The following is a 57,671-nucleotide window of genomic DNA, read 5'->3' as shown; positions in this document are numbered from 1 at the left end:
GTCGCAGCACAGGCAATCGCCTCCGGATCCGCCCGCCTGCGCCCCCTCATCGCCGAAGCTGCCCATCAGGGCCTGCGCCTGGCCTTTACCGTGCGCCTCGCCAGGACTGGCTACGTGCACGCCTCCGGAAGCCGCACCGATTCGCCCGGTATCCGCCGCGATGTCGTCCAGCGCACCGACCACACCGAAGAGCGCTCCTACGGATCGGCTGCCACCGGCGGGTTCGATGCTGCGGACTTCGCCCGCCGCGTCGACCAGAGCGGCGGAGACGTCACCACCGCCATCCACGAATGGCTCGTGGACACCGGCCGTATCCACCCCGGCGCCCACATCACGCACCTGGAAATCCGCACCTGGCGCCCCCGCTGACCCGGCCCCAAGCGGCGGCTCGCGAGATGCGAGTTTCTCGCGGTCGTACCCCCGCCGTACGCCGGGGGCGACCGGGCCCAGCCGGGCAACCTCTTGTGCTTGCGCGTCAGCCCTGCGCTTCGGCTCGCAGACCGTCGCCCGGCTGGACAAGCCAGGCCAGGAGCCGAAGGAGATCCGCACCACCGGCTTCCCCGAACTCGACGGCGCCCCCGGAGGCATCTTCCCCGAGGCCCCCGCCCTCGGCGACGCCGCCAACTTCGGCAACGCCGCCATGCTCGCCGGCCGCGTCGACAGGACCGAGGCAGAGCTCACGCACAACGCCTCCACCTTCGTCCATGGCACGCGTCAGTACGACCCCGTCGTCCTCAACGCAACCGGCGTGTGGCAGGGCCGTAGCGTCACCTGGTCGGCCACCGGCAAAGCGTGTGAGATGCGGGTGAGCCTGACCGAAGGCCGGGTCTTCGCCTTCCGACCGGGCGCTTCGGCGCTGCGGTCGGGGCCGCTGTTCCGCCCCGCGGGTGAGGGCCTGCGGCCTGGACCACCCTGCCCGCGGCGGGAGCAGGACCGTGGGCGGTGACGGCAACAGAACCAACGCCGAAAGGGCTGCCCGATACCGCACAGCGGGCATCGGACAGCCCCCCGTGCGCGGCGAATGTGCGCGCCGCACCGGTCCGTTGTGCGGCGGCCCCTCAGGCACCCGCCGCCGACTGGGCCTCGGCCGCCGCGCGGTACAGTCGGCGCAGCCGCACCACACCCAGGTCGTGCTGGTACAGATTCTCCCGCTGGTCGGCGTCGGACGGCATGGCCTCCAGCATCAGGCGGTCCTGCTCCAGGACCTCCCAGTGGCGCTTCTCGATCAGCGTCCTGTACAGGAAGCGCCAGGACGCCCGCTGCCAGTCCTCGACACGGCGATAGCGCCAGAAGAAGACACCGGTACGCTGCTCGTCCACCGGGCAGACCATCCCCACGATGCCGAACGGTCCGCCGGGGCCGGCCGACGGCGGGTACGGGATGGACAGGTCGACCCAGTCCACGCCGGTGCGGCACAGCTCCACCCAGTCGAAGTTGACGCCGCGCTGGTCGGTCTTCTCGAAGAAGTAGCCGCGACCGGTCTCCTGGATACGGAACTTGGCCGTCGTGTCACCGTCGAACATCGTGTGCGAATCGTGGTGAAGAAACGCGCCGTGCATCGGGTCGAGCAGGTTCTCCACGGCGTAGCGCCACGGCGCGTCCCATTCGGCGTAACACAGGAACGCGTCCACCTCGGGGTCCGTCAGCGGCTCGGGCAGCGTCAGCGCGGCCGGCTCAGGGTGCTCCTCGTCCCCGAAGTAGGCGAGGATCGCGCCCGCGACCTCGCGTACCGGCAGCGAGGTGACCAGCTTCTTGCCCTCCAGACTGCAGCCCGGCAGCCCGGGAACGGAGGAGACCGTGCCGTCGGTCTCGACCTCGACACCGTGGTACCAACAGGCGACCCGGTCACCCAGGTGCTTGCCGAGCGAGAGCGGCGCACCACGGTGCGGGCAGCGGTCGGCGAGCATGGACAGAGCGCCGTCCGGGCGGCGGAACAGCAGCCACTGCTCGCCGAGCGCGGTCACCTTGCGCATCGCGCCGGGGGCTACGAAGTGCGAGGGGACAACGGCATGCCACTGGTTGCGCAGACCGGTGGCGTAGATGTGGTCCGCCGTGGCGGAGGGCGACAGCGTCATGGTCAGGCTCCCAGTCGGTTCATCTCAGCGCGGAAGGATTCCTCGGTCCACGGGCTGCCGTCGGCGGCGTGGACCTGGCGGGCGTTGAGTCCGCGCACCACGTCGGCCAGCTCGTGGCCCTCCTTGGTGAAGACCTCCTCGAGGGTCGCGGCGAGCTTGTACTCGTACGGGGTCGGCTCGTGCGTACGGGACTGGTGGACGTCGAGGTACGGCCAGGTATCGGTCACAGTGTCTCCTGAAAGTGCGGGGGAGGGTGTCACAGGTCGAGGACGAGCCGGCTCCGTGGGGCGCACCGCGAGACGCAGATCATCATCGTGGCGCAGGTGGCACGTTCGGCCTCGCTGAGCAGGAAGTCGCGGTGGTCGGGGGTGCCCTCGATCACCCGGGTCTCGCAGGACCCGCAGATGCCGTCGCGGCACGAATTCGGTGGGTCGATCCCGGCAGCCTCGGCGGCATCGAGGACGGAGGTGCCGACGCCGACGGTGAGGGTCACGCCCGAGGCGCGGCACTCGACCTCGAACTCCTCGTCGTCGCGGGTGCGTTCCACGGTCGGCGCGGCGAACCGCTCCAGGCGCAGCCGGTCCTCGGGGCAGCGTGCCTCGACGGCCGCGAGCAGGGGCTCGGGACCGCAGGAGTACACCAGCGTGCCCTCGGGCAGCTCCGCGAGCGCGGCATCCAGATCGATGTGACCCACTTCGTCCTGCGGGACGAGCGTGACATCACCGCCGAGCGCGGCGAGTTCCGAGGTGAACGCCATCGACGTCCGGGCCCTGCCGCCGTAGACCATCCGCCAGGTGGTACCCCTGCGGGCCGCCTCCCTGGCCATCGCCAGCAGCGGAGTGATCCCGATGCCTCCGGCGACGAACAGGTAGGCGCCGGCATCCTCCAGCGCGAAGTGGTTGCGCGGCTCGGAGACCGTGACCGGCTGCCCGGGGCGCAGCTGTGTGTGCACGAACCGCGAACCGCCTCGCGAGGAAGGCTCGTTGAGCACACCGATGCGGTAGACGTCCGGCACGTTCGGGTCGCCGCACAGGCTGTACTGGCGTACCTGGCCCCCGACGTGGATGTCGAGGTGCGCGCCGGGCGTCCAGGCGGGCAGGGGTTTGCGGTCGGGGTGGGTCAGTTCGACGGAGAGTACGCCCTCCGCCTCCCAGGTCATTCGATGGACGACCAGCTGCAGCGAATGCTCGCTCATGGCCTGTTGCCTCCTTACCGGCAGTACGCGCGACCGGGCTACTGGCCCGGGATCCTCACGGGCGGGGTGAACGGGACCTTCATCGGTCCGAGTGCCGTCAGATCGACCTCGACGAGCGTCGGACCTTCGGAGGCGATGGCCTCGCCGAGTACCGGGCCGGCGTGCTCCTCGGCGGCGATCCGCAGGTACGGCAATCCGCAGGCGCGGGCCAGCAGTTCGAAGTCGGGAGTGGCCAGGTCCACCCCGGAGCGGCGCTCGCTGTAGCGGTCCTGCATGTTGCGCAGCACTCCGTAGCCGCCGTCGTTGAAGACGATCAGGGTCAGCCGGGGCCGTTCCTGGGCGAGGGTGAGGAGTTCGCCGAGGTGGACGGCGAGTCCGCCGTCGCCGGCGATGACGACCGTGGGTGCGTCGGGCCGCGCGAGCGCCGCACCGATGCCCATGCCGAGCCCTTGTCCGATGCCGCCGCCGCGCGGGAAGACGTTGTCCCGCGGGTCGTAAATCTCCAGCAGCCTGTTGCCCCAGCTGCTGGAGGGGATCGTGACGTCGCGTGCCACTACTGCCTCGCGGGGCAGCGCGGCGCGGATCGCGTCGCAGATCGCGGCCTGGGGTCCGATGTTGTCGTGCAGAAGCGCCCGCACCTCGGTGCGTACCGCGCCCACGCGGTCCGTCCAGCCGCTCTCCGCGGGCCGGGTGTGCGGCAGCAGGGCGGTCAGGGCGGCGGCGGCATCGCCGTGCAGCGCGTGGGTGGCGGGGTACACCCGGCCCAGCGCGTCCCTGTCGATGTCGATCTGGATGTGCGCCCCGGGGAGTTCCAGCGTGTAGTCGGCTGTCTCGTTCGAGCGGAAGTGCGTGCCGATGGTGAGCAGCACGTCCGCGTCGGCGAGCAGGGCGCGGACCGCGGGGGTGGTGGCGAAGTTGCCGATGACCTGCTTGTGGTCCTCGGGCACGGCGCCGCGACCGGAGTTCGAGGTCAGCAGTCCCGCTCCGGTCGCCTCCAGCAGCCCGGCGAGCTCGCCGCCGGCGGTTGCAGCGCCGCCGCCCGCCCAGACCAGCGGGCGTCGTGCGGAGGCCAGGAGGGCGCCGGCCGCGGCCAGTTCGCTCTCGGTGGGAGCCGGTACGACGGCTGCGGGGAGCTCGGCGGACTCGTCGGTCTGCGCCGCGAACTGGAGGTCGATCGGCCACTCCACGCTCGCCGGTCCGCCCGGCGCGGTGAGCGCCGCACGGGCCGCCTCGCGCAGGATGCGGCCCGCCTGCTCGGCGTCCTGCACACTCGCGGCGTGGGCGGAGACCGCCTTCAGCATGCCGAGCTGGTCCTTGGTCTCGTGGATGAATCCCCGTCCGCTGCCGAGGAATTCGCTCTCCACCTGGCCGGTGATGTGCAGGACGGAACTGCCCGCGCTGAGCGATTCGATCAGGGATCCGGCCGCGTTGCCGGCTCCCGTGCCGGTGGAGGTCAGTGCGCAGCCGAGCGTGCCGCGGGCACGTCCGTAGGCGTCGGCGGCGTTCACGGCGGACGCTTCGTGCCGCACGGGCACGAAACGCAGTTCGCGGTCGACGGCTTCGACGAGCGGCAGGTTGTGCACGCTGACGATGCCGAAGACGGTGTCGATGCCGAGTTCCCGAAGGACGGCGACGAGGAGATCGCCTCCGTTGTCGTAACGCATGGTGTCTCCTCAGAGGATGGAGCGGCCGACGCCGCCGCAGACGTCGATGCTGGTGCCGGTGATGTACGAGGCGAGGGGCGAGAGCAGGGTGAGGACGGCGAACGCGACCTCTTCGGCCCGGCCGAGCCGGTCGAGGGCTATGCCTCGGTCGGCGGCCAGTTCCGCCTGCCAGTCCTCGTAGCTCCTGCCGGAGTCCGCGGCTGCGTAGCGCCTCGTCCACTGGCCGGTGTCGATGAGGCCGAGGCAGACGGAGTTGACCCGGATGCCCTCGCCGGCGAGTTCGGCCGACAGGGACTTGGAGAGGTTGAGGATGCCCGCCCGGGCGGCGCTCGTCGTGATCAGCCGGGGCTCGGGCTGCTTGGCCAGTACCGCGTTGATGTTGACGACGCTCGCCGCGCCGGAGGCGGCGAGGTGCGGGCGCGCGGCCTGCAGGGGATTGAGCACCCCGGCGAACTTCAGCTCCAGCTCGTCGCGCCAGTCCTCGGCGGTGGAGTCGTCGAGACCCTTCATCCGGGACTGTCCGGCGTTGTTGACGAGTCCGTCGATGCCGCCGAACTCCTCGGCGGTGCGGCGGACGAAGTCGCGCACGGCGTCGGCGTCGCGGACGTCGCAGACTCCGGTCAGGAGGCGGTCGTGCCCGGCGCCGAGTTCGGCCGCCACCTTGGCGAGCCGGTCGGCGTCACGGCCACAGGTGGCGACGCGGGCACCCTCGTCGAGGAGGGCGCAGACCGTGGCCAGGCCGACGCCCGAGCTTCCGCCGGTGACCACAATGGTGCGGTCGGCGAGTCCCAGATCCATAACTCGTTTCTCCTGCAGTTCAGTTCATGGTGAAGCCGCCGTTGACGGCGATCACCTGTCCGGTCAGGTAGCGGGATTCCTCGCCGAGCAGGAAGGAGACGATCCCGGTGAGGTCGTCCGGCTGCTGCGGCCTTGAGATGGCCCGGTTCATGCGGTAGAGGTCGTGCCGTTCGGCGGGCACGGTCTCGGTCGCCTCGCACTCGGTGAGCCCGGGGGCGACCGCGTTCACGGTGATCCCCTTGTCTCCGAGTTCGCGTGCCATGGCCCGGGTGAGTGCGATGACCGCACCCTTGGAGGCGATGTAGTGGGCGAGCCGGGGGGATCCGTACAGCGCGGCGTCCGAGGCGATGTTGACGATCCGCCCAGGTGTCGCGAAGAGCGGGTACAGGGCCTTCGCCACCAGCCAGGGGCTGCGGGCGTTGACCGCCATCAGCCGGTCCCACACCTCGATGTCGATGTCCTGGAACTCCTTGCCGCCCACACCGTTGGCGAGGGCCGCGTTGTTGACCAGGCCGTACACGGGGCCGATCTCGCGTACGGCGGCGGCCAGCGCGGCCACCGAGGTGGGGTCGGCCACATCGCAGCGCACGAAGCGGGCGTCGATGCCTTCCGAGCTCAGTTCCGCGACGGCGTGCTCGCCCCGTTCCCGTTCCAGTTCGGCGACGACGACCCGGAAGCCGTCGGCGCCCGCCCGGCGGGCCATGGCCAGGCCCAGGCCACGGCCCGCACCGGTGACGACGACTGTGCGAGCGTCGGCCGGGGGCTGGTCAGCCACGGGTGACGCCGTGCATCGGCGAGTACTCGGGGTAGGTCGGCACCTGCGGCTTCTGCGTGCCGATGACGACGCAGAAGAGGGCGTCGGTGTCGCCCTCGTTCTTGAGCGAACGGGTCACTCCGGCGGGGACCACGATCATGTCGCGGTAGCCGAGGGTGCGGTACTCGGCCTCGTCGGGACCGCGGTGGATGCCGACCTTGACCTCGCCCTCCAGGACGAAGAACGCCTCTTCGACATCGTGGTGGGTGTGGGCCGGGCCTTCGGCACCGGGCGGCAGCAGCATGTTGGAGAAGGTGAACCCGCCGGACGGGAGGATCCGGCTGTCGCTCTCGTGGTTGCCGGTGGCGCCCGAGCCGACGTAGCGGATCTGGCCGCGACGGAACTGCGCGCCGGCCTTCTCCTGGAAGGAGAGGGTGTCGAAGTCCGCCACACGGGAGGCCTTGGTGGCGATGAGGGAGTCGGTGTACGCGGAGAGGTCGTCGCCGTTGTCGTACGCGTCGGTGGTCAGAGGCATGGTGGAGGCTCCTACTCGGGGATGGATGCGGTGATGCGGAGGTGGGAGAGCACCCAGGCGTTGAAGTGGCCCGGCTGCTCCTGGTTGGCCAGGTGACCGGCGTCCTTGACGATCACGTAGGCGGTCCTGTGGATGGCTCCGGCGATGGCCTGGCTCGCGTCGATGCCGGTGACCCGATCCTGCTCGCCGCAGAGCACGAGGGTGGGCGCGGCGATCGAGGGGAGTTCGGCGCGCAGATCGGCGGCGGCCATGGACTCGGCGGCGTACGCGTAGCCCGGCAGCCGTACCGAGGCGGCCATGGTGTCCACGACCCGGCGTACGAGTTCGCCGGGGGCGCCCGGCGACACCAGCCGCGGTCCACGTCCCTCGGCGAAGGCGCGCGGGCCGAGCTCGGCGAGCTCGGTGGCCCGGGCCCGCATGCCCTTCGCCTTCGCCTCGTCCGTGCCGGAGCCCGCGCTGGAGTCGGCGACGATCAGCGAGGCGACGAGCTCCGGGTGGCGTGAGGCGAGCCGTAGCGCGATCACACCGCCCCAGGACACTCCGAGGACGTGCGCGGTCGAGGCGCGGTCACGGATGAGAGCGGCTGCCGCGTCCGCGTAGTCGTCCAGACCGAGCGGGCCGAGCGGGTCGGGCGACTTCGCGTAGCCGGGTGCCTCCCAGGCCACGACCCTCGCGTACGAGGAGAGTTCGGCGAGCTGCGGCGCGAACGCTGCCGACGACGAGCCGATCCCGTGCAGGCACAGCAGCAGGGGGCCGTGGTCACCGGCCTCTTCGACATGGACGTCGGGGCGGAAGTCGGCGCGGGCGTTCACAGGATCTGGCCCGTCCGTCCCGCCAGCGCGGCGAGGCTGCGCAGGACCGCGTACGGCACCACCTGGCTGGTGGCCGGATTACCCGGGTCGGGCAGGTGGGCGACCTCGAAGCGGTACGCACCGTGCGCGCCGGACGCCTCGATCAGATGGCGTGTGCGGTGCGCCGCCGGGTCGGCGACGACCTGGACCCGCACAGTGTCCAGGTCGCCGACCGCCAGCGCGACCGACGCGGCCACGTTCGTCGATTTGGGGAACTTGACCGGGACCTCGCGAGCGGTGCCGGACATGACCACGACCGGTCCGGTCGCCGACCGGATCCGGGCCAGCAGGTCCTCGTCCATCCAGGGCTGTTCGAGAGTGGAGGGCAGCTTCGTGGTGGTGAGGCGCACCTCGTCGAGCGGACCCAGGGAACGTGCCGCCTGGAGGAGGTCGAGACCCCCGACGGCACCGCTGGTGAAGTACACCCGGCCGGGTCCCGCCGCGAGCAGCCGCTTCGCGAGGTCCTCGTCGGTCAGCGCTCCGGTGGAGGCGATCAGCAGATCGGTGCCGGATTCCAGCACCCGCTCGCCCCACTCCCGTACGACACCCTGGCCCGCGGCCTCGACGATCAGGTCACAGGTCTCCAGGGCCTCCTCGAACGTGGCCTGCCGCGCCGGTGCGGCTTCGCCGAGCGGACGGTTGTCGACGACGCACACCAGCTCGGCGCCGCCCACCCGCCCTTCGGCGAGGGCGGCGCCGACGACCCGGCCGATCGCGCCCCAGCCGACGATGCCGACCTTGCGTACGGTGCTCATGCGGAGGCCTCCTGGGCGTCGAGGGGAGCGAGCGGGCCGGGGTCCGGCGCGCCCGCCATGTGGCAGCGGATCTCCTTGGACGGCGGTCCCGCCGTCCCCCACAGGTCGGACAGGTCCGGAACCCGCCGCCACACCCGGGCGATCCAGGCGTCCTCGACGATCTGGGCGACCTCGGAGGTGTACTCGCAGACCAGCCCGGACGGGTCGGTGAAGTAGGAGAAGGTGTTGTTGCCGGGGCCGTGCCGGCCGGGCCCCCACTGGGGGGTGATGCCGTGGTGGCGGAGCCGGCCGAGGCCACGCATGAAGTGGTCGACCGAGGTCATCTCGTACGCCACGTGGTTGAGCGAGGTCCACTCGGCCTGGTTGAAGGCGATGCAGTGGTGGTCCGCGTTGCAGCGCAGGAAAGCCATCTGGTGCTCGGACCAGTCGGAGACGCGCAGCCCCAGCACCTCGCAGTAGAAGGTGACGGCGGCGTCGATGTCGGTGGTGTTGAGCACGGCGTGCGTCACCCCGACGGGCACGGCGCCGTCCCGGCCGCGCGGCACGACCGCCTCGACCTGGGCGCTGATCTCGATGAGGCGCCCCTCGGGATCGGTGAACCGCAGCCCGTAGCCGCCGCCCGCCTGATGCAGCGGGCCGGGCCCGAAGACGGGGACGATGCCGCGTGCGTCGAGGCGCCGCGCGGCCTCGTCGACCTCGGCAGGGGTCGCGACGGCGAACGAGAGGCGGCCGAGGCCGAGCTTCTCCCGCTCGGCGAGGTGGAGGACGTGGTGCTCGTCGCCCGTTCCGCGCAGCCAGCGGGCGCCGGTGTCGGACTCGACGGTCTCCAGGCCCCAGACCTCTTCGTAGAAGTCGGCGGTCTCGGTGAAGGCAGGGGTGTGCAGCTCGACGTAGCGCAGTGAGCGGAGCCGTGCGATCGGGCCGGGGGGTGGTTGGTGCATCAGTCTCTCCAGACGGACGGACGGACGGACGGGCGTCGGTGCGTGCCGGGTCAGCCGGCCCAGGGAAGCGGGTGGCCGGAGGTGCCCCAGTACAGGGACTTCTGGCGCTGGTAGGCGCGGATCGCGTCGCGGCCCTTCTCCGTTCCGAGACCGCTCTCCTTCCATCCGCTGAACGGGGTGGAGGCGCTGAACTGCTTGTACGTGTTGATCCAGACCGTGCCGGCCTCGATCCGGCGGGCGAGCTGCCAGGCGGCTCGCAGGTCTCGGGTCCAGATCCCGCAGGCCAGCCCGTAGATGGAGTCGTTAGCCTGGCGGACCAGGTCGTCCTCGTCGTCGTAGGGCAGGGCGACCAGGACGGGCCCGAAGATCTCCTCCTGGCAGGTGCGGGAGGTGTTGGGCAGTCCCTCCAGGACGGTCGGCAGGTAGTACGCGCCGTCCTGGTACCGCTCGCCCTCGGGCGCCGAGCCTCCGCACAGGACCCGTGCGCCCTCGGAGCGGGCGAGGTCGACGTAGGCGGCGACGGAGTCGCGGTGGCTGTGGTGCACCAGGGGGCCGACCTGGGTGCCCGGTTCGGTGCCGGGTCCGACGCGCAGCTCGCGGACGCGCTCGACGAGTTCACCGACGAAGGAGTCGTAGATCTCCCGGGCCACGAAGAGCCGGGAGCCGGCGACGCAGGACTGGCCGCTGGAGGAGAAGATCCCGAACATCACGCCGGCCAGGGCCTGCTCGATGTCGGCGTCGGCGCGCACGATCGTCGGCGACTTGCCGCCGAGCTCCAGGGAGACGGGGATGAGCTTGCGGGCGGCAAGCGTGGCGATGGAACGGCCGGTCTCCGTACCGCCTGTGAAACCGATGCGGGCGACGAGGGGGTGGCGTACGACGGCGTCACCGACCACCCGGCCGCTGCCCGGGAGTACCGACAGCAGGGCGGTGGGCAGGCGGAACTCGTCGAGGGCCTGGGTGATCAGGCGGCCGAGGGCGAGGGAGACGAGGGGGGTCCAGGCAGCCGGCTTGAGCAGGACCGCGTTCCCGGCGGCGAGCGCGGGCGCGATCTTCTGCGCGTCGCTGGCGACCGGAGAGTTCCAGGGGTTGATCGCGCCGACGACTCCCAGCGGCTCGTACGCGCTCATCGTGACGTACGGGCCGCGGGACGGCGTGACCGAGTCCTCGGCGCTCTCCAGGGCTGCCGCGATGTAGCGGAAGGTGCCTGCCGCACTGAGCGTGAGGGCGCGGGTCTCGGTCAGCGTCTTGCCGGTGTCGGCGGTCTGCAGCGCGGCGAGGTCGTCCGCCGCCTGCTCGGTCAGCTCGGCGATGCGGTGCAGCAGCCGGGCGCGCTCGTGGGCGAGCAGGTCCCGCCAGGCCGGGTCCGCGGCTGCCTTCGCAGCGGCTTCGGCCGCTTCGTCGACCTCTTCGGCCGAGGCGGTGTGGACGGTGGCGAGGACGCGGCCGGTCGCCGGGTCGACGGTGTCGAGCAGCTCGCCCGCTCCGCGTCGCCACTGGCCCGCGATCAGGATGTCGGTGGGGATGTGCGGCACGGGTGTACCTCCGGGCGAGGTGGCGGGCAGGGCTGGGCCGCGGGTGAGGAACGGGGTGCGTTCCCTCACTCGGAACCGTCGAAGTGCTAGAAATCTAAGCGCTTAACTATTCTTCCGCAAGGTCCCAGGGTGGAATCGTTGCCTTGCATGCCTTGAGCACGTCCTCCATGACGTCGATGATGAACACCAAGTTGCCGGAAACGAGATTCCTAAGCTCTTAACCATTGACCGCTTAGATACTGGAACCTACTGTCTCCGCAACTGTTCTGCCCGCGGAAGGAACCCCTCCATGACGACTGTGGCCGGCAAGCCAGCCCTCGGCTCCATAGCCGCGAGACTCGAACGACTGCCGCAATCGCGCTGGCACGTCAAAGTCCGGTTCCTGATCGGCGCCGTCACGTTCTTCGAGGCGTTCGACCAGTTGCTGGCCGCCTCCGCACTGCCCGTCCTGATGAAGGAATGGAACCTGACCACCGGCCAGGCCACCTTCGCCGTGACCTCCGCCTCGATCGGCATGCTGCTCGGCGCCATCGCCGCGGGCTGGCTGGGCGACCGGATCGGCCGAGTGCGCACCGTCGCCCTGGGTGTCGCGATCACCGGTCTTGCCAGCCTCGCCGTCGCCTTCTCGGGCAGCATCGAGACCTTCTCGCTCTTCCGGTTCGTCCAGGGGCTCGGCATCGGCGGTGTCGTGCCCGTCGCGGCCACGTACATCAACGAGATCGCCCGCTCCGACAAGCGGGGCCGCTTCGTCCTGCTGTACGAGATGATCTTCCCTGCCGGACTGGCGGCCGCCACTCTGCTCGCCGTCTGGGTGGTCCCCAACTTCGGTTGGCGCGCGATGTTCGTCATCGGCGGTCTCCCGGTGCTGATCGCCGCCGCACTTCCGCGCCACGTAACGGAATCCCCGCGCTGGCTGCTGGCCCGTGGACGTACCCAGGAGGCCGAGGAGGCCATCAGCCTCATCGAGGCCGAGGTCGCCCGCGCCACCGCCGAGCCGCTGCCCGCACCGGCAGCCGGCACGCCCGACGAGGCATCCAAGGGCCGTCTGCGCGACCTGTTCCAGGGCCGCTACCTGCGGCGTACAGCGGTTCTGTCAGGTCTGTGGTTCGTTGCCTACTACGTGAACCACGGCATCTCCACGTGGCTGCCGTCGCTCTACACGAAGCAGTTCGGCCTGGATCTGACCACAGCGCTCGTCTACACCCTGCTGAGCAACGTCACCGGCCTGCTCGGCACGTTCATCATGGCCATGGTGATCGACCGCATCGGCCGGAGGCCCGCCCTGATCAGCGCGCTCGTCGGCACCGTGCTCTCGCTCGGCGTGCTCGCCCTGCTCGGTGCGACCTCGGGCGGCCAGGTCGCCGTCTTCGCCTCGTGCACGACGTTCTTCCTGTACGCGATCAACGCGGGTCTCTACCTGTACTCCCCCGAGCTGTACCCGACGGCCAACCGGGCCAAGGGGGCGGCGTTCGGCGGCCTGTGGAACCGGTTCGGCGTCATTCTCGGCCCGGTGACCGTGGGCGCGATCATCGGAGCGGGCGGCAGCCTGGGGCTCGTCTTCGCGCAGCTCGCCGTGGTGGCCGCGGTGGGCGCCGCGATCGCCTGGTTCGCGATCGAGACCAAGGGCAGGACGCTGGAGGAGCTCAACTCCTGACGCGCCCGGCATGCCAGGTGAGGGGCCGGTGTCCCGGAGCAGTGATGGAGACCGCGTGGCCACAGTGAGGGTGCGGTCATGTGGAGCGGGGCCATGCACGCCTCGCCTTCGCGGTCAGCGGGACACCGAGGCCGGGTTAGCGATCACCTCCGTTGACCCCGGCCCCGACCGCGACGGGACTTCCCGTGCCGTCCGGGTTCCTCAGGGTGGTGAGCGATCCGATGTCCACCGTGTCCGACGCTGCGGTGCGAGCGCTCGGTGAGGGGTTCAGCGCGCTGCCGCCGGGGTTGGTCGGTGCGTTGCCGTCGGGATGGGGCGGGATCACGCAGTTGAACTTGTCGGACTCGAGGGAGCCGTTGACGGCCGTCACGCAGAACTGGAAGTTCCACACGCCCGGGAACAGGAAGCCGACGCCGTAGAGGGTGTCCTCGATGATGTTCTCGTCGGCCTCCGGCGGGGTGGTGCCGCCGTCCTTGATGTTGGAGACCCACAGCTGGTAGCCGGCCGCCGACTTCGCGCCGTTCCAGTCCAGTTCCACCGTGGTGGGATCGACGGTGGTCACCCGCAGGCCGGTCGGGGCGGCCGGGATGCCGCCGCCGACCATCACCGGCCGGGCCAGTCCGGGCAGCCCGCCACCAGCGGCGTTCCAGGTGGCCGCCGCGACGAGGTAGCGGTGGCCCGGTTTCAGCCCGCAGATCTGCACCCGGTTGCCGCGGAAGCCGGTGCCGGTGAGCCAGGCGCCGGGCGTGTCCTTGTCGAAGAGGATCACTTCGTACCGGTCGATGGTGGTGGGTAGTCAGGTGGTGCGATCTCGAGCTCGATACCGTCCTGCCCGATCGGCCGGCTGGCGACGATCCGCGGCGGCGGCGCCGTCTTCGGGTGAGCGACCGCGCTGACCGTCCCGGACCAGGGGCCCTTGACGTTGTCACCGCCGACGGTGCGCACCTGGTACTCCCACTGGATGCCGTCGACGGTCCAGGTGGTGTCGGTCCGGTTGCTGTTGACGCGGCCCTCGCTCCAGGTGGTCTGGCCGGAGATCCGCGATCGCACGTCGTAGCCGAAGGCCCCGTACACCGGGTTCCAGGTGACGGTCACGCCCTGCGGGCTGGACTCGGCCTTCAGGCCGGTCGGCACGGGTGTCAGCCGGACCGGCAGGTTCTCGGGCGGGAAGGGTATCGGGCCCCGGCCCAGGCCGTACCGGTCGTGCAGGGTCTGCTCGAAGGCGATGGCGAGCTGGTACTCGCCGAAGGCGTTGGGGTGCAGGCCGTCATAGGCGGCCGGGCAGGCGGCAGGGGCGCACGAGTACCCCTTCTGCCAGTCGACGACCTCCACCTGGGAGATGGTCTTGCTCCACCCGGGGGGCCGCGTTCGCGAGCAGCCGGTTGAAGTTGTCGGTCTTGGTGATCAGGTCACACCTTGATTCTCTGCGAGCCCTTAGATCACGCCTTCACCGGACCGAGCAGGGCGTTGGTGCCCACGCCTTGTACAGGGGCGGACAGAACTCCGCTCGCGCACCCGTCAGCGAATGGCCAGCGCGACCCCTGCGGGAGGCGGCACGTCCCCGTCTGTGATGATCCCTCCTTGACGAGGAGGACGTGATGGGTGAATGGGAAGAAGAGCCGGCGGGCGGGTACCGCCTGGACGGGGGTGGTGTCCGGTTCCGGGCCGGCGATGTGTTGTCGCTGGAATGCCCACTCACCGAGACCACAGTCGCTTCCGTCTCTCGCTACTACGTGTCCGTACGGTGGCCGTGGAACGACGTCGACCCGGAGGCGCACAGCTTCCGCTGGAACGGCGTAACCGCGCTGCCCACACCGGGGGCCTTCGACTGGGACCGCACGTACTTCCGTACCGTGCCGGCGGAAACAGAGCTCAACGCCGGCGACACCTGCCTGGTGGGAATCGCGCCGACTGTGGTGCACATCGCGTCCGTCCACCACTTCGATCCACCCCTGGTGACTGGCATGCTGCCCCGCCCCGCCTGCTACCTCGAAATCCTGCGGCAGGGCGAAGCCCACGATCCCGAGCTCGAGGACCAGGGATATGCCCTCGACCCGGTCGGCGCTGAACCCATCCGCATCGAGTTGCTGTTCCGACCCTACGCCTTCCTTGAGGCAGGCGACGAAGTCGTTGACCATGACGGGCGTGCCTGGCGGTTCGACGGCCCATGGGACTGGCATCCCTTCGACGGCCAGCAGACCGCCATTCCGGCCTGGCCACTGCAGCTCCTCTCCCGCAATGGCGATCCGGCACCCGAGGACACTGCGGCGGTCACCCAGCAGACGCGCACAGGCAGCCACGAAGAGGAGCTTCAGCGTTGGACGCGTCTCGCTCTTGCTGAACCGTCCACCGACCAGCCGTAGGCGAACCAGGACCGGGGCGTTGCCCCCACTTCCTTCAGTTGTGGCAAGCCGATGTCGTGGAATTGCGCACGCTGCAAACGAAGCCTTCATCGGCGCCGTCACCGGCACTCTGCGCCGCCCCCCAGGTCCTGCTCCTGGGCCGCTACGACACCACCGGCCGCCTACGCCTACTTCAGGTTGGGTGAGGTGAGTGGGCGGGGATATCGATATGTCGGACCGGCCGAGCTGAAGGCTGCGGTGCGGCTTGGTGACGGCGGACATCGGATTGCTTCGAGAGCTGACTTCGAGGGCTGGATCGTGGAGCAATCCCTGTCGGAGCTGGCCGAACCCTTCATCTTCGTGATCGGTATGGACTGTGCGCTTCGGCTGGCCCCGCGACGAAGCGAGCACGTGGCCTGCGCCGGCGGAGACATGGTTCTGAGCGCCGGCGAGATCAGCTTCATGAGCGAGGCAGGCCGGTGGGCGGTGAGCGCGGTCAGTAACCAGTCCACTGGGTACTGACCGGACGTCACCTCCTGGGCGGAGGTCGCTCGCGCTCTGGACGCTGCAGAGCTCAGGCGACCCTCCGTCACCCACGAGGTGGTGTTCCGGCGGTGCCGCGACTGCCAGGAACACGACATCGTGCGCGAGGGCGACTTCGTCTGCGTCTTCTGCGGCAGCGATCTGCCCGCAGCGTGGAACGTGGATCCCACCAAGTGACGGCTCAGGGACACAGCCACTCGCTGATAGCACCGATGAGGACGGACTCCCGCTGGGGGGACCGGCCCCCTGCTGGTGGCAGTGTACGGAGCGCACGGATTTGACCATGCGCCAGCTCGCCCCGCTGCTCGAGGTGTCATTTCGGGGCGATAGGGGCGGGCTGTCGAAATCGATGAAAGTGCTGCGGAACGTCTCTCTTCGCTGACAAACTCGCAGTTCAGCAAGAGTGCTCCCCGCGCCCGCGGGGGTGGTCCCCGGCGCCTGGCGTCACCGCGACCGGGAATGGCGTGCTCCCCGCGCCCGCGGGGGTGGTCCCGCGCAGCCGTCGACCGCCTCGCACGCGAAGCGTGCTCCCCGCCTCGGGGATGGCCCCCCGATCAGGCTTGCCTGTATGCCGTTGGTGGAGTGCTCCCCGCGCCTGGCGGGGATGGACACCTCGCCCCGGGCCGGTTCACCGACTCAAGGGGGGAGCCGCCAATCAGTGGTGCCGATCTATGTCCTCTAAGGACGAGGACGTCATGATGGTGACCTCCATATAGGTAAAGGCGGGGCGCGGCGTGCTTGGTAGGTGGGCCGCGCCCCGCGTCCTGTCAGGGTTTTCTGATCTGCGGGATTCCGAGATCAGCGATGCGGGTTGTGGACGCACGCGCCTTCGGATCCCCCTGCATCCATGAGCACGCTTGTGTCAGATGCTCGCTCCTCCGGCCTGACCTGGCCTCGAACCCGAGTCGCTCATACAGGCGATTCGCTGCTTCCCTCGACGGACGCGACGTGAGGGCCTTGGGACAGCGGGGCTGCGAGGGCGGGTGCATTCTCGGTGGTGATGACGGTCCTGGTCATGGTGTGTCCTTGGGAATGGTGGCCGGAGGGTCAGCGCCAGGCCGGTCGTTCCTGGCTACGGGGATCGTCGACCTGGGTCCACTCGGCGTCGATGCGCATCGTGGCCCGGCGCTCGTCGTCGTACGGGTCCCAGCCGGGGTTTCCGGTCCTGGCGAACCGGACCCATGTCTCGTGCATACGGGCGGCGAGATCCGCGGGGGGCTTGTCAGGGCCGAGCAGGGCGGCGGATCCGTGCAGCTGCGGAAAGTGGGCGACATCGAAGACGAAGGGCAGCTCGACCGCGTGGGTGGCGCCGAGCTCTCCGTCCAAGGCGTGGGAGCGCCAGGCGAACTCGTAGGCGTAGGTGGCGGATTCGAGGTGGGCGGCATGCGCGCCGGTCAAGGCCCAGCTACCCGCGCCGAACAGCGCGTCGCCCATGATGGCGGAGCGCAGCTCGCCGAAGGACGCCTCGGGGCGTGCCTTCCGGTACGTCTCGACGAGTCGCGCCGGTTTCGGGTGTGCGCGCGCCGCCGCATCGTCGACGTCACCGGTGGTCGAGGTGGCGTACTTGCCCACCGGGACTAGATAGAGGTTTCCCTCTTCGGTGTTGGTCCCGATGAGCAGGTGGATGGCGCTGCTGAGGCCGGCGGCGACGGATTCGGCGGGCTGTGTGTCGAGGACCAGGCTGAAGGGGCTGAGTCCGATCAGCGGGTCGTGGTGCGTCTCGGTCTGCAGGTTGATGCCCGCGAGCCGGGAGCCGGCCTCGACCAAGCGGTCGTCGGAGATGTTTGCGAAGGCGTCGACCTGGGGCTCGATGCCCAGGGCCTCGGCTGCAGCCCTGGTGACGCGGGCGGCCTGCTCGGTGGTGAACGCCCCCAGGCCGCTGCCGCTCTGGACGATCGCCCGGCGGAAGAGGCCAGCGGCTTCCGGGGCGGCGAGGACGCCGCCGACGATGGTGGCCCCGGCCGACTGGCCGAAGAGGGTGACGTTGTGCGGGTCACCGCCGAAGGCGGCGATGTTCTCCCGCACCCAGCGCAGCGCGGCGACGACGTCTAGCAGGCCGCGGTTGGCTGGCGCGCCGGGGATGTCGAGGAACCCGGCGATGCCGAGCCGGTAGTTGAGGGTGACGAGGACGACGCCGTCGCGGGCGAAGGCGGAGCCGTCGTACAGCGCGGACCGCGTGGATCCGGCGACGAATCCGCCGCCGTGGACGAACACCATGACGGGCAGGTCGCCGTTCGCGGCGGCGGGCGTCCAGACATTGGCGGTGAGGTAGTCCTCGCCGCGACTCCAGCCGGTGCCGAAGTAGGGGGACATGTCCACGCTGCCGAGCCGGCGTTCCGACTGCGGCGCGTTGGGCCCCGGCACGGTGGCGTCCCGTACGCCGTCCCACGGCTCGTGCGGCTGCGGCGGCTCGAACCGGCCGGCGCCGCGGGGCGGGGCGGCGTAGGGGATGTTCAGGAAAGCGGCGGTGTCGCCCTGGCGCAGGCCGCGGACGGCTCCCTGCGCCGTGGTCACGACGGGCTCGGTGTGGTGGCTCATGTCTCGTGCCTTTCCGCAGGACTCAGGCCTGCTCGGTGTACGGGGCGAAGGGGGCCCAGCCCTTGATGGCGAACTTGTCTCCCTCTCGTGCCACTTCGGCGGCGCCGTGGCCGCCCAGGTGCGCGGGGATCACGAGTGCGTTGTTGTCGGCCGCCCAGCCCAGCACCTTGCGGCGGGTGGCGCGGGCGCCCGCGGGGTCCTCGCAGAAGCAGCTGTTGGAGTCAGGCTCGATGATCTGCACGGGGCTGTGCAGCATGTCGCCGACGAACACCGCGCGGTCCGTCCCCGAGGTGAGAGTCAGTACGGAGGAGCCGGGGGTGTGTCCGGGAGCCGCGTCCAGGCGGAGGCCGACGTCGATCTGGTGGCTGTTCTCCCACAGCAGCGTCTGGCCGGCCTGGTGCACCGGGGCCACGCTGTCCTCGAAGACGTTCTGGTTGCCGCGGCCGAGCAGCGGCTTGTGGCCGTTCTCGGGATTCCAGAAGTCGAAGTCGACCTTCGGCATCAGGTAGGTGGCGTTGGAGAAGGTGGGCACCCACTGCCGGCCGTCCAGGTACGTGTTCCAGCCGACGTGATCGATGTGGAGATGTGTGTTGATCACGATGTCCACGTCCTCGGGCGCGACGCCGACGCGCGCGAGATTGGCCAGGAAGCCTGTTTCGAGGCGGTTCCAGACCGGCGCGTACGGGCGGTCCTTGTGGTTGCCCACGCCGGTGTCGACGAGGATGGTCTTGCCTCCGCTGCGCAGCAGCCAGGTCTGGATCGCGGAATTCACGATATTGGTCTCGGAATCCAGGAAATGCGGGGTCAGCCAGGGCGCGCCGTCGTCCCACACTTGCTTCGGGCTTTCCGGGAAGAAGGTGTCGGGCGTCATTTCGACGGAGCCGAAGTACTCCCATACCCGGGTGATGGAGACGTCGCCCAGCGTGATTTGTTCCATGAGACGTCCTTGGGAATGTGGAGGTTTTCCGGGAACCGTACGAGCGGCCTCGGCGCGCGCGGTATCCGTAACGTGACTGCACCTGCGCGCATGGCCCGGGCACTGGGCCCGGCCGCTTGTAGCCTGGATGGGCCGGGGCCAGGCGCCCCCGATCGAAAGCCGCAATTCCGGGAGACTCCGTGGACGAGCACGCTGGCGGCCGCGGTGCGGTCATGGGACCGGAGCTGGATCCGGGGGAGCTGATCGTCGGCCGGGACGCGGAATTGGCACGCCTCTTTCGTGCGGTGGACTCGGTGTCGGCCGATCCGGTGCTGATGCTGGTCGGTGACGTGGGCACGGGGAAGAGCGGGCTGCTGGAGCACGCGGTGCGCCGGGCTGAAGCCGGCGGTGCTCGCATACTGCGTGCCGAGGGGAGCGAGTCGGAGTCGAGCCTGGCCTTCTCCGCACTGCATCAGTTGCTGCGGCCGGTGCCGGCCGAGGTGGACGGACTGCCAGGGAGGCAGCGCGCTGCGATGCATGACGCCTTCGGCGAGGGGTCGGCCACGTCGGGACCCGATCTCATGCTGGTCGGGGTAGCCGTCCTGAGCCTGTTGTCAGGCCTGGGCGACCACCATCCCGTGCTCGTGGTGCTGGACGATGTGCAGTGGTTCGATCGTGCTTCCCTGGATGCGCTGTCCTTCGCTGCCAGACGGTTGGAAGGCGAACCGGTCACGATGCTGATCGGGGCCCGTGACGGCGATCACCTTCCGGGACTCGACCGTCATGTGCCGATGCTCACCCTGGGACCGCTCGACAACGCTGCGGCCAATCAGCTGCTGGACCTGCAGCCGAAGAGCCCCACTGGCCACACCAGGTCGCGGATCCTCGACCAAGCAGGCGGCAACCCGCTGGCGCTGGTGGAACTGACGAGGACGGCATCGGCACACGACACGGCTGCGGGGCTGCCGTCCGCAGGTCCGCTTCCGCTCACCGATCACCTGGAGCGGATCTTCGCCGCCCGCCTGAACAGCCTCCCCGCCTCCACCACGCGGGCCCTGCTGCTCCTGGCCGCCATGGACAGCGCCGACTCCGCGATCGCCGCCTCGGCGGGACTGCCGCGCGCCGAGGACGCGGCCTGGCTGCTGGCCGGGCAGGCCGGGCTGGTCCGGCGGACCGGCCGGGACGTCCGGTTCCGCCACCCACTGGTCCGGTCCGCCGTCTATCACGCCGCGTCCTTGGCTGCCCAGCGCGAGGCACACCTCGCGCTCGCCGAACTGCTGCGGGACGAACCGGACCGGCGTGCCTGGCACCTGGCCGCCGCCAGCCCGCACCCGGACGCGGCCGTGTCGGCGGAACTGGAGCGGACCGCCGGCAGGGCCCGCCGACGCGGCGGCCATGCAGCGGCGGCCCAGGCCCTGCAGCGCGCCGCGGAACTCGCACCGCGGCGCGAGGACAGCGCCCAGCTGCTGGTCGAAGCCGCCGCGGCGGCCGTGTTCACTGGAGACATCGCCTGGGTCGAGGAACTGGTCGCCGCGGCACACGCGCGCACGGATGACGCAACCCTGCTGGCCTCCGCCGCTGTGCAAGCCGGACGGCTGGCGGTTTTGACCGGACGCCACGCTATGGTCTTCTCCCGACTGGCCGACGCTGCCGAGGAGTTGACGGTCTCCCAGCCCGCCGCCGCGCTGGACCTCGTGGCCGGCGTCGCCGTGGTCCGCTTCTACTCCGGAGAGGACACCCAGCGCCACCGCATCCAGGACATCCTGCGGCGCCTTCCCGAGAACGCCTCACACGCAGGCTTGCGCACCTGGGTGAGAGCCGTCTCGGACCCCTTCGACGACCGGGCCCAACTCGTCTCTCTGCTGCCGCAGTTGGCCGCCGAAGCGGCAGCCCGGCCGGAGCGGCTCACCACCGTCGGGATCATGGCGTGGCTCCTGGACGAGACCCCACAGGCCGTCCGCGCCTTCGACGAGGCCTTCGACCGCTGGGAGCTGCAGGGAGCGCTGCCCGAGGGTCTGGGCGGCGCAGTCGCCTGGGCCTACGTGGAGCGAGGAAGGTGGGAACATGCCCGTGAGGCCTGCACCCGCACCACCGCGGTCGGCCGGGCGGCCGGCCTCGACCACGCCGTGGCCTGTGCGGCTACCGTGGACGCCACCGTGCTGGCCTTCCAGGGCGATGCGTCCTCGGCCCGAACCCGGGCCGAGGACGCGCTCGCTCTCATCGATCCGCTGGAAAGCCGCTCAGTCTCCGTCTATGCCCGTCGTGCGCTCGGTGCCGCGGCAGCCGCGGAAGGCGCCTACGAGACCGCGTACGACCAACTCCGCATGGTCTTCACGGCCGACGGCGCGCCCGTGCACTACCACGCCGCCTACCCGGCCCTCGCGGATCTGGCCGCCGCCGCTGTGCGCTGCGGCCGCCATGAGGAGGCTGTCGCGATCGTCGAGCGCTCGGCATCTGCGCTGGCGGACAACGCTTCACCTCGTCTGCGTGCGCTGATCAGCCGAGCCCGTGGCCTGCTGGCGGACCCCGCGGACGCCGAACCGCACTTCCGGGCGGCTCTGGCGGATCCGGTTCTGGAGTACTGGCCCTTCGAACGCGCACAGACCCTGCTCGACCTCGCCGAGTGGCTGCGGCGCCGTCGGCGCATCGCAGAGGCGCGGGGGCCGCTCACCGAGGCCCTGGACATCTTCCGTCGCCTGGGCGCGCACCCGTGGATCGAGCGAGCCCGGGCCGAATCGCGCGCCGCCGGACTCGACGCCACGGATGCGGCCCCCGACGCGCTCGCCGAACTCTCCCCGCAACAGCAGCAGATCATCCGGCTTGCCGCCCGCGGGCTGACCAACCGTGAGATCGGCGAGAAGCTCTTCCTCTCCCCGCGCACGGTCAGCTCGCACCTCTACCGTAGCTTCCCCAAACTGGGCATCACCGCCCGTTCCCAGCTGCGCGACCTCATTGAGGGCACCCTCGCGACGGCGGCCCACCAGAAATAGGGGCACGCCCGGCCATGGAAGCAGTCACCTGACGTATACCGCACGCCATCCCGCCGGACCAGACTGGCCACAAGGGCGTGGCAGCAGTAACCCGCCAGGTGGCCCCTTCGCCCTGGTATCCCGATGCCCCCGCTTGTCCCCAAGGCCTTGCGAAAACGCAGGCCCGAGGCCAGTGGGCCGGGCTGAACACGCCCTACGTGTATTGATCACGAGCTTTGTTGACACGGGGGTCTTGATCAAAGGCGAAGACCTCCGGTGTGGTGGAGCTGTCTAGTGCCGTATCAGGCAACGTTCGCCCCTCCATGACGTCATGGGTAGGGCCTCCCGCCGGTCAGGTGAGGTGCTCCTGCGCCCAGCGGGCAATGCCGCCGAGCTTGACTGCTGCTACGTCGCTGTCGCCGGTCCGGACGGGCTGATCGGCCTCGTAGTCGTAGCCTTCGAGGCCGCTCTCCTCCTCGATCATCCGCGCGATTTGATACGCCTCCGCCATGATCGGTAGTGCTTGCTGCCCCGGGTAGCGATAGGGGATCTCGATGTTGGCCGAGTCTCCCGCGTAGTCCAGCTGCAGATGACCGGCCGGCCCGTCACGCCACAGGGTCAGGCTGTAGGGGTACTCCTCGGTGGTGACCGGACCCACCTCCCGCGACATCCGCTGTATCAGCCTGTCCCAGGCGGCACGCTGGTCACGGGTCAGGCTCATGGGCTTGAGGTCAGCATCCGGGTCGTAGGCGGAGTTGATCTCTTCCAGGGTCTCGTCGAAGGTACGGCCCGGGAAAACCCGCAGGAACATGATGTCGTAGGTCACCGTCCGCAGCCTACGGGCCCACGCCCGCTATGTTCGAGGTCGTGGCGGGACAGGTGCGGGTGCGGCAGATCGATGACGACGAGGGCCGCAAACTGCTGCGGATCATCCGCCGCGGCACCGGTTCGGTGGTGACCTGGCGGCGGGCCCAGATGGTCCTGCTGTCCGCCCAAGGCATGCCGGTAGCGAAGATCGCCGAAGTCACCTTCACCAGCGCGGACCGGGTCCGGGACGTGATCCACAATTTCAACGCCAACGGCTTCAACTCTCTGTATCCGAAGTACTCCGGTGGCCGGCCGAAGACGTTCACACTGCCGGAGCGCCGTGAGATCAAGAAGATCGCGAAGTCCAAGCCGACCGAGCACGACCTGCCGTTCTCGACCTGGAGCCTGGCCAGCTGGCGGGCTTCCTGGTCGCCGAGGGGGTGGTCGACGACATCAGCCACGAGGGCCTGCGCATCCTGCTCCGCGAGGAGGGCGCTCCTTTCAACGCCTGAAGACCTGGAAGACCTCCCGCGATCCGGACTACGCGGCCAAGAAAGCGCGGGTCGAGCACCTGTACGCGATCGCCGACGGCGAGGTCATACCTCAGGGAGACGAACCCGAAGTCATCTTCTGCATGGACGAGTTCGGTCCGCTCAACCTGATGCCCCACCCGGGCCGGCAGTGAGCCCAGCGCGGCGGCAAGCACAAGGATCCCGATCGCGAACCGCGCCGGCGGCGGCGAGGGACCTACAACCGTTACGGCGGGGTACGGCACCTGTTCGCCGCTCTGGATCTTTCCAAGGACAAGCTCTACGGCCACATCAAACCGGTCAAGCGGCGCACCCAGTTCCTGGAGTTCTGCCGCTACCTGCGCAGCCTCTACCCGGCCGACGTCAGGATCGCGATCGTGGCCGACAACTTCTCCCCGCACCTGACCACGAAGAGGTGCCAACGGTCGGCATCTGGGCTGCCGCGAACAACGTCGAGATCGCCTACACACCGACCAACAGCTCCTGGCTCAACCGCATCGAGGCCCAGTTCACCGCCCTGCGCTACTTCGCCCTCGACGGCACCGACCACGCCAACCACAAGGAACAGGGCAGCATGATCCGCCGCTACATCATCTGGCGAAACCGCCACGCCGACGACCAGCACCTACAAGCCGTCGTCGACAGGGCGAACGTTGCCTGACGCGGCACTAGTGTGATGCGCCAGAAATCCTGAGGGTTAGTAAGTACCCTGTTGTCATGTCGCATTCGGGGCCTTGTGCTGTGGCGATCACGTTGTCCGAGGCCGAGCGTGCCGAGTTGTTGCGCCGGACAGAGGTGCCGCACCGGCGCTCGGCTGAGAAGGCCCGCATCATCCTGGCGTGCGCTGAGGGCATGTCAAACGCTGGTGTCGCACGGCTCGTGGGTGTTCAGGCCAGACGGTCGGCAAGTGGCGTCGGGCTTTCGCGGCGGAGCGGATGGCCGGGTTTGAGGACGCCGGGTGGATTGGCCGGCCGAAGGCCGACCTGATCCTCGACGGGACTGAGCGCAGGCAGCTGCAGCAGTGGGCGCGGCGGGCCAAGACCGCTCAGTTCCTCGCGTTGCGTGCCAGGATCGTGCTGCGCTGCGCGGAGGGCGGGACGAATCAGCAGGCTGCGGCCGACCTTGGCATCGACAGGTCGACCGTGGACCGCTGGCGGGCCCGGTTCATCGCGAAGCGCCTCGATGGTCTGCATGACGAGCCGCGCTCGGGCCGGCCGCCCTCGATCCTCCTCGACCAGGTCGAGGAGGTTTCGTCGTGGCCACCCTGGAGTCGGTCCCGGGCCAGGACACGCACTGGTCGCGGGCCTCGATGGCCCAGCACTCCGGCCTGTCGAAGTCGACGATCGGGCGAATCTGGAAACGGTTCGACCTCAAGCCCCACCTGCAGGACTCCTTCAAGCTGTCCACCGATCCGCAGTTCGTCGCCAAGGTCGTCGACGTTGTCGGCCTGTACCACCACCCGCCCGAGAAGGCGGTCGTGCTCTGCGTGGACGAGAAGAGCCAGATCCAGGCGCTGGACCGGTCCCAGCCGGTGCTGCCGATGATGCCGGGTATGCCCGAACGGCGTACCCACGACTATGTGCGGCACGGCATCACCAGCCTGTTCGCCGCCTTCAACATCGCCGACGGCACCGTCATATCAGCACTGCACCGCCGCCACCGGGCGATCGAGTTCAAGAAGTTCCTGATCCGGATCGACAAGGCGGTGCCCGCCGGACTCGACGTGCACCTCGTCTGCGACAACTACGCCACCCACAACACCGCCGACATCAGGACGTGGCTCGGCAAACACCCCCGCTTCCACGTCCATTTCACCCCCACCGGCTCCTCTTGGATGAACCAGGTGGAGCGGTGGTTCGGCCTGCTCACCGACAAGCTCATCCGCCGCGGCGTCCACACCTCCGTGAAGGCACTGGAGGACGACATCACTGCGTGGATCGACACCTGGAACGAGAACCCGCGGCCCTTCACCTGGACCAAGACCGCCGACGAGATCCTCAATTCCCTCGCCGACTACCTCACCAAAGTCGGAACCACCGACCAGAAAACAGAGCAGAACTAACCCTCAGGATTTCTGGCGCATCACACTAGCCTCGATCGTTCATGAGTCCTCGTCGGTGCGCTGACGGGGACTCTGTGCTTGCGAGGTGCGGAACTTCGTGGGCCGGGGCAGGTTGACGGCCCGGCTGTCGCGTCGGGTGGGCGCCGGGTTCCACGGTTCCAGGATGTCGCTGGTTCGTCGGGGCGGTCGGAGTCGCTGGTCAGCCGGGGTTCTGTAGGGCTGCGAGCCGTTGGTTCGCGCGGGTGATCACATCCGTCCAGGGCCATCGGGCGGTGAAGCGGAGCTAGCGGCGGCGGCCCGTGGTGACCAGCTGGGCGGCGGCAGAGAACAGCCGTAGTCGAAGCCGTTTGGGCTCCCAGCGGCGGGTCTCTGCGGTCAGGGCGAGCATCGGCATCCAGGCGAGTAGGTCGAGTGCGAGGGAGATGATCTCCAGCCAGATCTGGTTCTGAGCGGTGTCGTGCAAGGGGAGGTTGCGCAGGCCGGTGTCTCGGGCGTTTCGGATGCGGTCCTCGCAGCGGGCCCGGCGGCGGTGACGTAGTTCGAGGTCGGCGAGTTGGCCGCCCTTGGTGTTGGTCGCGAAGCAGGTGAGCCGTAGTCCGACGAGGTCGGTGAAGCGCAAAGCGCAACTGGGCCCCGGGGTGCGGGCGTTCTTTGCGATCGATCAGCCGCATCTCTTTCGGCCAGGTGGTCAGGTCGGGCATGTCGGTGATCTCCGCGACCCAGGCGCCGGGCCGCTCGGTGCCACCGGAGTCATAGGCCGGTGTCCATGCCTTGTTCGGGATTTTCAGCACGGCCTGGTGGATGGGCGTCGGTGATGGTCATTCCGACGGAGTACGACAGCCACCGGCCCGGTTTGGAGAGCCAGTCGAGGAAGGCGTGGGTGCCGCCGGCGGAGTCGGTGCGGATCAGTGTCTGACGGCCCCGTCGCAGGTGTTTGGGGAGTTGGGCCAGGGCGAGTTGCGCTGGACGAGCACGCCGTCGATGTCCACGATCACCGAGCCGTCGGCGGCGGGGCCGTTCGCCCCGGCCAGTTCCCAGACCCGCGAGCGTACTTTCGCCCGAGCCGACCGAATCGCGGTGAGCGCCTTTGGTCCGGCAGCGGCAAGGGCGTCAATGAGCCGTGAAACCGTCGGGTCGGAGGCCACCGGCCCGAACACGGCCGGCTCGGCCCGCAGCAGGGCGACATCGGCGAGGCAGTCCCCGCCCAGAGCGACTCCGAGTGCGACATCCAGCAGGATCTTGCCCGGCTCATGCACTGCCCGCGGCTTGCGCCACGGCGCCAACGCCGTCGATATCGCGGTGTCCAGACCCAACTTTCGGACCGTCTCGACCAACAGCACCGCACCGGCCTGCGAGACCGTCCCGCTGCCACTGCCCTCGACGCGGACGCGCGGGTACGAGACCCGATACGCTTACTCACCTGGAGAGTGCTTCTTTCCTGCGGCTGACTGGACCCTAGACAAGTCCCATCGTTGCAGGTCAGGAGCATTCTCCGCTTATCTGATCAAGCGTCGGACAACCCACCTCGTGCAAGCCCGAGGCTAGGCTGGGAAGCGCAGCCCGTCCTGCTGGCCAGCGCATGCCATCCTGGCCCAGTGCTCTTGAACGATCTCTCCAGCAGTGTCGACCTCCGCCCAGTGCGTTATCAGTTCGCCACCGTCCGGGGCGACTCGTACGACGACAACTGGCTGGTCATTGACGGCACGGTGATGACTCCTGAGGGAAGCTGGTCCTTCGCCGACCCATGTCTGCTCACCGCTGAGGCCCGCCAGGTGTCCGCGTGGCTGCGCGCGGTGGCCGCAGGGACGGTGGACGTCACCGAACCTGATACCGAAGGTGAGCTGTCGCCGGACACGTGGTTCATCGAGCCGGTCGTGGCTTTCAGCCTCGCCAATCGAATCGCAGGTGAGACCGCGGTGATTCGCGTTCATCTGTCCCTGGAGGCGGCACCTCCGTGGCAACAGGGTGAGGACAGGGCTGACATCTACCAGTACGTCGTGGAGGTCAGGTTGGACGCCGCAGCGCTGGTTCACGCGGCTGACCAGTGGGACCTCTCTCTGGCTTCACTCCCGTCCCGCTGATCCAGCCACCTGGCACTCCCCGGACAACCGATTCCTAACTGCTGGGGTCGGGCGCCCCTCTACGATCCGGTGCATGCTGGATCCCGAGTTGCTGGAACGGATCACCGCGTGGCGCGCGGAGCTGGACGAACTCGAAGAACAGCTGGCCAACCAGCTGGCGGAAGTGCGGGCCGAGCGGGACGAACTCGCCGTCGCCGAGCGCGTCCTTGAACGGATGACCGGGCAGCTCGCCGAGGAACGTTCCTCAGCCCGGCCAATGCCGGGACAGGTGGGCGGACGGACGGTGATGCTGATCCCGCACCGCGAGCCCGGCGTGGAGGAGGACGCGCTCCCGTGGGACTACCAGCGCATCATCGCCGCCGTGCGGCAGGCCGCCGGGCCGGTCATGGCCCGCGAGGTCAGGTGGTGGGGGTGGACACCAGCGTGAAGGCCAAACTCGAACCGCTACGCAGCAAGCTTGTCAGACTCGTCGATCGCGGCTGGTTGCGGAAACTGCCTGACGGCCGGTTCACCACCCGCCTGTGACCTGCAGTACCGCCACTCGAAGCGGCTCGAAGCGGGCGTAACCGGCGCGCCCCCGGAGGCCGTTGGCGTTGTGTGACAAATACCGAAGAGCGCGTTGAGGACGCCTGCCCACTTACCTACCAGTGCCGTCTGCCGCTGTCCATGCGCACCGTCAACCACCTCGCCGATCTACTACGGCGCCATCTGAAGGCGATCCGGTCCCGCTGGCGGATCAATGACGGTGCCGAGTTGGAGAACGGCTACGGCGGGCGCCGTGATGTCGAGACGGTCGGCGATCAGGTGGCGGCAGGCGCCTTCAAACGCTCCGATGGCGATTGGCCAGCCGGCGGCGAGGGGCGTCGTGGTGGAGTCGGTCGAGGCGACCGGGGGGCAGCGGTGACGGGATGCGGTCGGCGGCAGGCAGCCGTTCGGCTGCCGTGGCCATCTCGGTGGCCACGCGTTCGGTGTGTCGAGCGAGGATAGCGGCGGTGAGTATGTCCGCGGTCTAGGCATCGGCCGAGGCGGCCCGGGCGAAGGCGTCTGCGACGACCTGCTCAGGAGTGTGGACCAGCGAGGCCGTGCACCCCTGACAGGAACTTGCTCGTCACCTCATACAACAGCGAGACAACCACCCCGGCATCGTTCAGAGGCCCCGAGCACCATCAGATCCTCTACGAGATGCTACAACGCGTCTCCTGAGCGGCACATGCCGACTGGGACGACGTGCTCGTACGGCCCATCGTGAACAGGCAGACAGCCCTCCTGTCCGGCAGGCGACAACAATAGTCAGCACCTGCTAACTTATCTTTGCATGTGCTCGGTGCTGCTATGAAAATGCCTCTGCCAAGCGGAGACGAACTGGTGTTGACGCTGGCGACGCTGGCCAACCCGCACCGTCTGCGGGTGGTGGCGGTGCTGGCCGGCGGACGTAAGTACGTGAGCCAGTTGGCTCGGGAGATGGGGATCAGCCGCGCGCTCCTCCAGGTTCACCTGAAGAAGCTGGAGGCCGCGGGACTCGTGTCTGCGCAGATGGAGATCTCACCCGATGGGAAAGCGATGAAGTTCTACGAGGTGACGCCGTTCGCGGTCCACCTGACGCCGGAATCGATCGCGGCCGTGGTGCCGGAGATGACCGGTACCGACACCGCACGTGGACGAGACGAGAAGGGGACTGTCTGATGAACGAGACCGACTGGCAGGAAGTGTTCGGCGTCATCGGTGCCTTCACCTTGGTCACCGTGGTGATCACTGTGATCATCTGGCAGTTCGGCGCCAACTGGCGCGCCAAGGCGGTGCTGGCTCGCGAGGAGGAGTACCGCAAGCTCGCCGAGCAGTCCCTTGAGGCTCAGCAACAGACCGAACGCCAACTGGCCGACATCGCAATCCGGATGGAGTCGTTGGAGCGCATTCTCAAGGAAGTCGAATAGCGCACAACCGCAGAGCTGGGTCGCCGAGCTGCAACTCGGCGACCCAGTGTTCGGAAGGCATGTCCCTCGCCGTTGGGCGAGGTTTTTCTGGATACGCTCCTCCACGCTTAAGGAGAGCAGCCGATGCTGCGCAAAGGCAAGTTACATCGCAGGACCCCGGAAGGCGAAGGGGAGGAGCGCGTGAAACGGGTCCCCCTGCCGGTTGGACCTCCCCGTGGGGTCGTGGAGTCCGTCGCCGGATGGTCGGTCCGGCACAAGGCCCTTGCCATCACGGGCTGGTTGGTACTGGGGGTCGTCGCGATCATGTCCAGCGCGCTGATCAGCGGACCCGAAGCCCGCTCCCTCGACCCCGGTGACGCGGGCAAGGCGCAGCAGATCGTGCGCACTGAGGACAACGGTGACTCTGTCCGCGAGAGCGTGCTGTTCCAGTCACGCGAGGACGAGGGACCCAAGTTCACCGAGAGCCCCGAGCTGCAGGGTGCGGCCGAGGAGTTGGTCGAAAAACTGCGCGGCACCGGCGATGCGGTTCGCGACATCGGATCGCCCGCGGGAACCGACGGCGAGCGATGGGTGTCCGAGGACGGCCGGTCCGGTCTGGTGACCTTCGAACTCGGCGGACCGATCGAGAAGCAGAAGGAGAACTACAACGAGGCTGTCGCCGCCCTGAAGGAGGTGCAGGACAGCAACGCGGACCTACGGATCGTGCAGGCCGGTGACCGCAGCCTGAACGCGGTCGTCGACGACGCGATCAAGGACGACTTCGCGAAGGCCGAGTTCACCTCGCTGCCCCTGACCCTGGTGATCCTGCTCGTCGTCTTCGGCTCGCTGATCGCCGCCGGTATCCCCCTGCTGCTCGCCGCGACCGCGGTCATCGGCACCTTCGGCCTGCTGCAGACCGTCGGACAGTTCGTGCCGGTCAACAGTGCCGCCTCCTCCATCGTCCTGCTCATCGGCATGGCCGTCGGCATCGACTACGCGCTGTTCTATCTGCGAAGGGAGCGGGAGGAACGGATCGCGGGACGCGGCACCCAGGACGCCCTCGCGATGACGGCCCGTACGTCCGGTCACGCCGTGGTGGTTTCCGGCCTCACCGTGATGGTCTGTGTGTGCGGTCTCCTCTTCTCCGGTCTCGACGTCTTCAAGGGGCTGACGGCCGGCACCGTGATCGTCGTGGGTCTCACGGTGCTCGGCTCCATCACCGTGCTGCCGGCGGTGCTCGCCGCCCTGGGGCACCGCGTCGACAAGGCGCGCATCTCCTGGTTCGGCAAGCGCAGGACCGTCGCACGCGAGTCGCGGACCTGGTCCGCGGTGGCCCGTACCGTGGTGCGCCGCCCCGCTCTGACCGGTGGAATCGCCGCTCTCGTCCTGTTGGTCATGGCCCTGCCCATGCTCGGCATGAAGCTTCAGGACCCGGCTACGACCGACAGCCTGCCGCGTAGTGTCGCCCCGGTGGACGCCGCGGTCCGGATGAATGACGCCTTCCCGGGTGCCTCGAGCCCCGCCCGTGTCGCGATCGCCACCGACGACGGTTCGAGTGCCGACACCCCCCCTCTGCGGACGGCGATCGATGCCCTGCACGAGCAGGCGGCCACCCCCGGCAGCGGGATCGCCGAGCCGATCACCTCGGTCGAGGTCGGTGACGTGGTGGTCGTGCGCGTCCCGCTCATCGGGAAGGGCACCGACGACGCGTCGAACGAGTCCCTGGAAAAGCTGAGGGGCACCGTGCTGCCCGCGACCCTCGGCACCGTGGAGGGCATCGAGTACGCGGTCGGCGGCAAGACGGCGATGCCGTACGACTTCGCCAACCAGCTCAACAGCCGGTCCGTCGCGGTCTTCGTCTTCATCCTCGCACTGGCCTTCGTCCTGCTGGGCGTCGCTTTCCGCTCCTGGAGCATCCCGCTGGTGTCGATCCTGCTCAACCTGCTCTCGATCGGCGCCGCCTACGGCGTGCTCACCTGGGTCTTCCAGAGCGGGCACCTCGGCTCGCTGCTGGGCTTCACGGCTTACGGTGGCGTGGTCGCCTGGCTGCCGCTGTTCATGTTCGTCATCCTCTTCGGGCTGAGCATGGACTACCACATCTTCATCCTCAGCCGGATCAAGGAGCGGTGGGCCGATGGGGCCAGCTCCAACGACTCCATCGTCGGCGGCATCAGCAGCAGCGCGGGCGTGGTCACCAGTGCCGCCGTGATCATGACGGCTGTCTTCACCGTGTTCGTCAGCCTCACCGCCATCGAGTACAAGATGATGGGCGTCGGCATGGCGGTCGCCATTCTCATCGACGCCACCGTCGTCCGAGGAGTTCTCCTGCCAGCCGCCATGGCGCTGCTCGGCGATCGAGCCTGGTCCTCCCGGCTCGGCAAGCAGCGCGGAGCCGCCTCGCGGTCCATCGGCGAACAGACCCCGGAACCAGTACGTCCCGTCAGCGGTTCCCCTGTGTAAGAGGCGGGACGTACTGTCTGGCCTCACCCCTCACCGGGGGCGAACCAACGGCTCCGGCCTGGGAGATCGGCGGTTGCCGATCTCCCAGGCCGGAGCGTTAGGACGCGGTGCGCAAGGTGCAGGACAGCCGGTGGTGCACGCGCCGGAAGGACAGGTTCGAGCCTGGCGGGAGAAGACGCACTCCCGCTGCTTAACCTGCGTGTCCGAGCCGGTGCGGGTGAACCGGATCGCCTGTTGCGGCCGGGGCGTGTCCCACGTGCACCCGGCGGATGCGGACCTGTCGCTGCCCGTCGGCCGGCACTCCCGCAGGCTTGCCCGCCTTGCGGTCCTGGAAGCGGCGAGAGGCTCGTTTGACCAGGCCGCCGCCGCGATCGAGCGACGATGCGGGAAGGTGGTGGGCAAGCGCCGCCTTGAAGAGCTGATGGACGCCGACGCCCGTCGATATCGCCGCCTCCTACAGGGCGAGGATTCCCACTCCGTGCACCCGCGAGATGCCCCTGGTCATCCAGATCGACGGCAAGGGCGTGGTGATGCGCCCCGAAGTCCTGCGCGAAGCGATCCGCCGGGCCGCGGCCAGCCAGGTTCGATGGCACAGGACAGATGAACGGTTCCAGCACTCACACACCGTGACTAGCCGGGATGCAGGTCCGCAAGGTAATACCCCCAAGATCCGCAATCTACGATCCCCGCCACCCCTGCGGCCTGCTCCGACCCAACCAAGGTCCGCAAACTATGGATCCCGGTCACACTTGTCCTGGTTCGGACGGCGGCGCCTTTCTCCTTGACGTGGCCTGCCAGGTGCGGCATTCCGACCACTTCGGCGGGGGAGAGATCTCCGTCCTCCGCACGCTGAGCGACGGCCGGGGAAAAGCTGCTGCCGGACCCTGTACGGCGCTGGGAGACTCCGGAGATGACCACGCAGCGCCTCCCGTTCCCGGTGCCCGACGAACGCGCCCAGTACTTCGTCGGCCAGTACGCCGACATGCACGACCTCGTTGAGGACCTGGTCGTGCCCGACGGCGTTCCCGAGGCCGCAGCGACCGTGCTGCGCACCGCCCGCGAGCTGCTGTGCCAGTCGTACTACTGCTACGAGGTCTCCACCGTGGCGGTCATGCACTCCCTGATCGCGGTGGAGATCGTGCTGCGCGACCGCATCCCGGACGCGGGCAAGAAGCCGCTGCAGAGGCTCATCAAGCAGGGCGCCGACGCGGGCATCCTGACGGCCCGGCAGGCGGAGTACCTCGATGACGGTCGGCAGATCCGCAACCGTCTGGTGCACGGCCACACCGTGCACGCGGTGATGCCGCCGGCCATGGCGGTGCCGATGGTGACGACGTCGTTCGCGATCGTCTCCGAGCTCTGCGCGGCTGTTCTCTGACACTGAACCTGGATCGTTTGCCAGTGAAGTTGGACGTGAGGCTGAGCTGAGCCATGCGTCACCTCGTACGGGTGACGTTCTCGGTCCGGGGTCGGAATGCTGGTGATCAATTGGTCAGGATGGACGCGGTGCCGCAGGCCGGCCCGTCTAAGCTCCATTCCAGGTCAGGGGAGTACGCATGTCCGAACCCACCGAGCGCGAAGTCACCGACGCGTTCCAGGCCGCCGCGCCGATCGTGCTGGCCGCCACTCCGCCCAAGGAGCAGGCCGCACCCGCGCCCAAGCCCGACGACAAGTGGCCGCTCCCGGGCGGTACGGCCTGGGTGTACTACGGCGAGGGCAACAAGGGCCTCACCCGGCCGGTCCTTATGGCCGACGGCTTCAATAGCGGCCCCAGCTCGCTGGACGAGCTCTGGGCCGGCCTGGAGAAATCCGCATACCCGCTGATCGGCGAACTGCGCCAACGCGGACGCGACGTCGTCCTGATCGGCTACGACGAGCGCAGCGCGTCCATCCTCGACAACGCCCAGGCTGCCACGGCGGCGATCATGCGGGCCGCCGCCGAACAGATGGGCAGCACCCCCCTGATGGTGGGCGGTTTCAGCATGGGTGGCCTGGTGACACGCTACGCACTCGCCAAGATGGAGATGCAGCGGATCAACCACCAGGTCGGCGTGTACTTCTCCTACGACAGCCCTCACAACGGCGCCCACATCCCCCTCTCCCTCCAGGCCTTCGCGCACTACATCCGCAAGCTGGACCCCCGCTTCTCCGACCAGATGAACAGCCCCGCCGCGCAGCAGCTGCTGTGGCAGCACATCGAGACCTGGTCGGACAAGCCCGGCGTCAGCCCACTGCGCACCCAGTTCCTCGACGAACTGGAAAACGTCGGCAGCTGGCCGCGGATCCCGCGAACCCTCGCCGTCGCCAACGGCACCGGCAACGGCAGCGGCAACGGCATCAAGCCCGGCACGACCGCGGTCAAGGGCAAGGGCCTCGGCATCACCGGCACTGACCTGCGCACAACCCCGACCGGCAGTGACACGCTCTCAGCGGCGCTCCGCGTCATCACGCTGAAGAAGAACGACACCACCGCCGAACGCCTCCCCGACATCGACGGCGCCCCTGGCGGCACCCTGGAGAGCTTCCAGATCCTCGCCGACACGCTCAACAAGATCATCGGTCTCGGCGTCGACAACCCGATCAAGGACCACTGCTTCGTCCCCGCCATGAGCGCCCTCGGCGTCCGCGGCCTCGACACCCACGAAGACCTGTACACCAACATCAACTCCCTTGACCCGGAAGAATTCCCGGTCGACGACTACCGCTGCGCGTCACAGAACGAACGCCACACCAAGGTCACCGAAGAACTGGGATCCTGGCTCCTCGAGCGCCTGCCCGACTAACCCACCCGTGCGCGGGCGGCCCGACCGTACTCACCCCCAGGGTCGCCCGCGAACCCCTCGACCAGAGCCACCGCAGGCAGCCGTAGGAGTTGTCCAACTTTGCTGGCAATCAGTCCATGTTGAGTGTCAGAGGACAGCGGCACACGCCGGATGATCACGGCTCGGTAACGGTGCTCAGGCGGATGTCACACCGTTGGATTTCGCCACACCTCTAGCAAGTGACGGGGGATTTCCATCCCGACCCCCGCGCCACCTGCGTGAGGAGCCTCGCCATGACGTACACCAGCAGCGCCCGGCAGTTCGATCCGGAGCCGCGCCCGACCTGGACAAGGGGTGCTGAGCGGCCTGTGGGCGGCCCGGAATCCAGTGGCGCGTCCAGTGCCGCGAACGATTCCAACGTCGTGCCCATCACCGCAGCTCAGCCCGCCCATAAGTCAGCCTCCCGACAGGCCGACACCCCTCTAACTTCACCTGCGACACCGGCGAAGGCGAAGAGGTCCACTCCCACAGCCGGGAAGGTACGAGCCGATGCGCTGCGGTTGCTGGGGTGTGTGCGGATAGCGACGGTTCGGCAGATGGCTTCAGTGATCACGAAGGAGAAGTCGGACGGACGGTCGTATGTGCGCAGGGCGATGGTGGAACTGGAGGAGGTCGGACTGGCGGAGACGAACGGCAAGGACGGCAAGCACCAGATCTGGAACCTGACGGTGGCGGGACAGAAGGCTCTGGCTGATGGCAATGAGCTGCCGCCGCGTCCGAAGGCCGGCACCGGAGCGAAGGCCGTCCGGGCTGGGTTCGGCCCGCATAGTCTCGCGGTGACGGAGATGATCCTCGCCTACACCGACACGGTCCTGTCCAAAGACCGCGAGTGCCTGACCGCCTGGCAGGTGGAGGTGAACCACGCCATCAAGCAGACCGGCCTCAGCTTCAACACCGACGCCGTCCTCGCCGTGCCGACCGAGACCAGCGAGGTGCGCCTCTTCGAGCTCGACAACGGCACCATGTCCCAGGCCCGCCTCGCCAAGGAAGTCTGGGACTACGAGCGCTACTTCGGGCACCGCGTCTGGGAAGGCGCCCGCGGCACGATCGGTACGACGTACCCGTTCTGGCAGCGCCACCGCTACACCCGATCCGAGAGCTTCCCGCTGCTGTATGTCGTCCTGGCGGGGAAAGAGGAGCACCTGCTCGACAACCGCCGCCAGGCGCTCACCGCCGACGTGAAGGGCATCACCGTCGACGTGTGGGTGAACACTCTGCCCCGGCTGAAGCGCGGCGAGCCCTGGTACGAGATCGGCGTGGACGACCCGGACCGGCGCCGCCGGCGCTACCCCGAGCCCGCCGGCCGCTGACACCGCGCGCGACGCCGGACACGTCCCCGTTGCGGAGGGCCTGTCCGGCGTTCGGCCCGGTGGGCGGAACGGGTACCGAAGTCCCCGTGCCACGCCGCGGGACAAACGGGCCACGCGGCGGCCACAGCCCAGGGGAGGCCGTACACAGGTCTCATGAGACGCAGCGGAGAAGAGACCGCGCCCCAGGACCTGCCGGGCGACCTGTGGCACGCCCTGGCCGAACTTCAGCACACCCATCCTGACCCGGTGGGCCGCGTCGGGCCGCTCGCCCGTCCGGCCGGGCTGCTGTCCTTCACCGAGGCCGCCGACACCCTCCTCGCGGCCCGGGTGCAGATGACCGGCGCGGAGACGATGCACCAAGTGAACGAGACGCTCCGCGCGATGACCGGCAACCTCCCCCACGCCCACTTCACCGGCCCCGGCGTCGCCCTGGAACTCACGCTCAGCAGACGGCAGGAACTCCCGATTCACGCGGCGCACACCACCGGCCTCACCCGGCTCTTCCAGGACGCCGCCAACACCGTCAGCGCCCGCAACCGCGAGGTCGGCTGGTGCTTTCACTGCGACGGGACCGGGCTTGCCCGCCCGCTGTGGGAGCCGGCGGCCGGGCACGCCTGAGCCACACCGTCGACCGAAGCCCTCGCCCGTTCGGGGGAAACGGCGGCTTGTGGCTTCGGTCGGTGCGGCTGCGCCGGTTCAGCCCCGTCCGCGCGTGGTGAGGCCGGATGGGGGAGCCGGGCTCTCGGGAGGCGCGAGTTGAGGTGCTCGGGTCCAGCCGTGTGTGTGCATGGTCTCGGTCTCCCAGTCCTCGAACAACTGGAGGAGCGCTTTCGTCGAAACTACCATCGAGGTTGCCGATGCGGCAGAAGTCGCCGTCGGGGCACCAGGTATCGCCAGGTGAACGACATGCAAGTCCTCTTTCGGGGCGGAATGTGACACGGATGGCCACGTTTCGCCCGAGTCTGGATCAGCGTCAAGGGGGCTGCAGGCATCGCTGCGCCAGGGGCGCGTGTCGGCCTAGATCGGCGGATGCCTGCCGAACGTCGGCGCGCAGCGGTGTGGCTTCCGCGAGATGGTCATGCCGCACAAGGCCAACGACCGACGGCCGAGTGGGCGGCTGCCGAATCACTGCGAGCCGCCCTGGTGCCCCTAGCTTGCCGCGGTGGGACGAGAGCCTTCGCCGCCCTCCCGTGGCATTTCGGTGGCGTGGGGTAGCCGGTCGTGGTGAGGTCGGCCAGTCGAGGAGAGGAACGTCTTTCATGCGTGCTCGGAACATAGGTGCGTCAGCCGCCACGGCGTTGGCGCTGGTGGCCGCCCGCGACCTCGTGCAGAAGAAGCACGCACTGCTGAGGAACTTCCCCGTGGTGGGGCACGCCAGGTACTTGCTGGAGAAGATCGGCCCCGAGCTGCGGCAGTACGTCGTGACGTCCAACGACGAGGAACGGCCCTTCAGCCGTGACCAGCGCAGCTGGATCTACGCGTCGGCGAAGGAGGAGAACAACTACTTCGGGTTCGGCACCGACAACGACGTCGAGCACGTGCAGGGTCACGCGTACGTGAAGCAGCGCACGTTCGCCGGTCGGCTGCCCGATCTGCGCGACGCGCAGGCGCCGTTGCCCTCGGCCAAGGTGCTCGGCGGACCACGAGGCCGCGCGAAGGCGTTCCGTCCGGCGAGTGTGGTCAACATCTCGGCGATGAGCTTCGGCTCGCTGTCCGGCGCGGCCGTCACGGCGCTCAACAAGGGCGCGGCGCTGGCCGGGACGATGCACAACACCGGCGAGGGCGGCCTGTCGCCTTACCACCTCAACGGTGGGGAACTCGTCCTCCAGATCGGTACGTCGTACTTCGGCTGCCGCAACGAGGACGGGACGTTCAACCTCGACAAGCTCAAGTCCGTGGTCGCGAGCGGGCCCGTCAAGGCGATCGAGATCAAGCTCTCGCAGGGTGCGAAGCCGGGGCTCGGCGGCATGCTGCCGGGTGCGAAGGTGACCGACGAGATCGCCGGGATCCGCGACATCCCCGCGGGCAAGGACTGCGCGTCGCCGTCGCGGCACACCGCGTTCCACGACGTGGACTCGATGCTCGACTTCGTGGAACTGCTCGCCACGGAGACCGGATTGCCCGTCGGGATCAAGAGCGCCGTCGGGGAAATGGGCTTCTGGGAGGAACTCGCCACCCTGATTGAGCGAGGCGATCGAGGGGTCGACTTCGTGACCATCGACGGAGGCGAGGGCGGCACCGGGGCTGCTCCCCTGATCTTCGCCGACTCGGTGTCCCTGCCGTTCCGCATGGGCTTCTCCCGCGTCTACAGCGTGTTCGCCGAGCGCGGGCTGACCGACGACATCACCTTCATCGGCTCCGGCAAGCTCGGCCTGCCCGAGAACGCCGTCGTCGCGTTCGCCCTCGGCGTCGACATGGTCAACGTGGGCCGTGAGGCGATGCTGTCCATCGGCTGTATCCAGGCGCAGAAGTGCCACACCGACGCATGCCCCACCGGCATCGCCACGCAGGACCCGTGGCTGACGCGCGGCATCGACGCACCCTCGAAGGCCATCCGGGCCGCGATGTACCTGCGCACCCTGCGCAGGGAGTTGCTGAGGGTCTCGGGCGCCGTCGGCGTCGCCCACCCCTCGCTCATCACCCCCACCGACATCGACATCCTCAACGGCGACTACGACGCCCGCACCCTGGCGAGCGTCTACGGCTACAAGGACGGCTGGGGCTCGCTCGGCCCCAAGCTCGCCGATGAGATCGCCGAGCTGCTCACTGCCTGAGCACGTCCTTGCCCCCTCGTCGGGTATTCGGAGATACGACTGCGGCCTGATCAGCACGCGACGTCACGAGTTTGTGCAGTCCTGTCCGGGGCGGCTCGGTGTCGGGAGCCACTCGTCCTGAGCGGTGGGGCGTGACCGCCTTAGGGATCTTTGTCAGCATCAAGCGCCGGCCACGGGGCTGGGGTGGTCTCTGCGCTTCGGGCGCGGCGCCTTGCGGCATGCTTTCCCCGCGGGTGCGTCCCGCAAGGCGCCTCTTCCCCTGTCGGCGACGCCTGAATTGTGGACCAGTTCCGACGGGTGAAAGATGACCCCCGGTCCGTCAGTTGATGTTGTTCATTCCCTGGTGTTGGCTGCGGGAACCCGTCCGAGGTCGCGGCCGCGCATGCGGTAGGAGTCGCCCTTGAGGGAGATCACTTCGGCGTGGTGGACGAGTCGGTCGATCATCGCGGCGGCGACGGTGTCGTCGCCGAAGACCTCACCCCAGCGTCCGAAAGGCTTGTTGCTCGTGACGATCACGGACGCGTGTTCGTAGCGGCCGAGATGAACTGGAAGAACAGGTTCGCGGCCTCAGGCTCGAAGGGGATGTATCCGATCTCGTCCACGACGATCAGCGGGATCCGGCTGAGCCGGGTGAGTTCGTCGGCCAGGCGGCCGTTGGCATGAGCGTCGGTGAGGCGGGCGACCCACTGGGCGGCGGTGGCGAACGCAAAGCGATGACCGGCCTGGCAGGCCCTGATCCCCAGCCCGGGCGCCAGGTGGGTCTTGCCGGTTCCGGGCGGCCCGAGGAAGATCACGTTCTCCTTTCCGACCACGAAATCGAGCGTCCCGAGGTGGGAGATCGTCTCTCGCTTCACGGACCTTTGATGGTCGAAGTCGAAGTCCTCCAGCGACTTGCGGGAGGGAAGCCGGGCAGCCCTGATCCGTCCCTCAGCGCCAACGGCGGTCGCGGCCGACCTGGTGATCAACAAGCGGATGGGCTGGAGCCCGCCCTTCATCGAGTTCAAGCGCGCCTATCTCCACGCGCTCAATCCGGCCGGTTTCGGTGCCATGCTGGTCGCCTCGGCGGTCTCGATCACCGCGTTCCTCGGGGCGTTCCGGCCCTACGCGCAGGCGTTCTCGACGTTCCTGGCGTGCGGGCTGGCGCTTGTGCTGTGCCCGCTGAGCGCCTGGCTGACCAAGGGCCGCTTCTACCTGGCTCGGACGAACACCGTCAACGGGCCCGGGGTGGACGTGCCCGACGTCACCGTCACCCCACGAGTGCGTGGTGTGCCGCACCCACCACGCGCTGCCCGACATCGCGGACTGCCCGGCCCACGACGGTCCGATCTGCTCGCTGTGCTGCTCGCTGGACAGCCAGTGCGGGGACGTGTGCCGCAAGGAGCCCACTGCCGGGCCCGTCCTGCTGCCGGTGCCCCAGCTGCCGCCCTCCTCGGGGCGGGACGCTGCGCGCGAGGCGTGACAGCGGCCCGGGCAGCGCGGCCCGTACGGGAGTCGGGCCGCGCCGCGCGGGCGGGTCAGAGCGCCGAGTCGAGGTGCCCGAGGTGCTCGATTAGGTTCATGTTCTCGGCGTAATCCACCGGGCAGTTGATGATCGACACGCCCGGGTCCGCCAGTGCCTCACGGAGCGTCGGCAGCAGGTCCCCGGCGGACTCGATGTGGTAGCCCTTCGCGCCGAAGCTGCGGGCGTACTGGACGATGTCCGGGTTGCCGAAGTCGGTGTTGGAGTTCTCCCCGACCTCCAGGTCCATCTTCCACTTGATGAGCCCGTAGCCGTTGTCCTCCCAGATCAGCACGGTCAGCGGGATGTTCTCGCGGACAGCCGTCTCGATCTCCTGGGAGTGCATGAGGAACGAGCCGTCGCCGACCGCCGCCAGCACCTTCGTCTGCGGCCTGGCGAGCTGGACCGCGAGCGCGCCGGGCAGCGAGAAGCCCATGGTGGACAAGCCGTTGGAGATGAGGCAGGTGTTCGGCGCGTACGTCGGGTAGAGCCGGGCCATCCACATCTTCAGCGCGCCGGTGTCGACCAGCACGATGTCGTCGCGACCGAGCGCGGCGCGGGTGTCGGCGATGACGCGCTGCGGGGCGAGCGGGTAGCGCTCGTCCGCGGCGCCCTGCTCGAGTTCCTTGGCCAGCAGCGCGCGGGTGGCCGTGGTGTCCTCGTCGTCGATGGTCCAGCGCAGGCCGTCGAGTTCGGTGGCGAGGGCGTCGAGGGAGGCGGAGATGTCGCCGATGATGCCGACATCGACCGAGTAGCTGCCGTCCACCTCCGCCGGGAAGCGGTGGATGTGGACGATCTTCTTGTCACCATCCGGGTTTATCCGGGACGGGTCGAACTCCTGCAGCTCGTAGCCGACGGCGATGACGACGTCGGCCTCCTCGAACCCGAAGTTGGTGTAGTCGCGCCGCATGAAGCCGAACGTGCCGGTCGCGCACGGGTGGTCGTCGGGCAGGACGCCCTTGCCGTGGAAGGTGGTCGCCGTCGACACGTCGAGTGCGGTGGCGAACGCCGTCAGCGACTCCTCGGCGCCGCCGCGCGCCGCGCCGTGTCCGGCGAGGATCACCGGCCGGCGGGCCTCCCGAAGCAGCTCCACCGCCCGCTTGATCTGCTTCGGGGACGGCGCCTCGGGCTGCACGACGTCCCTGCGCAGCGGGCGCAGGTCCGAGCCGTCCGTCGCCTCGTCGACATCCTCGGGCACGGCGAGGTAGACGGCGCCGGGCCGCTCGGACTCCGCGGTCTTAAACGCGCGCCGCACCATCTCTGGGATGGCCTGGGTGGCCGGGACGTCCGCCGACCACTTCGTGACCGGCGCGAACATGCTCACCAGGTCCACGAACTGGTGGGACTCCTTGTAGTTGCGCTCCTTGCCGACCTGCGCGGTGATCGCGACGACGGGCGTGCTGTTCGTCATAGCGTCGGCGACGCCCAGCATCAGGTTGATCGCGCCGGGCCCCAGCGTCGCGGACATCACACCCGCCGAGCCGGTGAGCCGGCCGTGCATCTCCGCCATGAAGGACGCGGCCTGCTCGTGCCGGGTGAGGACGTAGCGGATCTTCTCCGAGCGGGCGAGGGCGTTGGTGAAACGGATGTTCTCCTCGCCGGGCACGCCGAACACCACCTCGACGCCCTCGTTCTCCAGGCAGCGCACCAGGAGTTCGGCCGCTCCGTCGGGGGTCTGCTTCCGGTGCTCGGCGTCGCTCACGCTGATCGTGTCCTCTCCTGGGTTTTGGCCGCGCCGATGGGCCGGGCCGTTCAGCCGTCTACCCCGGCCGGACGCCCGGACGCCTGCGGACCGGGTCTTACGAGCCAGACCCCTTGGAGGGGGTCAACTTTCAGGTGTCGTTACTCGTTCACTTTTCGGCCGTCGCCGACACCTCGCCGCCGTCCAGTCCGAGGACACCGCACTCCTCAGACGTGGCAGGGCTCGTGCTGCGTTGCGACGACCGGTTGAGTCCAAGCAATACACCAGCCAGCAATTCGCGTCCCTGGCAGCAGAGTTCGGGGTCCGGCTATCGGTCGGCCGCACCGGCCAGTGCTGGGACAACGCGCTCGCCGAGTCGTTCTTCTCGACCATCGAACGCGAACTGCTCGGCACCTCCGCCTGGCCCAGCCGGGCCGCCGCCCGCACCGCGATCTTCGATTTCATCGAAGGTTGGTACAACTTGCACCGACTGCACAGCAGCCTCGGCTACCTCAGCCCGGCTGCGAGTACGAGACCGCACTCGCAGCCTGACCACCACACCAATGGCGTCCGTCAAAGCGGAACAAGCCCACTCCAAGAGCGTCACGACGCTCGTCCGCCTGCGGCGGGACCGCATACTCAACGAGGTGTTTGCCACCGGTGATGCCCTCAAGGTGATGCGGCTTCTCGGGATCACCGCGCAGACCGCCATGCCCTAATGGCGGTGCCGCCTGCCCGGAGCGCACCGCGAAACTGCCCATTTAGCGGGCCCGCTCCCAGCTGAAAGCCCGTGGCGGTGCAGCCGTGGGTCCGGCATCATCCCCATGTGATTGTGATGCAACCCGTTCTGGAGATCTCCGCTGCCGACGACTTCGCGCTCCGGCCGGTGGGAAAGTACGAGCCCTATGGCTACCTCGTGCTTAACGGGGAGGGGCCTTGACCCCGGATGTTGGACACACGAGACACTGGATCCTGAGGATCTGAGAACGGACATCTCGTGGTCATGAAGAACTATCCGCCGCAGTTGAAGGCGGATGCGGTCGCGCTGTACGAATCGCGGCCGGAAGCGACGATCAGATCGGTCGCAGCCGATCTGGGGATCAACCCGGAGACGCTGCGGAACTGGGTTCGGGCCACGGCGAAGGTCACGAGGGTGCGGTGGGCGATGGGTGACGGCACGACCGTCACCTGCCACGGCCCCGGCACCCCGTACGCCAAGTCGCGGGGTGCGACGCCTTCGCCGGACTGCGGGCACCTCTACGAGCGGCCCTCCTACGAGGAGCCGGGCGGCCGGTACCAGGGCACCGCGACCGCGCACTGGACCGTGACGTGGACGGCCCCCGCCCTCAACGACGGCGGGACGTTCACCGAGACCCGGACCACGGAGTTCACCGCCGCCGTCCACGAGGTCCAGATCCTCAACCGACCCGGCAGGCCGCTGACCTGCCGTGGTGAGTTTTCGCGGGGGAGTGCACCCGCCGTGGTGAGCAGGCATCCGCGCCGTGGTGAGTTGCCGGGACAGAACTCACCACCGCAGGTCAGAAGCGGGCGCGGCCACTCACCACAAGGAATCCGCGACGCCACCCCCATTGGAAACTTTCCATTGTCGAAAAAGGGATTCGGTGCCACAAGCGGTCAGGGCGGTGCACGCTCGGGGATGGCGGGGGAACGACGAGTACGTCAGTCAACGGCACGATGCGCAGCAGGGGTACGTCTTCTGAGCTTCGGCCATGGCGGGGTCAGAAGTCGGGGCAGATGCTTTCGCGCACGACCTGCAGGATGCGCTCGGCCGTGATGGTGCCGTGGCCGTCCGGGTGATTTGGGGACGTGAAGCGCGAGTTCGTGGTCTTGATGAGCTTGATGTGGTCGTCCGGGCTGGTCTTCACTGTGCCGCACTGGTTGATGCCGCGGCTGACAGCCTTGTCATCCTTGCCGTGAACGATGTCTGTATCGATGGCGTTCAGGCTCTCGAGGTACACCTGGCGTTGTGCGGGGTTCGGTTCCGCGGGCAGTCCGGCCGGATGCCTGGCTGCAGCTTGTTGCTCGGGTGTGATCTCTGAGGCGTCGCCGCTCTGCACGGGCTTGGCCCCCTCGGTGCTGCTGGTATCGCCGCTGCATGCGGTGAGCGTGGAGAGCAGGCCGGCCGCGAAGAGCGTGGCGATGGTGGTGCGGGTGCGCATGGTCCCCCCTGGGACTGATCAAGTGAGGGGGTCACGCTTCCACATGTGAGGGCTGGGCGAAGCCGTGGTGACCGTCCTGTGACACGACGACCCTGCGTGGCAGGGCCCTGGGCCTTATGGCACCCCGTCGCCGTCGAGGTTCGGTCCGGCGACCGCCTCGGCCACGGCCGGCGGCGTCACCGTCACGGCCACCGCGAGGGTGACGACGGTGCGGTGGGTGATGGGCGACGGCACCACGGTCACCTGCCACGGCCCCGGCACCCCGTACGCGAAGTCCCGGGGCAAGGCCATGTCGCCGGACTGCGGGCACCTCTACGTGCGGCCCTCCTCCGAGCAGCCGGGCGGCCGGTTCAAGGGGACCGCGACCGCGACGTGGACCGTCACCTGGACCGCGCCCGCCCTCAACGACGGCGGCCAGCTCACCGAGACCCGTGCGTCGGAGTTCACGGCCGATGTGCGTGAGGTCCAGGTCGTCAACTGACGCTGGCAGGCCGCTGACCTGCCATGGGGAGTTTCACGGTGAGTTCGGCAGAGCCGTGGTGAGTGTTCGCGGTGAGTGGACCCCGCCGTGGTGAGTAGGCCCCGAGACCGTGGTGAGTTTCCCGGCCGGCTACTCACCACGGCAGGTCAGCGGCGGGTACGGCCACTCACCACGACGATCCGCAGCACTCTCCGGCTACTGGAAACTTTGCTGTCGAGTCCGCCGTACGGCGCGTAGGCGGTCGACATGACGGCGGCATAAGGGGGCGTCTGTCAGGCGCCCGGGGCGGGAGTTCCGTCGCCGGTGCCAGACACCAGCCACCCGCCCCGGGCCCCGACACCCTGACACACGAAAACCGCGGCGTCTGCCGAGCTGCGGCCTCTGGCTGGTCCTCGAGGCCGCAGCCTGTAGCGCGGCGCGGTCGGCTGCGCAGCGAGGGCCATGCGCGGCCGGCGCGGGGATCCATCCGACAACAATCCGGACTCTATGACCGACACGATCACCGACACTATGGCCGACGGTATGCCCGACACTATGGCCGATACCCGACCGGAGTCGGCCTCTGCATAACCGCAGGTCAGGCACCGGTTTCGCGTGGTGAGTGCTCAGACTTCCCCTCTTCTACCTGGCCTGTCCCGCTGTGTGGGGGTGGGTGGTGGGCTGGTGGCGGGCGTTGTCTCGGGGAACCGGGCGGCGCTGCGCTGACCCGTCTCCCGGCCCGTCGCAGAGGCTCTGGCGAATCTCAGACCCAGGTCACGAGGAGGAGCTCACGGTGGCGCTGACGATGTCCGTCGCGTGCACGACGGACATCGTCAGCGCAATCACTGCTCCGGGACACCGGCCCCGAGCGTGTTCCCCAGGGTGCCGAGCAGCCCCGACAGCCGGCGCCGGTCCGCAGGCCCGAACCCGGAAAGCAGCTCGTGCTCCTGGGCGGACCGTGCGGCAGCGACCCGGTCGGACAGCGCGATGCCCTCCGGGGTGAGGCACAGCCGGACGATCCGGCGGTCGTCGGTGTCGCGCTCCCGCCGGATCAGGCCCACCGCCTCGAGACGGTCCGCGTGCTGGGTGAGGCCACCCGCGCGGACGGCGCCTGCGGCCGCCACCTCGCCCATCGTCCGGCGGTAGGGCTCACCCGCGTCCCGCAGCGTGGCGAGCACCTCGTAGGCGGGCAGACTGATGCCGTACTGGCGGACGGTCCTGCCGACGAGCTCCTGATGACGCCGTGCGCACTCGCTCAGCCTGTCGAACAGGGGCGGCGCGGAGTCGTCCCCGCCGGGGGACGTCGGTGCGGACCGCCGAGTTTCCGGGACCTTTGAACGTCCGGCGTCCGGGCGCTCGGCCTCCGGCCTCTCGGGGCGGGTGGACGCGGCCTCGCCCGCACCTTCCGCCCCGCTTTCCTGTCTGCGGGCGGGGTGGAGGGCGTCGCCGAAGGCGGTGGTGAGCACGTCCGTCAGTGCGGGGGCGAGGTCCCCGGTCGGGACGGAAACCGCCGGATCGTGCGCGAAGACATAGCGTTCCATGATCACGCCGAAGAGGACGCTGCGGATCATGGCGATGCGCACCTCCGCCTCGGCCGAGTCGCCGAGCAGCCGCGCGAGAGGTTCGCCGACCTGCTTCTCCAGGATCGTGCGCAGCAGTTCGGCACTCGGCGGGTGGCTCACCGCCGAGCGGATCAGCGCCGGCCAGGGATCGTCGGCCGGCAGCCGGTCCCAGCGTTCCAGGTAGGCCCGGGCAAGGGCTGCCGGCAGATCGCCCGTGGCGTCGGCCCCGAGGACATCGCCGGTGACACCCGCTCCGCTCCCGACCGCCTCGCGGAACAGACCGTCCTTGGTACCGAAGTACGCCATCACCAGGCCGGGTGTCACCCCGGCCTCGGCCGCGATGGCGCGGACCCCGACACCCTTGTAGCCGTGCGCGCCGAACAGCCGCCGGGCGGCATCGAGGACCGCGCGGCGATTGCCTTCCGGGTCGTGGGAGCCGGCGCGCCGCGGCGCTGCCGCCGACTGCCCGGAATCGGGGGCGGGACTTCCGGCCGCTCGTCGGCGGCCCTTGCTCTCTGGATCCACAGCCCTCACATTAAACGAGTGTTCATAAAAACAGTCGTTCAAAAATGGTCACACTGTGTGGACGGGACCGGTCCGGAAGGTGAGCGGCAGTCCACTGCCGCCACGCCGTACCGCGATGATCTCGGCCATGATCGACACGGCGGTCTCCTCGGGTCCCCGGCCGCCGAGATCCAGGCCTACCGGCGAACGCAGGCGTGCAATTTCCGCCTCGGTTGTACCGGCCGCACGCAGCCGTTCGAGCCGGTCCTGATGCGTACGACGGCTGCCCATGGCGCCCACGTATCCGGCGCGGCTGCGCAGCGCGAGCGCGAGGACCGGCACGTCGAAGCGGTGGTCGTGGGTCAGCACGATCACTGCGGTCCCCAGGTCGACCAGATCCTCCTGGGTGCGGAACCAGCGCTCGGGCCGGTCGGTGACCACCTCGTCGGCGCCGGGAAAGCGCTCGGGCGCCGCGAAGGCGGGCCTGGCGTCGCAGACCGACACGCGGTGTCCGAGCGCGGCGCCGATGCCTGCGAGGGGCCGGGCGAACTCGGCCGCACCGAAGATCAGCAGCCGCGGCCGTGGTGCGAACGACTGCACCAGCAGCTCCCGCTCCGGCACGCAGACAGCGCCGCCGGCCGCAGCATTTCTGCTGGTCACGAGCCCACTCGCGGCCCGTCCCAGCATGCCTTCGGTGGCCAGGACCGCCGCTCGGTCCGCATGCGGGTCACCCAGGGAGCCGGTCACCGTCCCACCGCCGACGGCCAGTCCGCCGCCGTCGAGGGGAGTGACCAGAGCCACCGGCACGCCGGCCGCCAGATCGGCGGCGACACGGCCGAGCGGCACCTCGGGCCCCACCTCGCGGATCAGTACCTCGATCGTGCCGCCACAGGTCAGACCCGCCGCGAAGGCGTCCTCGTCGCCGACCCCCCAGCGCTCGACGGTCGAAGCGGCGCCCGCGAGCACCTCCTCCGCGATCGCGCAGACGGCGGCTTCGACGCAGCCGCCGGAGACGCTGCCGACGATACGGCCGCCCTCGGACACCAGCATCGACGCGCCCGGCGCGTGCGGGGCCGAGCCCCAGGTCCGCAGGACGGTCGCCATGACGAAGCGGGTGCCGGAGCGCTGCCAGGCGACTGCCTGGTCGATGACGTGCTGCATGTCGCTCACCTCGGACTAGGAATCCCGGACCGGGAAATATCGGACAGCCTCTTGCCAAGAAGAAACTTTAGTGTAAATCATTTTAGGTACTAGATAGATCCGTACGTGTCGAACGGAACGGCGCGACGACGACCAGAGAGGACCGGTGGCAGCAGGTTGAAACCCTCATCCTTCGACTTCACCGCCCCCAGCACCGTCGGCGAGGCGGTCGCCCTCCTCGCCGACGAGGAGCGGGAAGCCAAGGTCGTGGCGGGCGGCCAGTCCCTGATCCCCATGCTGAACATGCGCCTCGCCAGGCCCGAGGTACTCGTCGACATCACCCGCATCCCGGAGCTCGGGCGTCTTCACGTCGATGCGGAGGGCAACCTCCGCATCGGAGCAGCCGTGCGGCAGGCCCGCGCCGCCGCCGACCCGGCGGTACGGGACGGGTGGCCGCTGCTGGCCGCCGCGATCGAGCGGATCGGCCACCCGCAGATCCGCAACCGCGGCACCGTCTGCGGCAGTCTCGCCCACCACGACCCGGCCGCCGAGCTGCCCACCGCGGCCCTCGCGCTGGACGCCCGGTTCGTGATCGCCGGGCCACGCGGCACCCGCACCGTCACCGCCGAGGACTTCTTCGTCGCGACCTTCTCCACCGCCGTCGAGGCGGACGAACTGCTCACCGAGGTGGTGTTCCCCCCGCTTCCGGCGGATCACGGCTGGGCGTTCGAGGAACTGACCCGCAGGCACGGCGACTTCGCCACCGTCGGCGTGGCCGTCGTTCTGGAGCAGGGCCCCGGGACGGGCACCGTCCGGACCGCCCGGGTGGTCTTCAGCGGCGCGGCCCCCGTCCCCGTACGGCTGGCCGCCGCCGAGGACGCACTCGTCGGCAGCGATGCCGGCGGGCAGGCCCTCGCCGCCGCAGCCGACGTCGCGCTGGCCGGGCTCGCCCCCTCCGACGACATCCATGCCACCGCCGAGTACCGGCGCGAAGGCGCCGCTCATCTCCTCGTCCGCGCCTGCACCAACGCCTGGGAGCGCTGCTGATGACCCCGTCCGTCCCCACCCCGCTCGCGGCCCGTACGCCGCCGCTCGCCGAGCCCTCCGCCTGGCACGAGATCTCCCTCACCGTGAACGGCCGGCCGGTCACCGCCCAGGTCGAGTCCCGGCTGCTCCTCAGCGACTTCCTGCGCGACCGGCTCGGTCTCACCGGCACGCATGTCGGCTGCGAGCACGGGGTCTGCGGGGCCTGCACCGTCCTCGTCGACGACGAACCGGTACGTACCTGCCTGATCCTGGCCGTGCAGTGCCGGGGCACCGAGATCCGCACGGTCGAGGGCCTCGCCCCCGGCGACGCCCCTCTCACCTCCGTGCAGCAGGCCTTCCACGAGTGCCACGGCATGCAGTGCGGCTTCTGCACGCCCGGGTTCGTGTTGACGACGACCGCCCTCACCGAGCAGTCCGACCGCCCGGACGGGGAACAGGTCGCCGACGCACTCAGCGGGCATCTGTGCCGGTGCACCGGCTACCGCAACATCCGCCGTGCCGTGTGCCAGGCACTCGGCGAGCGATTCGGGGAGTGACCAGCATGTCCCACGATTCCTACCCTCAGCCGCACGGCGACGGGAGCTGGATCGGCCGTTCCGTCCCGCGCGTCGAGGACGACCGGCTGCTGCGCGGCAACGGCCGCTACGTCGACGACATCGCCCTGCCCGGCGCTGTCGAGGCCGCGTTTCTGCGCAGCCCCCACGCCCACGCCCGTATCGACTCCGTCGACGTGAGCGCGGCACTGGCCGCGCCCGGCGTCGTCGCCGTGTGGACCGGCGACGACGTGGCGGACCTTCCGGCGATGCTGAACAAGGAGGAACTGCGCACCCCGCCGGGGCTCGCCGAACTCCTGGACCCGGTGGTCCGCATGACTCCCATGCCGCTGCTCGCCGCTGACAAGGTCCTCTACGTCGGCCAGCCCGTCGCCGTGGTCTTCGCCGAGAACCGCTACCTCGCCGAGGACGCCCTGGAACTCGTCGACGTGCGCTACTCCCCGCTGGCCGTGCTCGTCGACCCCGAGCTCTCCCTGACCCCGGACGCGCCTCTGCTGCACGAGGAGCTGCCCGACAACACGGCGGTCACCGTCGCCACCCGTGTCGGCGACCCGGACACGGCGTTCGCCAACGCGCACGCCGTGGTGAGCGAACGGTTCGAGGCCCACCGGTACGTCGCCTCTCCGATCGAGACCCGCGCGATCTCGGCCCAGGTGGATCCGTACAGCGGCCGGCTGACCATCTGGTCGGGCACCCAGACCCCCCACCGGCTGCGGGACGCCATCGCCCACACCCTCGGCCTGGGACCCGCCGCCGTCCACGTCATCGCGGCCGACGTAGGCGGCGGTTTCGGCCAGAAGGGCATCCTCTACGTCGAGGAACTCATCGTCCCCCATGCCGCCCGCCGCATCGGCCGCCCCGTGCTGTGGCGCGAGGACCGCAACGAGAACCTCACCTCCTCCTCCCACGCCCGTGAGCAGATCCACCGCATCGAACTCGCCGCGGACTCCGAGGGCCTGATCATTGCCATACGCGACCGGATCACCGTCAACTTCGGCGCGTACAACATGACCGGCCTTGTCGTGCCGTACAACTCGCTCTGCCATCTGCTGGGCCCGTATCGCATCCCCAACGTGGACATCGACGTGGTCGGTGTGCTCACCAGCACCACGTTCGCCACGCCCTACCGGGGAGCCGGACGCCCGGAGACGGTCTTCGCCATGGAACGCGCGATGGACAGACTGGCCGCGGAACTGGGCATCGAGCCCGAGAAGTTGCGGGCACGCAATCTTGTCGGGCCCGACGCGATGCCGTACGCGACCGGACTCGTGGACCGCTCGGGCAGACCGCAGACGTATGACTCCGGGGACTATCCCGAGCTGCTGCGCCGCGCCGTGGCCAAGGCCGATGTCCAGGGGGTACGGGCACGGCAGCGCGCAGGCGCCCGGAACGGAAAGTACGTCGGCATCGGATTCGCCATGTACATCGAGGCCACCGGCCTCGGACCGTTCGAGACCGCCCGGATCGACATCGCCCCCAGCGGCAGGGTGCGCCTCGCCATCGGCGCCCCCTCCCAAGGGCAGGGGCACCGCACCTCCATGGCACAGATCGCCGCGGACGCCATCGGGGTGCCGTTCGACGTCATCGACGTGGTCGGCGGGGACACGGAGGCCACCCCGTTCGGTGTGGGCACCATCGCCAGCCGGGCCCTGGTCAACGCGGGCAACGCCACCCACCGGGCCGGCCGGCTGGTCCGCGAGAAGATCGTCGAAGCGGCGGCGCGCCGTCTCGGCGTCGAAGCGGACGGCCTCGGCCTGAGCGACGGCGTCGTGGCGTCCAAGGAGCCGGGCGGCCCGTCCATCGGTCTGGCGGAGCTGGCCGGGCGGGCCCCGCTGCCCGGCACCCCCGAACCCGCCGACGGGCGGTACGGCACCGAGATCAGCGAGACCGTGCACTTCCGCCCACCGGGCTTCGCGGTCTCGTCCGGAGCACACGCGGCGGTCGTCGAGGTCGACGCGCACACCGGCGGCATCGAGATCCTGCACTATGTCGTCGTCCACGACGCGGGCAACATCGTCAACCCGATGATCGCGGAGGGTCAGGTCACCGGCGGCATCGCTCAGGGGATCGGCGGCGCCCTGTACGAGGAGATGGTCTACGGTCCCGACGGCCAGCCCCGCACCGGCACGTACATGGACTATCTGGTGCCCACGTCCTCGGAGATACCCGACCTCGACATGGAAGAGACCTTCACCCCCAGTCCCATGAACGATCTCGGGGTCAAGGGACTCGGCGAGGGCGGCGCGATCGCCCCGCAGGCGGTGCTGGCCGGTGCCGTCGAAGACGCGCTGCGCCCCTTCGGTGTGGTCGTACGCCGAGGACCGCTCTCCCCCAGCCGGGTCCGTGACCTGATCCGTACGGCCGGCCGAACATGAGCCCGCGCTCGTTCCGCACCTGAATCCGGCCCCGGCCGGCAGCTCCTCCGATTGGACACCCCATGCAGCTCGACCACTCCTTCACCGTTCCGGCGGGTCCCGACGACGCCTGGAAGCTGTTCCTCGACCTCGGCCGGGTCGCACCGTGCATGCCCGGCGCCGTGCTGGACACCCTGGCCGGCGACTCGTTCACGGGACGTGTCAAGGTCAAGGTGGGTGCGGTGCAGATGAGTTACCGCGGAGAGGGCACCGTCACCCGCGACGATGCCACCCGCTCGATGCACCTCGGCCTCAGCGGCAGCGAGACCCGGGGCGCGGGTACGGTGTCGGCCACGGTCACGGCGACGCTGACCGCAGACCCGGCCGGCACCCTGGTGCGCGTACGCACGGACCTCGACATCACCGGCCGTCCGGCGCAGTTCGGCCGCGGCATCATGACCGAGGTCGGCGACCGCATAGTTCAGCAGTTCGCCACCCGCCTCGCAGAGTTGCTGCGAACCCCCGGGCCGGGCGCGGCGGAAACGGTCTGCAGCCCGCTCCCGCACGAGCCGGAAGCTGTGGACCTCGGAGCGGCAGCACTGCCCGTTCTGCTCAGGAAGGCTGCCGTGCCCGCGGCAGCCTTCCTGGTCGCCGTCGTAGTGGTCCAGGCACTGAGGCGGCGTTCCCGCAGGTGACTCCTGCCGTGCGGCCCTTCCCCTCCGGCCCGGACCGATCGCCTCAGCAGTAAGATTCTCAGTGCTGTGAGAAGCTGGCGGACGCCGCAGGAGGGGATGAGCATGGCTGCATCGAGACCGTCGGACCGGGACGCCGTCGCGAGGGTGATCGAGGACTGGGCGCGGGAACGGCCGGAGTTGGACACCAGCCCGCTGGAGGTCCTCGCGCGGCTCCACCGTACCTTCCTGCGCTACAGCACCCGGCTCACCACATCGATCGAACTTCACGGTCTGTCCGTGGCGGGCTTCGACGTGCTGACCGCGCTGCGGCGGGCGGGGGATCCGTACCGGCTGACGGCCGGACAGCTCGCCGACTCCGGGCTGGTGTCGTCGGCCGGGGTGACACTGCGGATCGACCGTCTGGAGAAGGACGACCTCATCGCCCGGGAACGGGACGCCGACGACCGCAGGGTCGTCTACTCGCGTCTGACCGACAAGGGCCTCGCGCTGGTGGACACCGTGTTCGCTGAACATCTCGACAACGAACGCCGGATGCTCGGCGGGCTGTCGCCGTCCGAACGCCGCCAGCTCGCGCGACTGCTGCGCAAGCTGGAGGTCTCGATCCTCGATTCCGACGAGGAACCGGCCGACGCCACGGCGTAACTCCCAACCGGCCCCACTCATCCGGCCGGCGCGGTCTCGGGGCGGTGGTTCAACCCTGGGCAGGTTCGGCAAGGCCGGTGCGGCCGACCCGGGCGTTCGCGGCAGCGGCCGGTGAGATGCGCAGCCGCATCCAGCGAGGCAGACAGTAGATGCTGCTCTCAGAACCCCTAACGGGATGATGTCGAGGACGAACTGTGGGCAGTGATCGAACCACTGTTGCCGAGAGTCGAGCGTCGTACTCGCCATCCTGGGCGGAAGCGGCATCCAGACCGGTTGGTGTTCCAGGGCATCCTGTTCGTCCTGCACACCGGGATTGTCTGGGAACACCTGTCGCAGGAGCTCGGCTTCGGCTCGGGTATGACGTGCTGGCGGCGCCTGGCCGAGTGGACCGAGGCCGGGGTGTGGCCTCGGCTCCACGAAGCGCTCTTGGCCAAGCTCCGCAGCGCGGACGCCCCTGGACTTCTCCTTGGCTGTAGTCGACGGCTCCCACATCCGAGCGTTAAGGGGCCCCAAGACGGGACGAAGCCCTGTCGACCGGGGCAGGATGTGCAGCAAGCACCACTTGTTCGTGGACAGCCCCGAGGGAGGGGGGGCTGGGACTTGAACCCCTGGGTGTGCCAGGAGAGACCGGGCTGTCTGGATCCCGTTTCGTACGGTCTGATGTCGCCGCCGCCCACCGTCCGCGACGAACTCACCGAACCCGGCGGTGCCGCCGGTACGGCCGAAAGATCTGAACCAATACCGGGAATCAGACCGCGACGAGTTCCTGCTCGCGGTCCGGCGTCTTGACCTTGGGCTTCTTGTTCGGCAGCGAGAGCCGGAAGACCTTGTGCCACGCGGAGACCACCTGCTTGGGCAGCGGCCCGGTGACGTACTCCAGCTCGTACTTTTCGAACAGCGCGCGCACCTTCACCGCGACCTCGGCGTACCGGTTGCTCGGCAGGTCCGGGAACAGGTGGTGCTCGATCTGGTGCGACAGGTTGCCGGTCATGAAGTGCATGGCCCTGCTGCCGCTGATGTTCGCCGAGCCCATCATCTGGCGCAGGTACCACTGTCCGCGCGTCTCGCCCTTGATCGACCGGCGCTCGAAGACCTGCACGCCCTCGGGGAAGTGCCCGCACATGATCACGGAGTGGGTCCAGATGTTGCGGACCAGGTTCGCGGTGAACGTGGCGGCGAGCGTGGTGAAGAACGACGGGCCCGACAGCAGCGGGTGGATCACGTAGTCCTTGAGCACCTGCTTGCGGATCTTGCGGCCCACGGCCTTGGCCCGTGCGCGGAACTCCGGGTTCTTGCGTCGGCGCTTGTGCAGGTTCTTGCCGAGCTCAAGGTCGTACGCTGCGATGCCGTACTCGAAGAAGCAGGCGTTGATGAAGTTCCACAGCGGCTGGCCGAGGTGGAACGGGTGCCACTTCTGGTCCTCGTCGACGCGCATGATGCCGTAGCCGAGGTCGTTGTCCTTGCCGATCACGTTGGTGTACGTGTGGTGCAGCTCGTTGTGCGAGTGCTTCCACTGCTCGGACGGCGAGACGTGATCCCACTCCCAGGTAGTGGAGTGAATCTTCGGGTCTCGCATCCAGTCCCATTGGCCGTGCAGGACGTTGTGGCCGATCTCCATGTTGTCCATGATCTTCGCCACGGACAGACCGGCGGTGCCGAGCAGCCACGCGGGTGGGAAGATCGAGAACAGCAGCACGCCCCTGCTGAACAGCTCGAGCTTGCGCTGCGCCGAGATGACCTTACGGATGTAGGCGGCGTCTTTCTCGCCGCGGCTGGCGATCACCTCGTCGCGGATCGCGTCCAGCTCGCGGCCAAGCTCCTTGATCTGCTCCGCAGTCAGGTGGGCGGTGGGGTCGATGGCGGTCAAGGTGCTCCTACCGTTCGATGTCGCAGGGGCCCGCCGCGGCGGACACGCAGGTCTGGATGAGGACGCCCGGCTCGGCCTCGGTGATCTCGCCGGTGCGCAGGTCGCGAACGGCGCCCGCCTTGAGCGGCGTGATGCAGCCGAAGCAGATGCCCATGCGGCACCCGGAGGGCATGAGCACGCCGGCCCCCTCGCCGATGTCCAGCAACGGCGTGGCGCCGTCCGCGTCGACGGTCTTGCCGGTGGCGCTGAACGTGACCTCGCCGCCGTCGCCGGCGACGACGATGCTGGGGCGGAAGCGTTCGGTGTGCAGGCGCTCTTGTACGCCGTGCTCGGCCCAGTGCTCTTCGGCGGCGTCGAGCAGGCCCGCGGGCCCGCAAGCCCAGGTCTCGCGTTCGGCCCAGTCGGGCACGAGTTCGCCGAGACGGGCGATGTCGAGCATGCCGTCTGTGTCGGTGTGCACCTCGGTGAGCCGCAGCTTCTTGTCCGCGACCAGGTCGTGCAGTTCGTTGCGGAAGATCACGTCTTGCGGCTGCGGTGCGCAGTGAACCATGACGACGTCGTCGAACTCGATGTCGCGCAGCATGCCCATGACGGGCGTGATGCCGCTGCCGGCCGTCAGGTAGAGCACCTTTGCGGGCTTGGCCTGCGGCAGCACGAAGTCACCGGTCGGCTGGTCGAGCTGGATCAGCGTGCCCGGTTTCACCCTGCGGACCAGGTGGTTGCTGACCTTGCCGTCCGGGATCGCCTTCACGGTGATCGTGACGCGGCCGTCCTGGCGGTTTGTCGGCGAGGTGATGGAGTAGGCACGCCACAGGCGCACCCCGTCGACGTCGACCCCGATCCGCACGTACTGACCGGCTGTGTGGCCGCGCCAGCCCCGTCCCGGCTTGATCGCGATAGTCGCGGCGTCACCCGTCTCGGGGTGCACGGCCTCGATGCGCCCACGCAGGTCTGCACTCGCACGCAGCGGGCTGACCAGGTCGAGGTAGTCCGACGGCAACAGCGGCGTCGTGACCATCTCCAGCAGTTTCCACGCCCTGCTGCGGAGGGCTGCACTCGTCATGACTCCAGCTTGCTGTGCCTCAAGGCGTAAAGTCCTGACCGCGGGATGTAAATCTGGTCGGCTGAATTGTTCGCAGGGAACAAAACGTGAGCCATGCAATCCGGAGGGCCAGCGAACTGGCCCTCAATGAGACGACGGTCACCGCACTTCGGGCCGCGCTGAAGACCACCGCCGACGAGGTCGTCCAGGCGATCATCGACGAGGTCCCTCCCTACGCCAACGCCCTTTCGGGCCGGATGGGCGGCACCATCCGCCGAGCCGTCCGCACCGCCCTGGGGCACTACCTGGACCTCGCGAGCGGGAACGCCACAGGCGGCGACGCCGGTGACGCAGCCTACGAGCTGGGCCGCGGCGAGGTGCGCGACGGCCGTTCGATGGACGCCCTACTCAGCGCCTACCGCGTCGGCGCCCGCGTGGCCTGGCGATGCCTGGCAGCGGGTGCCGTACCCGCAGGTCTGCCCGCAGCCGAGGTCGCCAAGTTCGCCGAGCTGACCTTCGCCTACATCGACGAGCTCTCCGCCGCGAGCGCCGCGGGCCACGCCGACGAACTGGCCGCCCGGGGCAGGGCCCACGAGCGCCACCTGGAACGCCTGGCCCGCGACCTCCTCGCCGGCGCCAGCCCGGACGTGCTGCTGGCCTCTGTCCAACGGGCCGGGTGGCAGCCTCCGGTTTCGCTGACCGCGGTCCTGCTGCCCGCCGCCCAGGCCCGGCCTGCCTACCGCGCGCTCGACCCGAGCACCCTCGTCCTCGACGATCTGCCGGACGCCACCGGTGTGCTGCTCGTCCCCGATGCCCACCGATCACATCTCTTGAGGCAGCTGACCGACCGCACCGCCGTGGTCGGCCCGGCCCGGCCATGGACTCGTGCGTCCGCCTCGTACGCACGAGCCATACGCGCGCGCTCCCTCTCCTCTGATATCCGCGACACCGAGGACCACCTGCCCGAGCTGGTGCTGAGCGCCGACGTGGACGCGTTCGCAGACCTGCGTGCCCGAGCCCTCGCACCGTTGCGGACCTTGCCTGTCGCGACCGCACAGCGACTGGAGGAGACGTTGCGGGCGTGGCTGCTGCACCAGGGAAGGCGGGAGGAGGTGGCGGCGGCATTGTTCGTCCATCCCCAGACAGTCCGGTACCGGATGTCGCAGCTGCGGGAGCTGTTTCCGGATCTCGCATCGCCACACCGGGTCCTTGAACTGACGCTGGCGGTCGGTCTTCGGGTCAGCTGGCGCGTACGCCGACCGTCCACGACCGCGTCCGCGAACGGTCAGGAATCGTGCCTCGTTCTCGGTGCCATCAGCTGGCTCACGCGGCCCGGGAAGAGCGGTACTTGCCGGCTGAGATTGGAGGTTGATGTGAAGACCAGACAAGGCATCGGGAAGCCCGTCGGGGGCGCTGTCCCTGAGAAGCGCGGTGGCGGATACGGCTCGACTGGATCCGGTGGACGATGCGCACCGGCCCGCTTGTAGACGCGCTCATCGAGCATCTCGGTGATCTGCGCTGCTATGTCCTGAAAAAATGTCTTTCATGTCGTCATGGAGGGCACTGTCCCGGCACGACGGGCTGACCCACGGGCGAGCGGCGGGCTGCCAGCTGGGTGACCGGC

Annotated in this window: 45 protein-coding genes and 10 pseudogenes (1 of these 55 running past the window's edge); 31 read left to right on the top strand and 24 right to left on the bottom strand. The window is 69.1% G+C overall.

Features of this window, described 5'->3' with window-relative positions; translation table 11 throughout:
• On the top strand, positions 1 to 369 hold the 3' portion of the coding sequence (locus BFF76_RS08950; RefSeq protein ID WP_053930190.1) for a hypothetical protein. It extends 348 nt beyond the left edge of the window; the window shows 369 of its 717 coding nt (coding positions 349–717); its start codon lies beyond the left edge, outside the window; it ends in the stop codon at positions 367 to 369.
• A 271-nt stretch (positions 370 to 640) separates the two neighbouring features.
• A complete protein-coding gene (locus BFF76_RS34400) occupies positions 641 to 946 on the top strand; it encodes an SSI family serine proteinase inhibitor (protein WP_107418403.1) in 306 nt (101 codons plus the stop codon).
• A gap of 112 nt (positions 947 to 1,058) precedes the next feature.
• On the opposite strand, the gene BFF76_RS08940 is transcribed toward BFF76_RS34400, so the two are convergent.
• The 11 genes from BFF76_RS08940 to BFF76_RS08890 are packed head-to-tail and all read right to left on the bottom strand — an operon-like array spanning position 1,059 to position 11,103.
• Positions 1,059 to 2,075, bottom strand: a complete 1,017-nt coding sequence (locus BFF76_RS08940; protein ID WP_065847914.1) for an aromatic ring-hydroxylating oxygenase subunit alpha — start codon at positions 2,073 to 2,075, stop codon at positions 1,059 to 1,061.
• Between the two features lie 2 nt (positions 2,076 to 2,077).
• Positions 2,078 to 2,302: a recombinase-like helix-turn-helix domain-containing protein gene (locus BFF76_RS08935; protein WP_031101148.1), complete on the bottom strand. Its 225-nt coding sequence runs from the start codon at positions 2,300 to 2,302 to the stop codon at positions 2,078 to 2,080.
• Between the two features lie 29 nt (positions 2,303 to 2,331).
• Positions 2,332 to 3,270, bottom strand: a complete 939-nt coding sequence (locus BFF76_RS08930) for a PDR/VanB family oxidoreductase (protein WP_031101149.1) — start codon at positions 3,268 to 3,270, stop codon at positions 2,332 to 2,334.
• 38 nt (positions 3,271 to 3,308) lie between these two features.
• A complete protein-coding gene (locus tag BFF76_RS08925) occupies positions 3,309 to 4,934 on the bottom strand; it encodes a thiamine pyrophosphate-binding protein (protein WP_065847912.1) in 1,626 nt (541 codons plus the stop codon).
• A gap of 9 nt (positions 4,935 to 4,943) precedes the next feature.
• Positions 4,944 to 5,732, bottom strand: coding sequence for an SDR family oxidoreductase (locus BFF76_RS08920; protein ID WP_065847910.1), 789 nt, complete (start codon positions 5,730 to 5,732; stop codon positions 4,944 to 4,946).
• Positions 5,733 to 5,751: 19 nt separating this feature from the next.
• The gene (locus BFF76_RS08915) at positions 5,752 to 6,507 is read right to left on the bottom strand and encodes an SDR family oxidoreductase (protein ID WP_065847908.1); all 756 of its coding nucleotides are present in this window, start codon (positions 6,505 to 6,507) and stop codon (positions 5,752 to 5,754) included.
• The gene (locus BFF76_RS08910) at positions 6,500 to 7,021 is read right to left on the bottom strand and encodes a cupin domain-containing protein (protein ID WP_053930186.1); all 522 of its coding nucleotides are present in this window, start codon (positions 7,019 to 7,021) and stop codon (positions 6,500 to 6,502) included. The genes BFF76_RS08915 and BFF76_RS08910 overlap by 8 nt, the downstream gene beginning before the upstream one ends.
• A gap of 11 nt (positions 7,022 to 7,032) precedes the next feature.
• Complete coding sequence (locus BFF76_RS08905; protein ID WP_065847906.1) at positions 7,033 to 7,833, bottom strand: alpha/beta fold hydrolase; 801 nt, start codon at positions 7,831 to 7,833, stop codon at positions 7,033 to 7,035.
• Entirely contained in the window at positions 7,830 to 8,627 is a 798-nt protein-coding gene (locus BFF76_RS08900) for an aspartate dehydrogenase domain-containing protein (RefSeq protein WP_065847904.1), read from the bottom strand. Before BFF76_RS08900 ends, BFF76_RS08905 begins: the two co-directional genes overlap by 4 nt.
• A complete protein-coding gene (locus BFF76_RS08895) occupies positions 8,624 to 9,568 on the bottom strand; it encodes a VOC family protein (protein WP_031101169.1) in 945 nt (314 codons plus the stop codon). Before BFF76_RS08895 ends, BFF76_RS08900 begins: the two co-directional genes overlap by 4 nt.
• A 50-nt stretch (positions 9,569 to 9,618) precedes the next feature.
• On the bottom strand, positions 9,619 to 11,103 hold the full coding sequence (locus BFF76_RS08890; RefSeq protein WP_065847902.1) for an aldehyde dehydrogenase: 1,485 nt from the start codon (positions 11,101 to 11,103) through the stop codon (positions 9,619 to 9,621).
• 289 nt (positions 11,104 to 11,392) lie between these two features.
• On the opposite strand from BFF76_RS08890, the gene BFF76_RS08885 reads away from it, so the two are divergent.
• On the top strand, positions 11,393 to 12,757 hold the full coding sequence (locus BFF76_RS08885) for an MFS transporter (protein ID WP_065847900.1): 1,365 nt from the start codon (positions 11,393 to 11,395) through the stop codon (positions 12,755 to 12,757).
• Between the two features lie 136 nt (positions 12,758 to 12,893).
• Here BFF76_RS08885 and BFF76_RS08880 read toward each other — a convergent pair whose 3' ends face one another.
• Together BFF76_RS08880 and BFF76_RS08875 are read right to left on the bottom strand one after the other, a co-directional pair.
• Positions 12,894 to 13,526: a fibronectin type III domain-containing protein gene (locus BFF76_RS08880; protein ID WP_053930182.1), complete on the bottom strand. Its 633-nt coding sequence runs from the start codon at positions 13,524 to 13,526 to the stop codon at positions 12,894 to 12,896.
• Positions 13,523 to 14,089, bottom strand: coding sequence for a hypothetical protein (locus BFF76_RS08875; RefSeq protein WP_065847896.1), 567 nt, complete (start codon positions 14,087 to 14,089; stop codon positions 13,523 to 13,525). Before BFF76_RS08875 ends, BFF76_RS08880 begins: the two co-directional genes overlap by 4 nt.
• A 266-nt stretch (positions 14,090 to 14,355) precedes the next feature.
• On the opposite strand from BFF76_RS08875, the gene BFF76_RS08870 reads away from it, so the two are divergent.
• Both BFF76_RS08870 and BFF76_RS08865 read left to right on the top strand, forming a co-directional pair.
• Positions 14,356 to 15,120 (top strand): hypothetical protein, encoded by a 765-nt coding sequence (locus tag BFF76_RS08870; protein WP_065847894.1) that lies wholly within the window; start codon positions 14,356 to 14,358, stop codon positions 15,118 to 15,120.
• 237 nt (positions 15,121 to 15,357) lie between these two features.
• A pseudogene (locus tag BFF76_RS08865) lies at positions 15,358 to 15,819 on the top strand (hypothetical protein).
• 870 nt (positions 15,820 to 16,689) lie between these two features.
• Here BFF76_RS08865 and BFF76_RS08860 read toward each other — a convergent pair.
• Both BFF76_RS08860 and BFF76_RS08855 read right to left on the bottom strand, forming a co-directional pair.
• Positions 16,690 to 18,180: a carboxylesterase/lipase family protein gene (locus tag BFF76_RS08860; protein WP_065847892.1), complete on the bottom strand. Its 1,491-nt coding sequence runs from the start codon at positions 18,178 to 18,180 to the stop codon at positions 16,690 to 16,692.
• A gap of 22 nt (positions 18,181 to 18,202) precedes the next feature.
• Complete coding sequence (locus BFF76_RS08855) at positions 18,203 to 19,117, bottom strand: MBL fold metallo-hydrolase (protein WP_065847890.1); 915 nt, start codon at positions 19,115 to 19,117, stop codon at positions 18,203 to 18,205.
• A gap of 179 nt (positions 19,118 to 19,296) precedes the next feature.
• Between BFF76_RS08855 and BFF76_RS08850 the strand changes: the two genes are divergently transcribed.
• Positions 19,297 to 22,086, top strand: a complete 2,790-nt coding sequence (locus BFF76_RS08850; protein ID WP_065847888.1) for a helix-turn-helix transcriptional regulator — start codon at positions 19,297 to 19,299, stop codon at positions 22,084 to 22,086.
• A 331-nt stretch (positions 22,087 to 22,417) separates the two neighbouring features.
• Here the strand turns inward: BFF76_RS08850 and BFF76_RS08845 are convergent, their stop codons facing one another.
• A complete protein-coding gene (locus BFF76_RS08845) occupies positions 22,418 to 22,891 on the bottom strand; it encodes a hypothetical protein (RefSeq protein ID WP_031101264.1) in 474 nt (157 codons plus the stop codon).
• A 41-nt stretch (positions 22,892 to 22,932) separates the two neighbouring features.
• Here BFF76_RS08845 and BFF76_RS34550 point away from each other — a divergent pair.
• Together BFF76_RS34550 and BFF76_RS08830 are read left to right on the top strand one after the other, a co-directional pair.
• A pseudogene (locus tag BFF76_RS34550) lies at positions 22,933 to 24,063 on the top strand (IS630 family transposase).
• A gap of 274 nt (positions 24,064 to 24,337) precedes the next feature.
• Positions 24,338 to 25,464: pseudogene (locus BFF76_RS08830) on the top strand (IS630 family transposase).
• A gap of 199 nt (positions 25,465 to 25,663) precedes the next feature.
• Here BFF76_RS08830 and BFF76_RS08825 read toward each other — a convergent pair.
• A pseudogene (locus BFF76_RS08825) lies at positions 25,664 to 26,884 on the bottom strand (transposase).
• 175 nt (positions 26,885 to 27,059) lie between these two features.
• On the opposite strand from BFF76_RS08825, the gene BFF76_RS08820 reads away from it, so the two are divergent.
• From BFF76_RS08820 to BFF76_RS08775, 11 genes and pseudogenes are all read left to right on the top strand, one after another.
• The gene (locus BFF76_RS08820; RefSeq protein WP_031101222.1) at positions 27,060 to 27,545 is read left to right on the top strand and encodes a WapI family immunity protein; all 486 of its coding nucleotides are present in this window, start codon (positions 27,060 to 27,062) and stop codon (positions 27,543 to 27,545) included.
• Positions 27,546 to 27,618: 73 nt separating this feature from the next.
• Positions 27,619 to 27,972 (top strand): hypothetical protein, encoded by a 354-nt coding sequence (locus BFF76_RS32900; RefSeq protein ID WP_244167240.1) that lies wholly within the window; start codon positions 27,619 to 27,621, stop codon positions 27,970 to 27,972.
• A gap of 905 nt (positions 27,973 to 28,877) precedes the next feature.
• A complete protein-coding gene (locus tag BFF76_RS08810; protein WP_031101229.1) occupies positions 28,878 to 29,228 on the top strand; it encodes an ArsR/SmtB family transcription factor in 351 nt (116 codons plus the stop codon).
• On the top strand, positions 29,228 to 29,476 hold the full coding sequence (locus BFF76_RS08805; RefSeq protein ID WP_031101232.1) for a hypothetical protein: 249 nt from the start codon (positions 29,228 to 29,230) through the stop codon (positions 29,474 to 29,476). The genes BFF76_RS08810 and BFF76_RS08805 overlap by 1 nt, the downstream gene beginning before the upstream one ends.
• Before the next feature lie 222 nt (positions 29,477 to 29,698).
• Complete coding sequence (locus tag BFF76_RS08800) at positions 29,699 to 31,915, top strand: MMPL family transporter (protein WP_065847886.1); 2,217 nt, start codon at positions 29,699 to 29,701, stop codon at positions 31,913 to 31,915.
• 130 nt (positions 31,916 to 32,045) lie between these two features.
• Positions 32,046 to 32,490: pseudogene (locus tag BFF76_RS31150) on the top strand (ISKra4 family transposase); the annotation flags it as partial.
• 335 nt (positions 32,491 to 32,825) lie between these two features.
• Positions 32,826 to 33,293: a hypothetical protein gene (locus BFF76_RS08795; RefSeq protein ID WP_065847884.1), complete on the top strand. Its 468-nt coding sequence runs from the start codon at positions 32,826 to 32,828 to the stop codon at positions 33,291 to 33,293.
• A gap of 178 nt (positions 33,294 to 33,471) precedes the next feature.
• Positions 33,472 to 34,698: an esterase/lipase family protein gene (locus BFF76_RS08790; protein WP_065847882.1), complete on the top strand. Its 1,227-nt coding sequence runs from the start codon at positions 33,472 to 33,474 to the stop codon at positions 34,696 to 34,698.
• 272 nt (positions 34,699 to 34,970) lie between these two features.
• Entirely contained in the window at positions 34,971 to 36,047 is a 1,077-nt protein-coding gene (locus tag BFF76_RS08785; protein ID WP_079122346.1) for a replication-relaxation family protein, read from the top strand.
• 153 nt (positions 36,048 to 36,200) lie between these two features.
• A complete protein-coding gene (locus BFF76_RS32150; RefSeq protein WP_065847880.1) occupies positions 36,201 to 36,665 on the top strand; it encodes a hypothetical protein in 465 nt (154 codons plus the stop codon).
• 641 nt (positions 36,666 to 37,306) lie between these two features.
• Entirely contained in the window at positions 37,307 to 38,821 is a 1,515-nt protein-coding gene (locus BFF76_RS08775; protein ID WP_065847879.1) for an FMN-binding glutamate synthase family protein, read from the top strand.
• A gap of 333 nt (positions 38,822 to 39,154) precedes the next feature.
• Here the strand turns inward: BFF76_RS08775 and istB are convergent.
• Positions 39,155 to 39,816, bottom strand: a pseudogene (istB, locus tag BFF76_RS08770) (IS21-like element helper ATPase IstB).
• A 266-nt stretch (positions 39,817 to 40,082) separates the two neighbouring features.
• Here istB and BFF76_RS34810 point away from each other — a divergent pair.
• Positions 40,083 to 40,280, top strand: a complete 198-nt coding sequence (locus BFF76_RS34810) for a hypothetical protein (RefSeq protein WP_465270526.1) — start codon at positions 40,083 to 40,085, stop codon at positions 40,278 to 40,280.
• 55 nt (positions 40,281 to 40,335) lie between these two features.
• On the opposite strand, the gene BFF76_RS08760 is transcribed toward BFF76_RS34810, so the two are convergent.
• Entirely contained in the window at positions 40,336 to 42,021 is a 1,686-nt protein-coding gene (locus BFF76_RS08760) for an acetolactate synthase large subunit (protein WP_053930213.1), read from the bottom strand.
• Between BFF76_RS08760 and BFF76_RS33615 the strand changes: the two are divergent.
• The 3 genes and pseudogenes from BFF76_RS33615 to BFF76_RS34655 all read left to right on the top strand — a co-directional run.
• Positions 41,906 to 42,463: pseudogene (locus tag BFF76_RS33615) on the top strand (integrase core domain-containing protein); the annotation flags it as partial. The gene BFF76_RS08760 and the pseudogene BFF76_RS33615 overlap by 116 nt on opposite strands.
• A 100-nt stretch (positions 42,464 to 42,563) precedes the next feature.
• A complete protein-coding gene (locus BFF76_RS31130) occupies positions 42,564 to 42,719 on the top strand; it encodes a hypothetical protein (RefSeq protein ID WP_234351863.1) in 156 nt (51 codons plus the stop codon).
• Between the two features lie 284 nt (positions 42,720 to 43,003).
• Positions 43,004 to 43,132 (top strand): annotated as a pseudogene (locus tag BFF76_RS34655) (transposase); the annotation flags it as partial.
• Positions 43,133 to 43,739: 607 nt separating this feature from the next.
• On the opposite strand, the gene BFF76_RS08750 reads toward BFF76_RS34655, so the two are convergent.
• Positions 43,740 to 44,180, bottom strand: a complete 441-nt coding sequence (locus BFF76_RS08750; protein ID WP_031101250.1) for a hypothetical protein — start codon at positions 44,178 to 44,180, stop codon at positions 43,740 to 43,742.
• A gap of 220 nt (positions 44,181 to 44,400) precedes the next feature.
• On the opposite strand from BFF76_RS08750, the gene BFF76_RS08745 reads away from it, so the two are divergent.
• On the top strand, positions 44,401 to 44,661 hold the full coding sequence (locus tag BFF76_RS08745) for a hypothetical protein (protein ID WP_051834821.1): 261 nt from the start codon (positions 44,401 to 44,403) through the stop codon (positions 44,659 to 44,661).
• 821 nt (positions 44,662 to 45,482) lie between these two features.
• On the opposite strand, the gene BFF76_RS31120 is transcribed toward BFF76_RS08745, so the two are convergent.
• Positions 45,483 to 46,727 (bottom strand): TetR/AcrR family transcriptional regulator, encoded by a 1,245-nt coding sequence (locus BFF76_RS31120; protein WP_167359479.1) that lies wholly within the window; start codon positions 46,725 to 46,727, stop codon positions 45,483 to 45,485.
• 48 nt (positions 46,728 to 46,775) lie between these two features.
• The gene (locus tag BFF76_RS08735; protein ID WP_065847875.1) at positions 46,776 to 47,867 is read right to left on the bottom strand and encodes an XdhC family protein; all 1,092 of its coding nucleotides are present in this window, start codon (positions 47,865 to 47,867) and stop codon (positions 46,776 to 46,778) included.
• 156 nt (positions 47,868 to 48,023) lie between these two features.
• On the opposite strand from BFF76_RS08735, the gene BFF76_RS08730 reads away from it, so the two are divergent.
• The 6 genes and pseudogenes from BFF76_RS08730 to BFF76_RS33605 all read left to right on the top strand — a co-directional run.
• Entirely contained in the window at positions 48,024 to 48,893 is an 870-nt protein-coding gene (locus BFF76_RS08730; RefSeq protein WP_065847873.1) for an FAD binding domain-containing protein, read from the top strand.
• Positions 48,893 to 49,429: a (2Fe-2S)-binding protein gene (locus BFF76_RS08725; protein ID WP_065847871.1), complete on the top strand. Its 537-nt coding sequence runs from the start codon at positions 48,893 to 48,895 to the stop codon at positions 49,427 to 49,429. Before BFF76_RS08730 ends, BFF76_RS08725 begins: the two co-directional genes overlap by 1 nt.
• Positions 49,430 to 49,434: 5 nt before the next feature.
• Positions 49,435 to 51,822, top strand: a complete 2,388-nt coding sequence (locus tag BFF76_RS08720) for a xanthine dehydrogenase family protein molybdopterin-binding subunit (RefSeq protein ID WP_065847869.1) — start codon at positions 49,435 to 49,437, stop codon at positions 51,820 to 51,822.
• Positions 51,823 to 51,884: 62 nt separating this feature from the next.
• Positions 51,885 to 52,496: an SRPBCC family protein gene (locus tag BFF76_RS08715; RefSeq protein WP_065847867.1), complete on the top strand. Its 612-nt coding sequence runs from the start codon at positions 51,885 to 51,887 to the stop codon at positions 52,494 to 52,496.
• A 102-nt stretch (positions 52,497 to 52,598) separates the two neighbouring features.
• Entirely contained in the window at positions 52,599 to 53,138 is a 540-nt protein-coding gene (locus BFF76_RS08710) for a MarR family winged helix-turn-helix transcriptional regulator (RefSeq protein ID WP_031101256.1), read from the top strand.
• 192 nt (positions 53,139 to 53,330) lie between these two features.
• Positions 53,331 to 53,715: pseudogene (locus BFF76_RS33605) on the top strand (transposase); the annotation flags it as partial.
• A gap of 171 nt (positions 53,716 to 53,886) precedes the next feature.
• Here the strand turns inward: BFF76_RS33605 and BFF76_RS08705 are convergent.
• Both BFF76_RS08705 and BFF76_RS08700 read right to left on the bottom strand, forming a co-directional pair.
• Complete coding sequence (locus BFF76_RS08705; protein WP_065847865.1) at positions 53,887 to 55,005, bottom strand: fatty acid desaturase family protein; 1,119 nt, start codon at positions 55,003 to 55,005, stop codon at positions 53,887 to 53,889.
• Between the two features lie 7 nt (positions 55,006 to 55,012).
• On the bottom strand, positions 55,013 to 56,068 hold the full coding sequence (locus tag BFF76_RS08700; RefSeq protein WP_065847863.1) for a ferredoxin reductase: 1,056 nt from the start codon (positions 56,066 to 56,068) through the stop codon (positions 55,013 to 55,015).
• A gap of 86 nt (positions 56,069 to 56,154) precedes the next feature.
• Here BFF76_RS08700 and BFF76_RS08695 point away from each other — a divergent pair.
• Positions 56,155 to 57,285: pseudogene (locus BFF76_RS08695) on the top strand (PucR family transcriptional regulator); the annotation flags it as partial.
• Positions 57,286 to 57,671: the final 386 nt, after the last annotated feature.

Source organism: Streptomyces mutomycini (assembly GCF_001700505.1).
Classification (GTDB): domain Bacteria; phylum Actinomycetota; class Actinomycetes; order Streptomycetales; family Streptomycetaceae; genus Streptomyces; species Streptomyces mutomycini.
This window is presented reverse-complemented; position numbering and strand designations above follow the sequence as displayed.

Bases quoted from the DNA above. Each gene is read 5' to 3' on its own strand.
- BFF76_RS08720 (WP_065847869.1), top strand. From the start codon at position 49,435: ATGTCCCACGATTCCTACCCTCAGCCGCACGGCGACGGGAGCTGGATC.
- BFF76_RS08805 (WP_031101232.1), top strand. From the start codon at position 29,228: ATGAACGAGACCGACTGGCAGGAAGTGTTCGGCGTCATCGGTGCCTTC.
- BFF76_RS08750 (WP_031101250.1), bottom strand. From the start codon at position 44,180: ATGCGCACCCGCACCACCATCGCCACGCTCTTCGCGGCCGGCCTGCTC.
- BFF76_RS08700 (WP_065847863.1), bottom strand. From the start codon at position 56,068: ATGACGAGTGCAGCCCTCCGCAGCAGGGCGTGGAAACTGCTGGAGATG.
- BFF76_RS08790 (WP_065847882.1), top strand. From the start codon at position 33,472: ATGTCCGAACCCACCGAGCGCGAAGTCACCGACGCGTTCCAGGCCGCC.
- BFF76_RS08910 (WP_053930186.1), bottom strand. From the start codon at position 7,021: ATGCCTCTGACCACCGACGCGTACGACAACGGCGACGACCTCTCCGCG.
- BFF76_RS34400 (WP_107418403.1), top strand. From the start codon at position 641: ATGCTCGCCGGCCGCGTCGACAGGACCGAGGCAGAGCTCACGCACAAC.
- BFF76_RS08930 (WP_031101149.1), bottom strand. From the start codon at position 3,270: ATGAGCGAGCATTCGCTGCAGCTGGTCGTCCATCGAATGACCTGGGAG.
- BFF76_RS08885 (WP_065847900.1), top strand. From the start codon at position 11,393: ATGACGACTGTGGCCGGCAAGCCAGCCCTCGGCTCCATAGCCGCGAGA.
- BFF76_RS08925 (WP_065847912.1), bottom strand. From the start codon at position 4,934: ATGCGTTACGACAACGGAGGCGATCTCCTCGTCGCCGTCCTTCGGGAA.
- BFF76_RS08795 (WP_065847884.1), top strand. From the start codon at position 32,826: ATGACCACGCAGCGCCTCCCGTTCCCGGTGCCCGACGAACGCGCCCAG.
- BFF76_RS08725 (WP_065847871.1), top strand. From the start codon at position 48,893: ATGACCCCGTCCGTCCCCACCCCGCTCGCGGCCCGTACGCCGCCGCTC.
- BFF76_RS08860 (WP_065847892.1), bottom strand. From the start codon at position 18,180: ATGAGCCACCACACCGAGCCCGTCGTGACCACGGCGCAGGGAGCCGTC.
- BFF76_RS08735 (WP_065847875.1), bottom strand. From the start codon at position 47,867: ATGCAGCACGTCATCGACCAGGCAGTCGCCTGGCAGCGCTCCGGCACC.
- BFF76_RS08810 (WP_031101229.1), top strand. From the start codon at position 28,878: ATGAAAATGCCTCTGCCAAGCGGAGACGAACTGGTGTTGACGCTGGCG.
- BFF76_RS08745 (WP_051834821.1), top strand. From the start codon at position 44,401: ATGGGCGACGGCACCACGGTCACCTGCCACGGCCCCGGCACCCCGTAC.
- BFF76_RS08895 (WP_031101169.1), bottom strand. From the start codon at position 9,568: ATGCACCAACCACCCCCCGGCCCGATCGCACGGCTCCGCTCACTGCGC.
- BFF76_RS08775 (WP_065847879.1), top strand. From the start codon at position 37,307: ATGCGTGCTCGGAACATAGGTGCGTCAGCCGCCACGGCGTTGGCGCTG.
- BFF76_RS08855 (WP_065847890.1), bottom strand. From the start codon at position 19,117: ATGGAACAAATCACGCTGGGCGACGTCTCCATCACCCGGGTATGGGAG.
- BFF76_RS32150 (WP_065847880.1), top strand. From the start codon at position 36,201: ATGAGACGCAGCGGAGAAGAGACCGCGCCCCAGGACCTGCCGGGCGAC.
- BFF76_RS08900 (WP_065847904.1), bottom strand. From the start codon at position 8,627: ATGAGCACCGTACGCAAGGTCGGCATCGTCGGCTGGGGCGCGATCGGC.
- BFF76_RS08940 (WP_065847914.1), bottom strand. From the start codon at position 2,075: ATGACGCTGTCGCCCTCCGCCACGGCGGACCACATCTACGCCACCGGT.
- BFF76_RS08785 (WP_079122346.1), top strand. From the start codon at position 34,971: ATGACGTACACCAGCAGCGCCCGGCAGTTCGATCCGGAGCCGCGCCCG.
- BFF76_RS08715 (WP_065847867.1), top strand. From the start codon at position 51,885: ATGCAGCTCGACCACTCCTTCACCGTTCCGGCGGGTCCCGACGACGCC.
- BFF76_RS31130 (WP_234351863.1), top strand. From the start codon at position 42,564: ATGGCGTCCGTCAAAGCGGAACAAGCCCACTCCAAGAGCGTCACGACG.
- BFF76_RS32900 (WP_244167240.1), top strand. From the start codon at position 27,619: ATGCTGGATCCCGAGTTGCTGGAACGGATCACCGCGTGGCGCGCGGAG.
- BFF76_RS08920 (WP_065847910.1), bottom strand. From the start codon at position 5,732: ATGGATCTGGGACTCGCCGACCGCACCATTGTGGTCACCGGCGGAAGC.
- BFF76_RS08870 (WP_065847894.1), top strand. From the start codon at position 14,356: ATGGGTGAATGGGAAGAAGAGCCGGCGGGCGGGTACCGCCTGGACGGG.
- BFF76_RS08710 (WP_031101256.1), top strand. From the start codon at position 52,599: ATGGCTGCATCGAGACCGTCGGACCGGGACGCCGTCGCGAGGGTGATC.